The organism is Streptomyces glaucescens, assembly GCF_002154375.1.
Lineage (GTDB): Bacteria > Actinomycetota > Actinomycetes > Streptomycetales > Streptomycetaceae > Streptomyces > Streptomyces glaucescens.
This window is the reverse complement of record NZ_MUND01000196.1, coordinates 1-50,494: the sequence shown is the minus strand read 5'-3', so window position 1 is coordinate 50,494 and position 50,494 is coordinate 1. Positions and strand designations below refer to the sequence as shown.

Sequence of the window (50,494 nt, the reverse complement as noted above, 5' to 3'; positions counted from 1 at the left end):
CCGCCGCCGCCCGCGCGGGCGGCGGCGGTTCCTCGCTCAGCAGAGCGGTCAGGGTGGCGTACTCGCCGTTGCGGTCGAAGGGGCCGCGGCCCTCCACCGCGCAGTACAGCGTGGCGCCGAGGGAGAACAGGTCGGCGGCCGGGGTGGGCGGCTCGCCGCGCGCCCGCTCCGGCGCCAGATAGCCGGGCGTGCCGAGGATGCCGGCGGTGGCGGTGAGCCGGGGTTCGTGGGACCCGGGCCGGAGGGCGATGCCGTAGTCGGTGAGCAGCACGCGCGCGTGGGGATCGCCGGTAGCGTCCGGTGCCAACAGGATGTTGGCCGGTTTCACGTCCCGGTGCAGGATGCCGACGCGGTGCCCGGCGGTGAGCGCGTCCAGCACGGCAAGGCCGATGCGGGCCACCTGCGTGGGTGGCAGCGGGCCGGACCGCCGGATCACCGCCTGGAGGTCGACCGCGTCCGGCACGTACTCCATGACGATCCACGGCAGTCCCTCGTGCATCACCACGTCGTGCACGGTGGCCACGTGCGGATGCCCGCGCAGCCGTGCCGCGTGCCGGGCCTCGCTGCGCGCCCGCGCGACCCGCTGCGCCGTTCGCTCCGGGTCCGCCACCCCGTCCGGCAGCGCGATCTCCTTCAGTGCGACGTCGCAGGTCAGTTTCTCATCGTGAGCGAGCCACACCCGGCCCATGCCGCCCGCGCCGAGCGTGCGACGCAGCCGGTACCGCCCGTTGATGACCCTGCCGGCGCCCTGATCCGGCGTCTCCCCCGCCATCACACCTCTCCCGGGACAACGCGCCTCCCCGGCCGCGTGGCTGTTCGTCCCCTTGAAGGTAGCTTCGCACCATCACCGACAAGAGCTCTTTCCCGAAGCAATCCCGTCAAGGGGGACACATGAGCCCGAGAAGGCACAGCTGTCTCATGAGTGACGGCGGGGCGACGGGCTCACGCCGGTTCGAGGAAGCCCTGCTCCACCAGCAGCCGGATCTGGGCGGGCGTACGGTCGCGCAGCAGAATCGGGTCCTCGCCGACGAGTTGGGCGATCGCGTCCAGGATCCGCCCGGCGGTCAGCGAGCCGTCGCACACGCCCGCGAAGCCCGCACCGACCGTGTCGACCTTGGTGGCCCGGCGCATGCCGCGGTTCTGGCGGAGCACGACGTGCTCGGGGTCCTCGGCGCCGGGCAGCCCGACCTGCTCCTGGACGACCTCGGCGGCGAGCCGGAAGCGCTCCTCCAGCAGGGCCGCGTCGTCGTGCGCGCGGAGGTAGTCCAGGCGGGCGAAGTGCGCCCGGACCGTCTCGCCGAGCGGCTGCTCGACCGGGTGCGGCCATTCCTCGACCGTGATGGACGGCTCGGCGGAGGCCGTCCGGCGCAGGGTGATCCAGCCGAAGCCCACGCCCCTCACCTTGCGGGCCTCGAACTCGTCCAACCAGGCGTCGTACCGCGCCTGGTACTCGGCCGGGTCGCCGCGGTGGTCGCCCGCGTCGCGCAGCCACAGCTCGGCGTACTGGGTGATGTCCTGCACCTCGCGCTGCACGATCCAGGCGTCGCATCCGCGCGGCACCCACGACCGCAGGCGGTCCTGCCAGTCCTCCCCCTCGACGTGCTGCCAGTTGGCGAGGAACTGCGCGAACCCGCCCTCGTTCAGCCGCTCCCCCGCCTGCTGAACGAGCGTGCGGCACAGATCGTCCCCGCTCATGCCGCCGTCCCGATAGGTCAGCCGGGCGCCCGGCGAGATCACGAAGGGCGGGTTGGAGACGATGAGGTCGTACGTCTCGTCCTCCTCGACCGGCTCGAACAGCGAGCCCTCCCGCAGATCCGCGGCGGGCGCGCCGGACAGGGCGAGGGTGAGCGCGGTGATGTGCAGCGCGCGCGGGTTGACATCGGTCGCGGTCACCCGGGTGGCGTGCCGGGCGGCGTGCAGCGCCTGGACGCCGGAGCCGGTGCCCAGGTCGAGGGCGGCGGCGACGGGGGTGCGCACGGTGATGCCGGCCAGCGTCGTCGAGGCGCCGCCGACACCGAGCACGACCCCCTCGTCGCGGCGTCCGATGCCCCCGGCGCCGCCGACCGCGCAGCCCAGGTCGGAGACGATGAACCAGTCCTCGCCGCCGGGCCCGCCGTACGGCCGGACGTCCACGGTGGCCGCCAGCCCGTCCTGGCCGGCCCGCACCAGCCAGCCGCTCTCCAGGCACTCCTCTACGGGCAGCACGTCCGCCACGCGCGCGTGCGGCACGGGCTGCTGCAGCAGGAACAGCCGGACGAGCAGCTCCAGCGGGGTGTCCCCGCGGGTGGCGCGGAGTGCGGGCACGGTCTCGCTGCGGGCCAGCGCCGCGTACGCGGAGGCGCCGAGCAGGTCGAGCAGTCCGTCGGCGGTGAAGGAGGCCCCGAGCAGGGCCTCCCGCAGCCGGGCGGCGACCTCGGGGCGGTCGGTGGCGGGCAGGGGGGACGGCGAGGAGAGGCTGGCGTTGCTCACCACCCCATTGTGTCGGCTCCCGCCGACAACGCACGCGCGCGTGCGGGCCTCGGCCCGCTCGCCCGCCGTTCAGCCCTGCGTCACCGACGGCGACGCCGACGCGGAGGCCGACTTGCAGCTCTCCTGTTCGGCCATCGCCTGGCCGACCTCGCCCTCCTCCAGCGTCTTCAGCGCGTCGCTGCCGGTCTTGCCGAGCTTCTTCATCTCGGCGGCGATGTCCTTGAGGCCGGCGGCGAACTTGCCCTGGTCCTTGGTGTCGAGCGCGTCGACCTGCTTCTGCAGGGAGGTGTAGGAGGCCGAGATGGTGTTCAGCTCCTTGACCGCGTCGCGCTGCTTCTTCTCGCCCTCCTCGACGTTCGGCGGGCCGGCCTTGGTGATGGCGGTCCCGATCGCCTTGTAGGCCTCGGCGATGTCCTGGAACGCCTGGGAGTCGGCCTTCTGGACCTCGGCCGGCGAGCTGCTGTCCGAGGTCTCCTTCTGGATCGCGGCGTTGGCGGCCTTGATCGTCCTGGCCTGCACCTGGAGCTCGTCGCAGACCTGCTTGGCCCAGGCGTCGAGCTCCTCGTTGCCGTCGTCGCCGGTGCATCCCGACAGCGCCAGTACCAGTACCGCACCGCCGGACAGTGCGGCCGCGAGCTTCTTGTTCACCGGATGGGTCCCTTCCATGGCTCTCGGCCCCGGAACATACACGCCACACGCGCGACCTCCACACACCGAATGTTCCGTACACGCATCTTTGTCGCGCTTTGCCCCGCGGGAGAGAAGGCTCACGACCGGGCCGGCCGCCGCCCGCGGCGACCATCGTCCGTGTCGACCGCCATCCGTGGCCACCATCGTCCGTGTCGACCGTCATCCATGTCGACCGTCATCCGCGGCGGCCGTCATCGGCGCGCACGGCGCGGGGCGGGCGGGTGACGCGTCAACGCGCGCCACTCGCCCGCCCCTTGGGACGTGCGGTTACCGGTCCCCTACGAAACCGCCGCCGTGTCCGGCGACTTGGAGCCCGTGGAGCCCGGCTCGGAATCGTCCTCGTCGCCCATCGCGATCCCGCGGCGCTTGGAGACGTACACCGCCCCCACGATCACCAGGAACGCGAACACGGCGATCAGCACCCGTACTCCCACGTTCTCGTCGGTGCCGTACGAGAACTGGATGATCGCCGGCGCGATCAGCAGCGCCACCAGGTTCATCACCTTCAGCAGCGGGTTGATCGCCGGACCAGCGGTGTCCTTGAACGGGTCGCCGACCGTGTCGCCGATCACCGTCGCGGCGTGCGCGTCGCTGCCCTTGCCGCCGTGGTGGCCGTCCTCCACCAGCTTCTTGGCGTTGTCCCAGGCGCCGCCGGAGTTGGCGAGGAACACCGCCATCAGGGTGCCCGTGCCGATCGCGCCCGCGAGGTAGGCGCCGAGCGCGCCGACGCCCAGCGTGAACCCGACGAAGATCGGCGCCATCACCGCGAGCAGACCCGGTGTGGCCAGTTCCCGCAGCGCGTCCTTGGTGCAGATGTCGACGACCTTCCCGTACTCCGGTTTCTCGGTGTAGTCCATGATCCCGGGATGCTCGCGGAACTGCCGCCGCACCTCGAACACCACCGCACCTGCCGACCGTGAGACGGCGTTGATGGCCAGTCCGGAGAAGAGGAAGACGACTGCCGCGCCCGCGATCAGGCCGACCAGGTTGTTGGGCTGCGAGATGTCCATCGCCAGGGTCAGCGGAGCGCCCTCCCCGGTCAGCTTCTCCCCGACGTCGCGCGCGCCGGTGGTGATGGCGTCCCGGTACGACCCGAAGAGCGCCGCCGCGGCGAGCACGGCGGTGGCGATGGCGATGCCCTTGGTGATCGCCTTGGTGGTGTTGCCGACGGCGTCCAGGTTGGTGAGCACCTGCGCGCCCGCGCCCTCCACGTCGCCGGACATCTCGGCGATGCCCTGCGCGTTGTCGGAGACCGGCCCGAAGGTGTCCATCGCCACGATCACACCGACCGTGGTGAGCAGCCCGGTGCCCGCCAGCGCCACCGCGAACAGCGCCAGCATGATCGACGTACCGCCGAGCAGGAAGGCCCCGTAGACCCCGAGGCCGATCAACAGGGCGGTGTAGACCGCCGATTCGAGGCCCACCGAGATCCCGGCGAGGACGACGGTGGCGGGGCCGGTGAGCGAGGACCTGCCGATGTCGCGCACGGGGCGGCGGCTGGTCTCGGTGAAGTAGCCGGTGAGCTGCTGGATGACGGCGGCGAGCACGATACCGATCGCCACCGCGACCAGCGCGAGGATCCGCGGGTCGCCGCTCTTGCCCAGGATCGCCTCGTCGGTGACCCCGTCCAGCTCGGAGTACTTCCCCGGCAGATAGGCGAAGACCGCGATCGCCACCAGCGCCAGCGAGATCACCGCGGAGATGAAGAAGCCGCGGTTGATCGCGCTCATCCCGCTGCGGTCGGCGCGCCGCGGGGCCACCGCGAAGATGCCGATCATCGCGGTGAGCACGCCGATGGCCGGGACGAGCAGGGGGAACGCCAGCCCCGCGTCGCCGAACGCCGCGGTGCCCAGGATCAGTGCGGCCACCAGGGTGACGGCGTACGACTCGAAGAGGTCGGCCGCCATGCCCGCGCAGTCGCCGACGTTGTCGCCCACGTTGTCGGCGATGGTCGCGGCATTGCGCGGATCGTCCTCCGGAATGCCCTGCTCGACCTTGCCGACCAGGTCGGCGCCGACGTCGGCGGCCTTGGTGAAGATGCCGCCGCCGACCCGCATGAACATCGCGATCAGCGCGGCACCGAGGCCGAAGCCCTCCAGCACCTTCGGCGCGTCGGCCGCGTACACCAGCACCACGCAGGAGGCGCCCAGCAGACCGAGCCCCACCGTGAACATGCCGACCACACCGCCCGTACGAAAAGCGATCTTCATCGCTTTGTGCGAGACGGCGGTGAGATCCTTTTCCGGCTCACCCGGCGCGGGAGTCGCCTCGCGGGCCGCCGCGGCGACCCGCACATTGCTGCGCACGGCGAGCCACATGCCGATATAACCGGTGGCCGCCGAGAACGCCGCGCCGATCAAGAAGAACACCGATCGTCCGGCACGCTGATTCCAGTCGTCCGCGGGCAGCAGCATGAGCAGGAAGAACACGACGACCGCGAATACGCCGAGTGTGCGCAACTGCCGGGCCAGATAGGCGTTCGCGCCCTCCTGCACCGCAGCCGCGATCTTCTTCATGCTGTCGGTGCCCTCGCCGGCCGCGAGCACCTGACGCACCAGCACACCGGCGACCAGAAGTGCAGCCAGTGCCACGGCTCCGATGACCACCACCATGGCTCGGTTGCCATCGGTGAGCACCGCTGCCGCGAGGGCTGTGGAGTGATCCAGCTGATCGAGCTGATCTGGAGAAGAAAGCCCCGCCATTCGTCCTCCTTGACGCTTGGGCTGAGCTCAAGATGTGGACGGATTCTAGAGATCTGTTCCGGATCAAAACAGTACGCGGGAAACGGAATCCGTACACCCCGGCGCACTCCGAGTAATGCCCCGAAAGCATTCTGGGCCATTCGGGTGAACCATGGGGGTCGCCGGTGATCGGAATTGATCGTGAATTCTTTCACGAATTCCGCGAGGGGCCCGGCATCGGCCTGCGGACGGGAAAAAGAACGAGGGCCCTGCTGAGCAGGGCCCTCGGTGTCGTGCGAGCGGTGCGCGTCAGGGGAGCACCGCGGCCGGCGGGGTTGTGGTCGGCCAGGTCATCCGGATCGAACCGCCGTCCGCGCCCGTGCTGACCTTCACATCGTCGACGAGGCCACTGATGACCGCGAGGCCCATCTCGTCCTCCTCGACCTCCACGTCGGCGTCCTCGGACGCGCCGGGAGACCCGTCGTGCACCTGATGCGGGGCCTCGTCGCCGACCTCGATGGAGAACTGCTTCTCGTCCTCGATCAGCAGCACCCGCACCGGCGCGGTGATCCCGCTGTTCTGGTGCAGTCCGACTGCACGGGAGCAGGCCTCGCCGACGGCCAGCCGGACTTCGTCGAGGACGGCCTCGTCCACTCCGGCCTTACGGGCGACGGAAGCGGCCACCAGCCGGGCGGTCCTGACGTGTCCGGGGACCGCACTGAAGCGGAGCTCAACGGTGGCCATGCATCCCCCTCGGAGCTACGGGCGTGCTGTCGGAAGGCCCGGGCCGCCGCGAGCCCGGACCCCCTTCCTTCCACTCTGCGATCCGGGCCACGGCCCGGACCGTGGGTCAGTCGGTCGCCGCCACCGCGTCCTCGACCGAGGTGTGGATCGGGAACACCTTGGTGAGACCGGTGATGCGGAAGATCTTCAGAATGCGCTCCTGGTTGCAGACCAGGCGCAGCGAGCCCTCATGGGCACGCACACGCTTCAGGCCGCCGACCAGCACGCCGAGCCCGGTGGAGTCGAGGAAGTCCACGCCCTCCATGTCGACGACGAGGTGGAAACTGCCGTCGTTCACCAGCTCGACCAGCTGCTCGCGCAGCTTGGGCGCGGTATATACGTCGATTTCGCCACCGACCCTGACGATCGTGCGATCGCCCACGGTCTCGGTCGACAGGGACAGGTCCACGGATCCTCCAGCACCTTGCTATCGAGCGGTCGTCCTCGGGGCATCTCGGCTTTCAGCCCCCATGACGGTTCGCCAGCCGCGATGGCATTCAATCACTTACCGGCAGGCGTGCACGACGCCTTGGTCCCATTGTCCGTCACGCCAGTGACACACTCGGTGCCGATGGCCAAGAATCACCGATCCGATCGATCCCCGGCTGACCCCGTGTCCCGCCTCGCGCCGGGCACGGTCCTGGACCGGCTCGCCTCCGGGCCGAGCCGGGCTTCGCGCATCACTCATACGGAGCACTTGCCCCCGCGTGCGGGTCGCCATGCCGTCTGGCCGGACCGGATCCGTCCGGAGGTCGTCGCCGCAATCCGGGCCGCGGGCATCGAGCACCCCTGGGCCCACCAGGCGCGCGCAGCCGAGCACGCCCTGGACGGCGACTCCGTGGTGGTCGCCACCGGCACCGCCTCCGGCAAGTCCCTGGCCTATCTGGTCCCCGTCTTCTCCGCCCTCCTGGACGGCTCCGAGGCCCCGAACGGCCGTGGCTCCACCGCCCTCTACCTGGCCCCCACCAAGGCACTCGCGGCAGATCAGTGCCGATCGGTGAAGGAACTTTCACAACATCTGGGGCACGCCGTTCGGCCGGCCGTGTACGACGGCGATACTCCGTTCGAGGAACGCGAGTGGATCCGCCAGTACGCCACCTACGTCCTCACCAACCCCGACATGCTGCACCGCGGCATATTGCCGTCCCACCCGCGCTGGTCCTCCTTCCTCAAGTCGCTCAAGTACGTCGTGATCGACGAGTGCCACACCTACCGGGGCGTCTTCGGCTCCCACGTCGCCCAGGTGCTGCGCCGGCTGCGCCGCCTGTGCGCCCGCTACGGCGCCGACCCCGTCTTCCTGCTGGCCTCCGCCACCTCCGCCGAGCCCGCCGTCGCCGCGCGCCGGCTCACCGGCCTGCCCGTGGTGGAGGTCGCCGACGACGCCTCCCCGCGCGGCGAACTGGTGTTCGCGCTGTGGGAGCCCCCGCTCACCGAGATGCAGGGCGAGAAGGGCGCCCCGGTCCGCCGCACCGCCACCGCCGAGACCGCCGACCTGCTCACCGACCTCACCCTCCAAGGCGTGCGCTCGGTCGCCTTCGTCCGCTCCCGGCGCGGCGCCGAACTGATCGCCGTCATCGCCCAGGAACGGCTCGGCGAGATCGACCGATCGCTGGTGCGGCGGATCGCGGCCTACCGGGGCGGCTACCTCCCGGAGGAGCGCCGTGCCCTGGAACGCGCCCTGCACTCCGGCGAGCTCCTCGGCCTCGCCGCCACCACGGCCCTGGAACTCGGCGTGGACGTCTCCGGCCTGGACGCGGTCGTGATCGCCGGCTACCCGGGCACGCGCGCGTCCCTGTGGCAGCAGGCCGGCCGCGCGGGCCGCTCCGGGCAGGGGGCCCTGGCCGTCCTGGTCGCCCGCGACGACCCGCTGGACACCTTCCTCGTCCACCACCCCGAGGCCCTGTTCGACCAGCCGGTGGAATCCACCGTCCTCGACCCCGACAACCCCTACGTCCTCGCCCCGCACCTGTGCGCCGCCGCCGCGGAACTGCCGCTCACCGACGACGACCTGGAGCTGTTCGGGCCCCAGGCAGCGGACCTGCTGCCACAGCTGGAGGCCGCGAAACTGCTGCGCCGCCGCACCAGGGCCTGGCACTGGACCCGCCGGGAGCGGGCCGCCGACCTCACCGACATCCGCGGCGAGGGCGGGCGGCCGGTCCAGATCGTCGAGTCCGGCACCGGTCGGCTGCTCGGCACGGTCGACGAGGGCGCCGCGCACGCCTCCGTCCACGAGGGCGCCGTCCACCTCCACCAGGGCCGCACCTACCTGGTCCGCTCCCTCGACCTGGACGACTCGGTCGCCCTCGTCGAGGAGGCCAATCCGCCGTACTCCACCGTCGCCCGCGACACCACCTCCATCTCCGTCCTGGAAACCGACACCGAGATCCCCTGGGGCGAGGGCCGCCTCTGCTACGGCTCCGTCGAAGTCACCAACCAGGTGGTCTCCTTCCTCCGCCGGCGCCTGATCACCGGCGAGGTCCTGGGCGAGACGAAACTCGACCTCCCCCCTCGTACGCTGCGCACCCGCGCGGTGTGGTGGACGGTCACCGAGGACCAGCTCGACGAGGCCCGCATCAACCCCGAGATCCTGGGCGGGGCCCTGCACGCCGCCGAGCACGCGTCGATCGGCATGCTGCCGCTCTTCGCGACCTGCGACCGCTGGGACATCGGCGGCGTCTCCATCCCGCTGCACCCCGACACCCTCCTGCCGACCGTCTTCGTCTACGACGGCCACCCCGGCGGCGCGGGCTTCGCCGAGCGCGCCTTCCACACGGCACGCGCCTGGCTCACCGCCACCCGCCAGGCCATCGCCTCCTGCGAGTGCGATGCCGGCTGCCCCTCCTGCATCCAGTCCCCCAAGTGCGGCAACGGCAACGACCCCCTGCACAAGCGGGGCGCGGTCCGGCTCCTCACCGTCCTCCTGCGGGGCGCCCCCGCGGAGAAGCCACCGGGGGCGGAGGGGGCGTAGCCACCGCCCACCCGGGGTGCTGGAACCGACACGGTCCGCAGCGGTTGCCGGGTTTCCCGCCGGCTCCGCAGCCCGCAGGGACGGAGGACTGCGCCGCGCGACCGTAGCGGGGAGGGGGCGGGGTCGCGCGCCGTGACACCCCGAGCGCCGGCGGTGCCTACGGGCTGCGCAAGGAGCCCGGCGCGCTCGGCCTCTGGCCCGGAGGACCCGATGCGCCTCCCTCCGGGAGTGGAAGGGCCGGTGCCCCACCCTCCGGTGGCGGGGGACCCGGCACACTCCCCTCCGGTGGCGGAGGGCTCATGCCCCTCGGCGGTGTCTGCGGGAGAGGCGGTGACGGGAGGGTGGGGGCCGCCCCCGCAGGGCCCGCCCGGGCCCTGACCTCCGCCGTGAACGGCTCCGTACCCGCCGCCACCGACACGTCCGCGACCTCCCCGACGACCGCGCACCGTACGAGCCGTGTGCCCTGCGCCCGCGCCACCCGGTCCGCCCGGGCGCAGGCCTCTCCGGTGCCGCGCGCCCAGTGGTCCGCCGCCGCGAGCGCCGCGAGGTCCGCGCCGCCTGCCGCGCGGTGCCGGGCCACGACCGCCTGGCCCAGGGCGAGCACCACACCGAACACCACACACAGCGCGGCGATCGCCCCGACGCTCCACACGGTGGCCGATCCCCGATCGGCACCTCTCCCCTGAGTGCGGCGCATCACCGCCCTCACGGCGACACCCCGTCCACCGACGCGCCCTCCACGGACGCCACCGCCTCCTCGCGTACCTCGAACGCCAGATCCCCCAGCACCGGAGGCGCGACGGTCACCACGACCCTGACCCGGTCCCCCTCCCTGGCCACCGTGACCTTCGCCCCGCGTGGAGCCGCCTCACGGGCCAGTGCGGCGACCGCGTCGGCGGGGTCCTGGCGGGCCGCCGCGCGGGCGCCGGTGCGGGCCGCGTCCACGCACTGGATCTGCGCGGCCACCACCAGCAGCCCCCACACCAGCGCCATCGCGACCGCCACCAGCACGGGCAGCACCACGGCGGACTCCGCCGTCACGAACCCGTCGTCCCGCCACGGCCGCCGCCGCTCACATCCCGGCATCGAGGGCCCGCTTCACGATGCTGTGCAGCTCCGCACTGACCTGTCCGCTGGTCACCACCTTGTACAGCACCAGTGCGAAACCCGCCGCCGCGACGATCCCCACCGCGTACTCGGAGGTGACCATTCCGGCATCCTTCCGCCCGCCACACAGTCCGCGCAGTGCGCCCACCAGGGCCCGCATCCGCGCCCGTACCACCTTGCTCATCCCGCTCTCCTCACTCGTCCTCGTGCTCGTCCCGCTCGTGTTCGTCCGCTCGTGTTCGTCCGGTCGCGCTCGTCCGGCGCTTGCTTGTCCGGTTCGTGCTCGTCCCGCTCGTGCTCATCCGCTTCGTGCTCGTCCGGTTCGTCCTCCTCGGCCCTGGCCACCGCCGTTCATCGGCCCTGCTCACCGCCGCTCATCGCCGCTCGCCACCGCCGCTCAGCCACCACCCCCGCCCATCACCTCGCCCGCCATCCCGATCACCACGGGCAGTACGCCGATCACGAGGAACGCGGGCAGGAAGCACAGCCCCACCGGCGCCGTCACCAGGACCGCCGCCCGCCGGGCCCGCACCGTCGCGGCGCGCGCCCAGCCGGCGCGGGCGTCGGCCGCGAGCCGGGCGGCCGGTCCGGCGGCGGGCAGGCCCGACACACCGGCCCGTTCCAGCAGCCTCGCCAGCCCCTCGGCACCCGGGATCGCGCCCAACGCCCGCCAGGCCTCCCCCGGTTCGCCACCCAGGCGGACCTCCGCCGCGCCCCGTGCCAGCGCCTGCCCCACGGGCCCGCCGAGCGCCTCCCCCACGGCCTGCGCGGCCGTCACCGGGGCGGCACCGGCGGCGACGCAGGCGGCCACCAGGTCGGCGGCGAGGGGGAGTTGCCGGGTGGCGGCCCGGGTGGCGGGCACCGCACCGGCCACCGTCCCCCGCTGCCGCCTGCGCCACCGCCGCAACGCCACGGCCGCCAGCACTCCCGCCACCACCCCGGGAACGCCGTCGAGCAGCGCCCACCCGGCACCCGCAACGGCCAGCTCGGGCAGCAGGCCCCGCGCCACACCCGGCAGGTCCACACGCGGTCTCACGGGCCGCTGCTCGTGTGCCAGCAGGACCGCGAGCCGCCGCCGTACCCGGCGCCGCCGCCGCGCCGCCGTGACCCGGTGCGCCAGCCAGCCGAGCGCCGGCACCGCCCCGAGCAGCATCCCCAGGCTGTGGACGGCGTCCGCGCTCACGCCCGCCTCCTGCGCCAGGCTCATGTCGCCTCCTCCGCGCCCCGGACGATCCGCAGCACCCACCACAGCCCCGCCGCCTCCAGCACTCCGCCGAGCGCCAGGCAGGTCAGGCCCGGCCCGGTGTGCAGCAGTACGTGCAGGGGGTCGGCACCGAGAGCGGTGCCCAGGAGGAGGCCCAGCGCCGGGAGCGCGGCGAGCATCCCGGCGGTGGCGCGGGCGCCGGACAGCTGGGCGCGCAGGTCGGCGCGCTGGTCGCGTTCGGCGCGCAGGGCCGCTTCCAGCCGGTCGAGTCCGGCCGCGAGACCCGCGCCGTGGTCCACGGCGACCCGCCAGCACGCGGCGAGCCCGAGCAGTCCGTCGGCCCCGGGTTGCCGGGCCGCCGCCGCGAGCGCCCCCGGGACCTCACCGCCGAAGCGGGCCGCCGCCAGCACCGCCGGCTGGGCGCCGGCGAGCCCTCCGGTGTCGTGCGCGGCCCGCAGCAGCGCCTCGCCGGGCTGCCGCCCGGCCCGCACCTCCCCGGCGAGTGCCGCGCACAGTGCGATCACCGCGTCGCCCCGGCGTTCCCGGGCGAGCCGCGACTCCCTGGCCAGCCGCGCGCGGCGCAGCAGCGGCACTCCGGCCGCCCCCGCGACGGCCGGCAGCGGTGACGAGCCGAGCACGGCGAGCAGCAGACCGGCGGCCACCGCCCACCACTCGGCTCGCAGCCGACCGCGCAGCCGCCGCCCCCGGTCCGCCCACCGCCTCGGCACCGGTGGTCCGGTGCCCACGGACCCGCCGCCCGCGAGCAGCAGCCGTGCCCGGCGCGCCCCGTAGTGCGGGCCGCCCATCGTCCAGGCCGCGGCTCCGGCGCACAGCACCGCAGCGCTCATCGCCGTCCCGCCCACCGCTGTCTCACCCATGTCGCGCTCCCTCGGTCCCCTCGTCGCTCCACTCGTCGCCCAGCAGGTCCCGCAGCCGCTCCCAGCCCCGCTCGCGCACGAACCCCCGCGCGCCCCACCGCAGCGCCGGGACCGTCCGCACCAGCCCGGTCGGGTCCCGCTCCAGCACCCGCACCTCGGCGATGCGGCGCCGCCCGGACCGGTCGCGCACCAGGTGCAGCACGACCGACAGGGCTGCCGCGAGCTGGCTGTGCAGCGCGGCCCGGTCGAGCCCGGCGGCGGTGCCCAGCGCCTCCAGCCGGGCCGGCACATCGGCGGCGGCGTTGGCGTGCACGGTGCCGCAGCCGCCTTCGTGGCCGGTGTTCAACGCGGCCAGCAGATGGACCACCTCGGCCCCGCGCACCTCGCCGACGACCAGCCGGTCGGGCCGCATCCGCAGCGCCTGGCGCACCAGGTCCTCCAGGGTGACCAGGCCCGCGCCCTCCTGGTTGGCGGGTCTGGTCTCGAGCCGGACGACGTGCGGATGGTCCGGCCGCAGCTCCGCTGAGTCCTCGGCGAGCACGATCCGCTCCCCCGGCCCGACCAGCCCGAGCAGGGCGCTGAGCAGGGTCGTCTTGCCGCTGCCGGTGCCGCCGCTGATCAGGAAGGACAGCCGGGCCCGCAGCAGGGCGCGCAGCACCCGGTCCCCGCCCGGTGGCACGGTGCCCGCCGTGACCAGTTCGTCGAGCGTGAACGCGCTCGGCCTGACCACCCGCAGCGCCAGGCAGGTGCAGGCGACCGCCACCGGCGGCAGCACCGCGTGCAGCCGGGTGCCGTCGGGCAGCCGGGCGTCGACCCAGGGCCGGGCGTCGTCGAGCCGCCGACCGGCCACGGCGGCCAGGCGCTGCGCGAGCCGTCGTACGGCGCCCGCGTCCGCGAACGCCACGGACGTCAGCTCCAGGCCGCCGCCCCGGTCCACCCACACCCGGTCCGGTGCCGAGACCAGGACGTCGGTCACGGCCGGGTCGGCGAGCAGCGGCTCCAGCGGGCCGCTGCCGACCAGCTCGGAGCGCAGCCGCTCGGCGGTCCCGAGGACTTCGGCGTCACCGAGCACCCGTCCCTGCTCGCGCAGCGCCTGCGCCACCCGCGCGGGTGTGGGCTCGGCCCCGTGCTCGGCCAGCCACTGCCGCACGCCGTCCAGCAACGGCACGGAGAGGCCCGGCGAGGAAGGCTCCGGCGAGGACAGGCTCGGCACGGGAAGTCCCGGCGAGGACAGGCGCGACGCGGAACGACGCGCTGTGGGACGGCTCGGCGCGGAACGACGCGGCGCCACGGCGTGTCCCCCGTTCATGCCGCTCCCGCCTCGACCAGCGCCCGCTCCCAGAAGTCCTTGCAGAACCGCGCGAGCGGCCCGCGACCGCCCGCGCCGGGCGGCTCCTTGCCGTCGGCCACGCGTGACAGCCCGGACTCCACGGGCAGTTCTCCGGCCAGGGGCAGCCCGAGCAGCCGGGCCACCTCGTGGTCGTCCAGGCCCGGGGCGTACGGCCCGCGCACGGCGACGCGCAGATCGCGCAGCACCATGCCGACGGCGGAGGCCACCCGCCCGGCCGCCGCGACGGCACGCAGTTCGGCGGGGACGACGAGGATGCCGAGGTCCAGCTGGGCGAGGATTTCGGCGACGCCGTCGTCGATCCGGCGGGGCAGGTCGACGACGACCGTGCCACCCCGTCGCCGGGCGGCGGCGAGCACCGCCCGTACGGCCTGCGGGGCGATGGCGAGGCAGTCGCCGCGGTCCCAGCTGAGCACCCGCAGCGCGTGCAGCTCGGGCAGTGACTCCTCCAGGGCGCCGCTGCCGACCCGGCCGCGCGATGCGGCGAAGGCGGGCCAGCGCAGTCCGTCGGCGGTCTCGCCGCCGAGCAGGATGTCGAGTCCGCCGCCGAGCGGGTCGGCGTCCACGAGCAGGGTGCGCAGGCCCTCCCGCGCGGAGGTGACGGCGAGGGCGCACGCGAGCGTGGAGGCCCCGGCGCCGCCCCGGCCGCCGATGACGCCGACGGTGAGCGCGGGCCGGCCGACGCCCTCGGCGACGTCCGCGATGCGGTCGACCAGCCACTGCTCGCCGTCCGGCAGCATCAGGACGTGGTCGGCACCGATCTCCACGGCGCGCCGCCACACGCCGGGGTCGTCCTGATCCCGCCCGACCAGCACCACGCCGCCGCTGCGTGGGGTGCCGCGCAGCCGCCGCGCGGCGTCGTCGCCGACCAGCACGAGTGGCGCCGCCTCCCAGCCGCCGCCGCGCTCGGGCGGGCCGTGCCGGACCTCGGGTGTCGCTCCCGCCGCCGCGCACAGCCGGAGCAGATCGTCGAGGAGCTCGGGGTCCTCGGTGACGATCAGCGGTCGGCCCGGTCGGCCACCGGTGGCGGACGGCTGTTCGGATGTGGTGGATCCGGCCATGACGGATGTCCCCCTTCACAGTCTGGGCTGTCTGAGCCGTCGGGGCTCTCAGCGTTCTGTCCGTCTCGCTCACGGGTCTCGGCAGGCCTGCGATTGCGACGGATGAAGAACCGGCGATCGGACCGCCCATATGAGCGGCCGACAGAAACCGGCCATACGCGCACCGCAAACGGAACCGTCCAGGAACTCGCCCCGAGCGAGGCGCGTGGGAATCACGATGAGACGAGCGCGGAAATAATGTGGATCTTGGTCGATAACTGTGGACAACCAGATCCCTGTGAATATCGCCATCACCCATACCGGTGAGCCCCGGGCGCCCCCGCACCATCCCCTGTACGGCTCCCGCAGAGCAGTCCGATGACTACGGTGAGTGACGAATCATGGGCATGCGAAAGGGACGGCCGCAGCCGCCCGGACCCGGCGCCCACGCCGCACGATGAAGGGAAAAACCCACCCGGACATGCGACGACCCCCGCCGGGGGGGAGAGCGGGGGTCGTCCCCACGGCCGACTCGGGGGGGGAGGAGTCGGACCGGGTTAGCACGGTCGCGAACGATCCGTGACTTCCATGGTGTACCCGAGAGCCCTCTCAGGCAAACCCACGCGCCCCACCTTACGCCGAATGGGCTGCGCCTATGCTCAGGGACGTGGAAAACCACTCCTTGCCCCGCACAGCGGCCTTCTTTGACCTGGACAAGACGGTCATTGCGAAGTCGAGCACGCTCACCTTCAGCAAGTCCTTCTACCAAGGCGGACTGATCAACCGCAGGGCCGCCTTGCGGACCGCCTATGCCCAGTTCGTCTTCCTCGTCGGCGGTATGGACCACGACCAGATGGAACGGACGCGCGAGTATCTGTCCCGGCTCGTCCGCGGCTGGAACGTCCAGCAGGTGAAGGAGATCGTCGCCGAGACGCTGCACGACCTCATCGACCCGCTCATCTACGACGAGGCGGCCTCGCTCATCGAGGAGCACCACACCGCCGGCCGCGACGTGGTGATCGTCTCCACCTCCGGCTCCGAGGTGGTCGAGCCGATCGGCGAGCTACTGGGCGCCGACCGGGTGGTGGCCACCCGGATGGTCGTGGGCGAGGACGGCTGCTACACCGGCGAGGTCGAGTACTACGCCTACGGCCCCACGAAGGCGGAGGCGATCCGGGAACTCGCCGCGTCCGAGGGCTACGACCTGGCGCGCTGCTACGCCTACAGCGACTCCGCGACCGACCTGCCGATGCTGGAGTCGGTCGGGTATCCGCACGCCGTGAACCCAGACCGGGCACTGCGCCGGGAGGCCGTTTCCCGCGGCTGGCCGATCCTCGATTTCCACCGCCCGGTGCGGCTCAAGCAGCGGCTGCCCGCCTTCTCCGTACCGCCGCGCCCCGCCCTGGTCGCGGCGGCGGCGATAGGAGCGGCGGCGGCGACGGCGGGACTGGTCTGGTACGCGAGCCGCCGTCGCGCCACCGTCCTTTAGTCCCTGTTTGAACCCAAAAGTAAAAAGTGGAGCCACCACTTCCGCTTACTGCCGAACTGGAGTACAAAGGACTCAACGGCCCGCGAGACCAAGGACATCCGAGAGGATCACCTTCAGAACGCAAATGGCCCCACGGACCGAAGCATGAACACCGGGCACCCACGCGACGTCGACCCGTCGATTACGGGCCAGCCGCACCAGGTAAGGGCAAAGTCCCCGACCTGATGGGCGACATTCGAGGACGCTTGGTAACTGGGTGATCATGCCAGCGGCGGTACGAGTCCTCGTACCGCCGCAACCCTTTTCCGGCTCTTTCGCCGGCCCCTACGCCGCTCCGCGCTGCAGCGCCTCGCACACCGCCGTCGACTCGCGCACACCCAGCTCGACGGCCTTGCCGCAGTGGGCGATCCAGGCCGCCATGCCCTCCGCCGTGCCGGACAGATAACCGTCGAACGCGGTCAGATAGGCCTCCCGCCCCAGCTCGGCGTGGCCCACCTCGGCCGGGCAGACCGACTTCGGGTCCAGACCGCTGCCGACCAGGACGATCCGCTCGGCCGCGCGCGCGACCAGGCCGTTGTGGGAGACGAACGGGCGCAGCGCGAGCAGTTCGCCGTGCACGACCGCGGCCGTGACCAGCGCGGGGGCCGAACCTCCCGCGATGATCAGCTCCGCCAGCCCCTCCAGACGCGCCGACACCTCGTCGGCGCCCGGCAGCGGCTGCTCGATCAGCGGCTCGTCGACCGGCTCGCCCGACTGCCGCGGGCGGCCCACCTCGTCGGCGTTGTCGGCCGCCGCGACGAGGTGCAGGCGGGCCAGCACCCGCAGCGGGGACTGCCGCCAGATGGACAGCAGCTGTCCGGCCTCGGCGGTCAGCCGCAGCGCCGCGCCCACGGTCCGGGCCTGGTCGTCACCGCTGAAGTCGGTGCGCCGGCGCACCTCCTCCAGGGCCCAGTCGGCGCCGGACAGGGCCGCCGAACCCCGGGCGCCTCGCAGGGCCGCCTCCGAGGTGATCTCGTTGCTGCGGCGCCGCATGATCCGGTGCCCGTAGACCCGGTCCACGGCCTTGCGCACGGACTCCACGGAGTCGGCCACACCGGGCAGTGCGCCCAGGGCCGCGAGGGGGTCCCGATCGGCGTTCGCGCCTGTCGTACTCATGAGTACGACATTACGCACCCGGGGGCCGAACCCCACGAAGGAGTGGTCTTCTTCACGTCCGCCCCGCGCGCGCGGCGTTCGCACCACTAGGCTTACTGAACATGAAAATTGCTTTCGTCGGGAAGGGCGGGAGCGGCAAGACCACCCTGTCCTCCCTGTTCATCCGCCACCTCGCAGCCACCGGCGCGGCGGTGGTCGCCGTGGACGCCGACATCAACCAGCACCTGGGGGTCGCGCTCGGCCTCGACGAGACGGAGGCCGCCGCACTTCCCGCGATGGGCGACCAGCTGCCGCTGATCAAGGATTACCTGCGCGGCAGCAATCCGCGGATCGCCTCCGCCGCGACGATGATCAAGACCACGCCGCCCGGCGAGGGCTCACGGCTGCTGCGGGTGCGCGAGGACAACCCGGTCTACGACGCCTGCGCCCGGCCGGTGGAACTCGACGGCGGCACCGTCCGCTTGATGGTCACCGGCCCCTTCACCGAAGCCGACCTGGGGGTCGCCTGCTACCACTCCAAGACGGGAGCGGTGGAGCTGTGCCTGAACCACCTCGTCGACGGCCGCGACGAGTACGTGGTGGTCGACATGACCGCGGGCTCCGACTCCTTCGCCTCCGGTATGTTCACCCGTTTCGACATCACGTTCCTCGTCGCCGAGCCGACCCGGAAGGGCGTCTCCGTCTACCGGCAGTACAAGGAGTACGCCCGTGACTACGGCGTCCGGCTCGCAGTCGTCGGCAACAAGGTGCAGGGCCAGGACGACCTCGACTACCTGCGCGAACAGGTCGGGGAGGATCTGCTCGTCACCGTCGGGCACTCCGACTGGGTGCGCGCCATGGAGAAGGGCCGCCCGCCCCGGTTCGACCTTCTGGAGGACGCCAACCGCCGTGCCCTGCAGGCCCTGTGGTCGGCTGCCGACGCGACCTACGACGAGCGCGACTGGGAGCGCTACACCCGCCAGATGGTGCACTTCCACCTGAAGAACGCCCGGTCCTGGGGCAACGAGCGGACCGGGGCCGACCTGGCGGCGCAGGTCGACCCCGACTTCGTGCTCGGCGAGAGCGTGGTGGCGAACGCCTGACGCGCCGCTCCCGCCAGGCGCGGCACCTAACCCTTGTCCGCCGGCGCCCCGGGCACGCCCTTCGGTGCGGGGGCCGGGCGGTCGGCCAGGAAAGACGCCCAGCCCTGCTTCGGCGCCTCGCCGACCTTCAGCGTGCGCAGCTTCGCCAGGGTCTGCGGGTCCTGGGCGTCCAGCCAGTCGGCCAGTTGGCGGAAGGAGACACAGCGCACCTCGGGCTTGGTGCACACCCGCTCGATGACCTCCTCGACGGCACGCATGTAGGTGCCGCCGTTCCAGGACTCGAAGTGGTTGCCGATGATCAGGGGCGCGCGGTTGCCGTCGTAGGCGCGCCGGAAGCCCATGAGCAGGCCGTCGCGCATCTGGTCGCCCCACGCGTCGTACTTGTCGGGGTCGCCCTGGGTGGTGGTGCCGGACTGGTTGACCATGAAGTTGTAGTCCATGGTCAACTGCTCATAGGAGTGCCCCGGGAACGGCACGAGCTGCATCGACAGATCCCACAGGCCCTCCTTCTTCCGGGGCCACACCTGGTCGTTGACCCCGCTGGTGTCGTAGCGGAAGCCCAGGTCGCGGGCGGCCTCCATGAAGTTCCGCTGGCCCTCCAGGCAGGGCGTGCGGGCGCCGATCAGCTCCTTGTCGTAGTCGAACGGCAGCGGTGCCGCCTTGGTCATCCCGGTGTTGGTCTTCCAGGACTTCACGAACCGCTTGGCCTGGGAGATCTCGTCCTTCCACTCCTCCACCGACCACTCGCCAACGCCACCGCCCTTGCCGCAGAAGTGGCCGTTGAAGTGGGTGCCGATCTCGTTGCCCTCCAGCCAGGCGAGGCGGAGCTGCTTCACGGTGTCGGCGATGCCCTGCCGGTCGTTGAAGCCGATGTCGGAGCGGCCCGGTGAGTGCTGCGGCGGCCTGTAGAGGTCGGCCTTGTCCTCCGGCAGGAGATACACGCCGCTGAGGAAGTACGTCATCGTGGCGTCGTTCGCCTTGGCGACCTTGCGGAAGTGGGAGAACAGCCGCTGGCTGTCCTCGCCGGCGCCGTCCCAGGAGAACACCACGAACTGCGGCGGCCGCTGTCCGGGCTTCATCCGCTCGGGCCGGGGCAGATGCGGCTGGGCCCCGGTGAACGCCGTGGAACCGTCGCCGATCAGCCGGACGGGGCGATTGGGCGCGGGGGCCGCCTCCGGCCTCTGCGGCCCGGGCGCGCCCTCCTTCGTGGTGTCGGAGCCTGCCGAACATCCGGCGAGCGACACGGCACAGACCGCGGCAACCACGGCGCCCGCGGCGATCCTCTGGGTGGCGGCCATCTTCCGCCCACCTACTTCCTTCTCTCGGGCCAACGCCACTGAGGGCGCTTTCGGGTGAAGTGCGCGCTGTACGGCCACCTGGCGCGGAATGCCGGACCAGCCGACAGCGCCGCCAAGGTCGCACGGGACCGAGAAGGAGTTAGTACGACAAGCCGATCAAAGACTCGGTTCACTCTCCGGAGTGATTTATTGACCTATTTGCCGGGAAAATCCATGCTTGACCTTTACTCAGCATTACTATTCGTTTACTGAGCGTTGATTCATCCCGCCACTGCACGCCGTGACTCACGGCCGCGACCGACCCGCCACCCGGCGGGACCGACCTGTTCCGCGACCGCTGCCCCGGAGGAGACGGGAAACATGTCAGCCTGCGTCCCCACACGCACGACCGACCCCCACCGACCGAACCCCGACCACCAGCCGCACAGCCCGCCGACCCGGCGCCCCCGCCGTTTCCGGATCGCCGGCGCGGATGTGTCGGCGTCCATCGCGGTCTTCCTGATCGCCCTGCCCCTGTCCCTCGGCATCGCCCTCGCCACCGGCGCCCCTCTCCAGGCCGGCCTCGTCGCCGCCGCCGTGGGCGGCCTCGTCGCCGGACGGCTCGGCGGGTCCCAGCTCCAGGTGAGCGGACCCGCCGCCGGGCTCACGGTCGTCACCGCCGACCTCATCCACCTCTACGGATGGCGGACGACCTGCGCCATCACCGTCCTGGCCGGTGTCGCCCAACTGGGTCTCGGCTGCCTGCGCGTGGCCCGCACCGCCCTCGCGGTCAGCCCCGCCATCGTGCACGGCATGCTGGCCGGGATCGGCGTCACCATCGCCGTCGCCCAGCTGCACATCGTCCTCGGCGGCACCCCGCAGAGCGCGGTGCTGGACAATCTGCGCGCGCTGCCCGCCCAGCTCGCGGACCTGCACCCCGCCGCCGTGTCGACGAGCGCGCTCACCCTGGCGCTGCTGTTCCTCTGGCCCCGGCTGCCCGGCCGGGCCGGACGGCTGCTGCGCAAGGCACCGGCACCGCTGATCGCCGTCGCCGGCGCCACCGCGACCGCCTCGCTCGCCGGGCTGACCCTGCCGAAGGTGGAGCTGCCGTCCTGGAACAACCACGCGCTGGCCGGGCTGCCCGAGGGGCCGGTGCTCGGCCTGGTGGCCGCCGTGCTGACCACCACGCTGGTGTGCAGCGTGCAGTCGCTGCTCGGCGCGGTCGCGGTGGACAGGCTGGCCGCCGCCCGCCCGGGCCTCACCGGCCGGGTCCCACGCTCCGACCTGGACCGGGAACTGCTCGGCCAGGGCGCCGCGAACATCGTCTCCGGCGGGCTCGGCGGACTGCCGGTCGCGGGCGTCGCGGTGCGCAGCACGGCGAACGTGAACGCGGGAGCGGTGAGCCGGAACTCCACGATGCTGCACGGCGTTCTCGTGGTAGTCGCCACGCTGCTGATGGTCCCGCTCCTGGAGCAGATCCCGCTCGCCGCGCTCGCCGCCCTGGTGATGGCCGTCGGCATCCAGATGGTGTCCCTGAACCACATCCGCACGGTGACCCGCCACCGTGAAGTGCTGGTGTACGCCATCACCACCCTCGGCGTGGTGCTGTTCGGCGTTCTGGAGGGCGTGGCCCTCGGGATCGCCGTGGCCGTCGCCGTCGCCCTGCACCGCCTGACCCGCACCCGGATCACACACACGGAAGAGGGGGGAGTCCATCACGTCCATGTGAGAGGCCAGTTGACGTTCCTCGCGGTGCCCCGCCTGAGCCGGGTGCTGCACCAGATCCCGCAAGGCGCCGACGCCGTCGTGGAGTTGGACGGATCCTTCATGGACCACGCGGCGTACGAGACCCTGCACGACTGGCACAACACGCACACCGCACAGGGCGGCGCCGTGGAACTGACCGGTCGCCGTGCCGGGATCCGCATCGCCGAGCCGGGCACCCCCGCGGAGGACCCAGCAGGCACGGGTGCGACGGAACCGGAGGGTTCCAGCGACTGCCGGTGCCGTCCCTGGACACCGTGGCGCAACCACCAGTGCGAGTGGGAGCTGCCCGGCGCCGAAGAGGCACCGGGTGCGGCAGAGGAGACGGCCCCGGACACCGGGCCGGACGACTCGGCCGGCTCCCGGAAGCCGCTGCAGCCGTCGGATCGGCCGGAGCGGCTGGATCGGCCGGATCCGCTGGGGACACCGGGGAAGAGGGGGCTGCCCGCGCCTTCGGAGCCGGCGCGGGAGGAGGAGGGACCTGAGCACGGGCAGGGGCCTGAGCACGGGGAGCGCCAGGAGCACCCGGAGAGCCTGGAGAAGCAGGAGCACCCGGGGAGCGCCGACGACTTCACCGTGCCCTCCGGCCCGGACCCCACCGACGGCTCGGCCCCCGCCGGCGGTCATCAACTCGTCCGCGGCATCAGCGCCTTCCAACGCAGGACGGCACCGCTGGTGCGGGGCGAGCTGGCCCGGCTGGCACGGGAGGGCCAGCGGCCGGTGCAGCTCTTCCTCACCTGCGCCGACTCACGCCTCGTCACCTCGATGATCACGTCCAGCGGCCCCGGAGACCTGTTCGTGGTGCGCAACGTGGGCAACCTGGTGCCACTGCCCGGCGCGGAGAGCGGCGACGACTCGGTGGCGGCGGCCATCGAGTACGCGGTGGACGTCCTGGAGGTCCGGCACATCACCGTGTGCGGGCACTCCGGCTGCGGTGCCATGCAGGCGCTGCTCGGCGCGCGTGACGAGCACCCGGAGGAATCCGGTCTGCCGCAGACGCCGCTCAAGCGGTGGCTGCGGCACGGGCTGCCGAGCCTGGACCGGATGACCGACGACAGCAGGCCCTGGACACGGCTCGCCGGGCGGCGTCCCGCCGACGCGGTGGAGCAGCTGAGTCTGACCAACGTCGTCCAGCAGCTGGAGCACCTGCGCGCCCACGAGTCGGTGGCCCGCGCCCTGCGCGAGGATGCGCTGGAGCTGCACGGGATGTACTTCCACGTGGGCGAGGCGCAGGCCTATCTGCTCACCGAGGCGTCCGGTGCGGTGGTCTTCGACCATGTCACCGAGGCCGAGGAACTGCGCAGCCCGGCCTAGGGGTGTCGTTCGGGTCGACCCGGGCGTCGGAGGCGGGTCCTGGTCCCGCCGCCGGCGCCCTCGCCCGAATCCCCGCTCAGCGGAGGCCGGACGGCTCCGCCGGACCGGGTTCCGGGGCGGGGACGGGGTCGCACGGGGCGATCCGGCCGCGGACACCGTAGAAGCTGACGACCCGCTGGATGCTCCCGTCGGGCTGGCGCTGCCCGATCTTCTCGAAGGCGAGCGAGTCCCCGCGCCGCAGGTCGATCGTCCAGATGGGGCCCTCGCCGCCGCTTCGGTCGAAGTGGCCCCGGATCGTCTTCCCCCGGGGGCGGGTGCACTCGTGGCCGTTCGGCACCTCGTCCACGGCCACGTGGATGCCCTGCTCCTTCAGCCGTTCGGCGAGCCCGTCCTGCAGCCCGCCGCCGAGGGAGATGTCGTTCACGGTGACGGTCACGCTCCCGTCCGGGTGCGGTTCGACCGCGTAGGCCGGGCTCTCGGCCGGGGAGCCCGGCATCAGCACCCACGCGCCCGCGACGGCCGCGCAGACCAGGGCGACGATCCCGAGCCTCGGCGCGGTCAGGGCCGTGGGACGGCGGCCCGGTACGGGTGCCGGGGTGGCCGTGGGGTCACTCGTCCCGCTCGCGCGCCGGTCGATCTCGCGGTGCAGTTCCGCGAGCAGGCGGTCCTCGAAGGTGGTCCTGGTGGTCATGCCTCTCCCCCGTTCACTCCGGTGGCACAGGACGCGGCGTAGGGCAGGGATGTGCCGCGCGGTCCGTCGGCGGGCTCGGCCACCGCCAGGCCGCGCACGCCCCGCAGCGCCCTGCGCGCCCGGTGCAGCCGCACGCGTGCCGTCACCTGGCGGATGCCCAGCGCGGCCGCCGCCTCGGTGAGGGTGAGCTGGTCGACCGCGATCAGCTCCAGTACTGCCCGTTCGCCTTCCGGGAGCCGTTGCAGCGCGGCGAGGGCGTGGCGGCCGGCGGACTCGGCGTCGAGCTTGTCCTCCAGGCGGGCGATGTCGTCGGGCTCCAGCAGCCGCCGGCCGGAGATCCGCTGATCGCGCCGGGTCTCGCGGGCGAGGCGCCGGTGCTCGGACGAGACGACGTTGCGGGCGATGCCGTAGAGCCAGGCCCGTTCGCTGCCGAGGCCGGGCCGGTAGGTGTGGGCGGAGTCGAGGACCGCGAGGAACACCTCGGCCGTGAGGTCGGCGACCGTGTGGGCGTCGGGGACACGCCGGGCCACGAAGGAGGTCACGGCGTCCACGTGGCGGCGGTAGAACTCCTCGAAGAGCTTGGGGTCGCGTGCCGCCGCCGCGGGCCCTCCCCGTATGCCGTCCAATGCCTGTCCCCTCTCGTCGGGTGGTGCGCGGTGGTGCCTCACCCGTACTTGGCCGCACGTGTGAAAGGCGTTACAGCAGCTGAACTTCGCCCCCGCCACGTCCGTGGGTACGGATGACCACCGCACCGACCATCCGCAAGACACCGCACCAGCCGTCCCACCAGCCACCCAACAGGTCTAAACCAATTTCCCGACGACCCTTGTCATCGGACCCCCGGGTCTGATGAGCTGTGGCCTGGGACACAACGGACACCCTGGGAAAGGGAGATGTCGTGAGCAACGAAAGCCTGGCCAACCTGCTCAAGGAAGAACGCAGGTTCGCACCCCCCGCCGACCTGGCCGCGAACGCCAACGTCACCGCGGAGGCGTATGAACAGGCCAAGGCTGACAGGCTCGGCTTCTGGGCCGAGCAGGCCCGGCGGCTGAGCTGGGCCAAGGAACCGACCGAGACACTGGACTGGTCGAACCCGCCGTTCGCCAAGTGGTTCAAGGACGGCGAGCTGAACGTCGCGTACAACTGCGTCGACCGCCACGTCGAGGCCGGGCACGGCGACCGGGTGGCCATCCACTTCGAGGGCGAGCCCGGCGACAGCCGCGCGATCACCTACGCCGAGCTGAAGGACGAGGTCTCCAGGGCCGCGAACGCCCTGCTGGAGCTGGGTGTGCGCAAGGGCGACCGGGTCGCCGTCTACATGCCGATGATCCCGGAGACGGCCGTCGCCATGCTGGCCTGCGCCCGGATCGGCGCCGCGCACTCGGTGGTCTTCGGCGGCTTCTCCTCGGACGCGCTCGCGACCCGCATCCAGGACGCCGACGCGCGTGTCGTCATCACGGCCGACGGCGGTTACCGGCGCGGCAAGCCGTCCGCGCTGAAGCCCGCCGTGGACGAGGCGCTCGGCAAGGTGGACAACGTCGAGCACGTGCTCGTGGTCCGCCGTACCGGCCAGGAGGTCGCCTTCACCGAGGGCCGCGACCTGTGGTGGCACGACGCCGTGGGGCGGCAGAGCGCCGAGCACACCCCGGAGGCGTTCGACGCGGAGCACCCGCTGTTCATCCTGTACACGTCCGGCACGACGGGGAAGCCGAAGGGCATCCTGCACACCTCCGGCGGCTACCTCACCCAGGCGGCGTACACCCACCACGCGGTCTTCGACCTCAAGCCGGAGACGGACGTCTACTGGTGCACGGCCGACGTCGGCTGGGTCACCGGGCACTCGTACATCGTCTACGGCCCGCTGGCGAACGGTGCCACGCAGGTCATCTACGAGGGCACGCCGGACACCCCGCACCAGGGCCGGTTCTGGGAGATCGTGCAGAAGTACAAGGTCACGATCCTCTACACGGCGCCCACGGCGATCCGGACGTTCATGAAGTGGGGCGACGACATCCCCGCGAAGTTCGACCTGAGCAGCCTGCGCGTCCTGGGGTCCGTCGGCGAGCCGATCAACCCCGAGGCGTGGATCTGGTACCGCAAGCACATCGGCGCCGACCGCACACCCATCGTGGACACCTGGTGGCAGACCGAGACCGGCGCGATGATGATCTCGCCGCTGCCGGGCGTGACGGCGACCAAGCCCGGCTCCGCGCAGACGCCGCTCCCCGGCATCTGCGCGACCGTCGTCGACGACGAGGCGAACGAGGTGCCCGACGGCGGCGGTGGCTACCTGGTCCTCACCGAGCCGTGGCCGTCGATGCTGCGCACCATCTGGGGCGACGACCAGCGGTTCATCGACACCTACTGGTCGCGCTTCGAGGGCAAGTACTTCGCGGGCGACGGCGCCAAGAAGGACGACGACGGCGACATCTGGCTGCTGGGCCGCGTCGACGACGTCATGCTCGTCTCCGGGCACAACATCTCCACCACCGAGGTCGAGTCCGCGCTGGTCTCCCACCCGTCGGTCGCCGAGGCGGCCGTGGTCGGCGCGGCGGACGAGACCACCGGCCAGGCGATCGTGGCATTCGTGATCCTGCGCGGTACGGCGGCGGAGACCGAGGACCTGGTCGCGGAGCTGCGGGGCCACGTGGGCGCCACGCTCGGCCCGATCGCCAAGCCCAAGCGGATCCTGCCGGTGGCCGAGCTGCCGAAGACCCGCTCCGGCAAGATCATGCGCCGGCTGCTGCGCGACGTCGCGGAGAACCGCGCCCTGGGCGATGTGACCACCCTGACCGACAGCGGTGTCATGCAGCTCATCCAGGCGAAGCTCCCGGCGGCGCCCAGCGAGGACTGATCGCGTCCGCGCAGGGGGTGCCCGGCGCCGGGTGTGCCGGGTGCCCCTGCCGCGTCTAGGGTGGACCCAGGTGGCACCACCGCCACTGTAATTAGCCAAACTAACCACATAGGTGCGCCGGGAAGTCTGGTCGGCAAGCGTTTCGTGCTGCCCACCCCTGGAGGTTTCCCGTGTCCGCCCCCCGCACCCCCCGCAAGGTCCTCGGCCGGCTTTCCCTGCCGGAGCGGACCTATCTCGCGGACGCGCTGCGCACCGAGACGGTCGGCGGTGTCCTCCTGCTGGTCGCCGCCATCACCGCACTGCTCTGGGCGAACGTCCCCCTGCTGCACGACAGCTACGAGACGGTCAGCCACTTCCACATCGGCCCCGAGACGCTCGGCCTGAACCTCTCCGTGGCGCACTGGGCCGCCGACGGACTGCTCGCGGTCTTCTTCTTCGTCGCCGGCATCGAACTCAAACGGGAACTCGTCGCCGGTGATCTGCGCGACCCCAGGGCCGCGGCCCTGCCGGTCGTCGCCGCGCTGTGCGGCATGGCGGCGCCCGCGCTGGTCTACACCCTGACCGCCACCGCCGGCGGTGGCTCCCTGTCCGGCTGGGCGGTGCCCACGGCCACCGACATCGCCTTCGCACTCGCCGTGCTCGCGGTCATCGGCACCTCGCTGCCCAGCGCCCTGCGCGCCTTCCTGCTGACCCTCGCCGTCGTCGACGACCTGCTCGCCATCCTGATCATCGCGCTCTTCTTCACCGACACCCTGGACTTCGCCGCCCTCGGCGGCGCCGTGGCCGGACTCGCCGTCTTCTGGCTGCTGCTGCGCAAGGGCGTCCGCGGGTGGTACGTGTACGTCCCGCTCGCCCTGGTGATCTGGGCGCTGATGTACAACAGCGGCATCCACGCCACCGTCGCCGGAGTCGCGATGGGCCTGATGCTGCGATGCACCACCCGGGAAGGGGAGAAGCACTCCCCCGGCGAGCACATCGAGCACCTCGTGCGGCCGCTCTCGGCGGGCCTCGCCGTACCGCTGTTCGCCCTGTTCAGCGCCGGGGTGTCGGTGTCCGGCGGGGCGCTCGCCGGGGTCTTCACCCAGCCGGAGACACTGGGCGTGGTGCTCGGCCTGGTGGTCGGCAAGACGCTCGGCATCTTCGGCGGCACCTGGCTGACGGCACGCTTCACCCGGGCCTCGCTCAGCGACGACCTCGCCTGGCCGGACGTGTTCGCGGTGGCGACGCTGGCCGGCATCGGTTTCACCGTCTCGCTGCTCATCGGCGAGCTGGCCTTCGAGGGCGACGCGGCGCTCACCGGCGAGGTCAAGGCCGCCGTCCTGACCGGCTCGCTGCTCGCGGCGGCACTGGCCACGGTGCTGCTGAAGCTGCGGAACGCCAGGTACCGCCGGATGTGGGAGGCCGAGGAGCGCGACGAGGACCAGTCCGGCATCCCGGACATCTACGAGGAAGACGATCCGGAGTACCACCTGCGCATGGCCGCCATCCACGAACGCAAGGCCGCAGAGCACCGCCGGATCGCCGAGGAGAAGGCCGCGGCGCGCCACGCGGTTGCGGAAGTACCGGGCGGGGCAGGCGCGGAGAACGACGGTCCGGCATGATCTGACGAGACGGTACAAAAGACGGGACCGTCACCAGTCAGGCAGAAGAGGGAGACCGCGATGAGCGCACCCGACGGCAGCCCGGTCGGCGCCGAACGCAGCATCGGCCAGCTGTTCGCCAAGGCGACGACCGAAATGTCCGCGCTCGTGCACGACGAGATCGCACTGGCCAAGGCCCAGCTCCGACGGGACGTCAAGCGGGGTGCGACCAGCGGCGGCGCCTTCATGGCGGCGGGGTTGCTCCTGCTGTTCTCCCTGCCGATGCTCAACTTCGCGCTGGCGTACGGCATTCGGACCTGGAGCCACTGGAACCTCGCGATCTGCTTCCTGCTGTCCTTCGCGGCCAACGTGCTCATCGCCGGGTTCCTCGCCCTGATCGGCGTGGTCTTCGCGAAGAAGGCGAAGAAGGGCCGCGGCCCGCAGAAGGTCGCCGCGTCGATGAAGCAGACGGCGGGCGTCCTGCAGAACGCCAAGCCGCACCCGCGGCCCGAGCTGCCCGCGGACCGTGTGCCCGAGGCCATCGAGCCTGTGGCACGCTCGTCGTCATGACGGAACCCGACACTCCACCGGCCCAGCCGGCCTCGGCCGTACGGCTCGACCTGCCCGGCGGCCGCGAGGTGGTCCACCGGGACGTGGCCGCCAACGGCGCCCGCTTCCACATCGCCGAGCTGGGCGACGGGCCGCTGGTGCTGCTGCTGCACGGCTTCCCGCAGTTCTGGTGGACCTGGCGGCACCAGCTGGTGGCGCTCGCCGACGCCGGGTTCCGGGCCGTCGCCATGGACCTGCGGGGCGTCGGCGGCAGCGACCGCACCCCGCGCGGATACGACCCGGCCAACCTGGCCCTCGACATCACCGGGGTGGTCCGCTCGCTCGGCGAGCCGGACGCCGCGCTGGTCGGGCACGACCTGGGCGGCTATCTGGCGTGGACGGCGGCCGTGATGCGGCCCAAGCTGGTCCGCCGGCTCGCCGTCGCGTCGATGCCGCATCCGCGGCGCTGGCGCTCGGCCATGCTCTCCGACCTCAAGCAGACCGCCGCCGGTTCCTACATCTGGGGCTTCCAGCGCCCGTGGATCCCCGAGCGGCAGCTCGTCGCGGACGACGGGGCGCTGGTCGGTCGGCTCATCCGGGACTGGTCCGGGCCGCGGCTGCCGGACGACGAGGCGGTGCGGACGTACCAGCGTGCGATGTGCATCCCGTCCACCGCGCACTGCTCGATCGAGCCGTACCGCTGGATGGTGCGCTCCCTGGCCCGCCCCGACGGTTTCCAGTTCAACCGGCGGATGAAGCGGCCGGTGCGCGTGCCGACGCTCCATCTGCACGGCTCGCTCGACCCGGTGATGCGCACCCGCAGCGCGGCCGGCTCCGGCGAGTACGTCGAAGCCCCGTACCGCTGGCGCCTGTTCGACGGCCTCGGCCACTTCCCGCACGAGGAGGACCCGGTGGCGTTCTCCAACGAGCTGATCAACTGGCTGAAGGACCCCGAGCCCGACCGGTGATGGGGCTCGGCGGCCTCGCTGGGTGACCGGGCCGACGCGTCCGGTGTCCGGTCCGCAGGGACCACCGGTATGACTGTCCTAGGAACGGCCACATGCCTGGCGCATAGGCCAATTGGGCGGCCCCGAGGCGGTTATCGACCTTGGGGCGGGGGCACACGTCGGGGTATGGGCTGGACGCACGACTACAGTGACGCAGCAGCACGCAATCGCCGCTCGGGCAGCGCCCTGAGCTCCCACCAGCGAGGCGCGCCGCAACTCGCGGGCGCGGACCCCCGGGTGGGCATTCCGCGCATCCTGCGCCGCCGGGCCCGCTGGGTCTCGGTACGGCTGCGTCACCCCCGCGGGTGACCCCCGCGCGCCCTACAGCGCGCAGTTGTCGGTGCCCACCTGCTGGTTGGCGGTACGCCCCGCGGTGATGTCCTCCCGGATCTCGTCCACGGTCAGCGCGTACCCCGTCTCGGCGTCGTCCAGCGACTTCGCGAACACCACGCCGTAGACCTCCCCCTCGGGGGTGAGCAGCGGGCCGCCGGAGTTGCCCTGGCGGACGGTCGCGTACAGCGAGTAGACGTCGCGCCGGACCGTTCCGCGGTGGTAGATGTCCGGGCCGTTGGCGGTGATACGGCCGCGCACCCGTGCCGAACGCACGTCGTACGCGCCGTTCTCCGGGAAGCCCGCGACGATCGCGCCGTCGCCGCTCGCCGCGTCGTCCTCGGTGAACCTCAGGACGGGCGCGTCCAGGTCGGGGACGTCCAGTACGGCGATGTCGCGCTCCCAGTCGTAGAGCACGACCTTCGCGTCGTACCGCTTGCCCTCGCCGCCTATCTGCACGGTGGGCTCGTCGACGCCGCCCACGACGTGCGCGTTCGTCATCACGCGGCGCTCGGCGAACACGAAGCCGGTGCCCTCCAGGACCTTTCCGCAGCTCTGCGCGGTGCCGACGACCTTCACGATGGAGCGCTGGGCGCGGCCGGCGACCGGGCTGCCCGCGAGTGCCGGGTCGGGGGGCTGGACGTTGGTGATGGGCTCGTTGGCGAACGGGCTGAAGACCTGCGGGAAACCGTTCTGCGCGAGCACCGAGGAGAAGTCGGCGAACCACGTGTCGGCCTGCGCGGGCAGCGCGCGGGAGACGCCGAGCAGCACCTTGGAACTGCGGACCTCCTTGCCGACCGTCGGCAGCGTGGTGCCCGCCAGGGCCGAGCCGATCAGCCAGGCCACCAGCAGCATGGCGACCACGTTGACCAGGGCGCCGCCGGTGGCGTCCAGGGCGCGGGCCGGGGACCATGTGATGTACCGGCGCAGCTTGTTGCCCAGGTGGGTGGTCAGCGCCTGCCCCACGGAGGCGCAGACGATCACCACGACGACCGCGACGACCGCGGCGGTGGTGCTCACCTCCGCCTTGTCGGTCAGCAGGTCCCAGATCACGGGCAGCGCGTAGACGGCGACGAGCCCGCCGCCCAGGAAACCGATCACCGACAGGATGCCGACGACGAAGCCCTGGCGATAGCCGACGATCGCGAACCAGACGGCAGCGAGCAGCAACAGGATGTCCAGCACGTTCACCGAATCAGGCCTCGCCTCTTCACTCTCCGGTCCCGCCGGCTCGGCCGGGGGTCCCGCCCGCCGCGACGCGGCGACCAGGCACGACGTTCCCCGGGAAAACACAGCACGGCGCCCACCCTGTCATGCGCGCCAGTCGAGCGGGACCAGCTTGTCGCGGTCCCAGGGGCGCTCCCAGCCTGCGTAGTGCAGCAGCCGGTCGATGATTCCCGCCGTGAAGCCCCAGACCAGGGCCGATTCGACCAGAAATGCCGGGCCGCGGTGGCCGCGGGGGTGGACGGCGGTGGCGCGGTTGGCGGGATCCGTGAGATCCGCCACGGGGACCGTGAACACCCTCGCGGTCTCGTTGGGGTCCACGACGCCGACCGGGCTGGGCTCGCGCCACCAGCCCAGCACGGGGGTCACGACGAAGCCGCTGACCGGGATGTACAGCTTGGGCAGCACGCCGAAGATCTGCACGCCGGCCGGGTCCAGGCCGGTCTCCTCCTCGGCCTCGCGCAGCGCCGCCCGCAGCGGCCCGTCCCCCTGCGGGTCGCCGTCCTCGGGGTCCAGGGCGCCGCCCGGGAAGGACGGCTGCCCGGCGTGCGACCGCAGGTTGCCGGCGCGTTCCATCAGCAGCAGCTCGGGGCCGCGCTCGCCCTCGCCGAACAGCACCAGGACCGCGGACTGGCGGCCCGCCCCGTCCTCGGGCGGCAGGAAGCGGCTCAGCTGGCGCGGCCGCACGGTCTCCATCGCGCGCACCACCGGGTCCAGCCAGCCCGGCAGCCCCTCCTTGCTGACCACCACGGCTTCGCCCCGCGTCTCACTCGCCCGGCTCATCGCCACCCCCGTCGTCCTCCTGCTTCCAACGCCCGGCGCCCCGGGGATCGTTCCGTCACCCGGCCGCGCCCAGCGGCGGGGCCGGCTTCCCGCCCGCGTCCAGATAGGCCTGCGGCGGGTTGAGGCGCTGCCCGGGGAAGCCGCCCTTCTCGTACTTGAGCAGTTTCCGCGCCTTCTCCGGGTCGGTCTCGCCCTCGCCGTACGCCGGGCAGAGGGGGGCGATGGGGCAGGCGCCGCAGGCGGGCCTGCGGGCGTGGCAGATGCGGCGGCCGTGCCAGATGACGTGGTGCGAGAGGTCCGTCCAGTCGCTCTTCGGGAAGAGCGCGCCGACGGCGGCCTCGATCTTGTCGGGGTCGGTCTCGTCGGTCCACTGCCAGCGCCGGACGAGCCGCTGGAAGTGCGTGTCCACGGTGATGCCGGGGTGGCCGAAGGCGTTGCCGAGGACGACGAAGGCGGTCTTGCGGCCGACGCCGGGCAGCTTGACGAGGTCCTCCAGACGCCCCGGCACCTCGCCGCCGAACTCCTCCGTCAGTGCCTTCGAGAGTCCTGTCACCGACCTGGTCTTGGCCCGGAAGAACCCGCAGGGCCGCAGGATCTCCTCGACCTCCTCGGGGTTGGCGGCTGCCAGATCCTCGGGGGTGGGGTACTTCGCGAAGAGCGCGGGGGTGGTCTGGTTGACGCGCAGGTCGGTGGTCTGGGCGGAGAGCACCGTGGCGACGAGGAGCTGGAAGGGGCTGTCGAAGTCCAGCTCCGGGTGGGCGTACGGATAGACCTCGGCGAGTTCCCGGTTGATCCGGCGGGCGCGGCGGACGAGGGCCGTACGGGACTCCTCACGCGGCGGCTTCGGGGCGATCGTCTTCGCGGGCGAGGCCTTCTTCACGGCGGCGGAGGCCTTCTTGGGGGCGATCTCGGCCTTCTTGAGCGTGGCCTTGCGGACGGGGGCCTTGGTGGCGGTGGCCTTCTTCGCCGCGGGTGCCTTGTCGGCGGCGGAGGCCTTCTCGGCGGCGGTCTTCTTCGCGGGAGACGCCTTCTTCGCGGGGCTCGCCTTCCTGGCGGAGGCTGCCTTCTTCGCGGGCGCGGCCTCCTTCGCCGGTGCCGGCTTCTTCACGGCAGCCTTCCGTGTCGCACTTGCCGCTTCTGCCGTCTTTCGTCCGCCACCGGAGGCCTGTTCGCCCACAGCGGAATCACGACGTACACCCACCCGCGCAGCCCCCTCGGCCTGTGCTCTCACCGGCTTTTTGGACACCCGGCCAGCCTACGGCCCGGCACTGACATCTGCCCGGGACCTGGAGGATCGGAGCCCAATTGGACCCCTGACGCGTACCCCGGGACACCAGTGCGGCATCCTTGTGACAGATCACACTGTTCGGACCGTCCGGCAAAATGGGCACCACGGTCCCCTGATACAAGGGGGAACAAGATCCCCTGAGCAGGTCGACAAGGAGAGAACTCGTGGACGACGTTCTGCGGCGAAATCCGCTCTTCGCGGCGCTCGACGACGAGCAGGCCGCGGAGCTGCGTGCCTCCATGAGTGAGGTGACCCTCGCGCGGGGTGACTCCCTGTTCCACGAGGGCGACCCGGGCGACCGGCTCTACGTGGTCACCGAGGGCAAGGTCAAGCTGCACCGCACCTCGCCCGACGGCCGCGAGAACATGCTCGCGGTGGTCGGCCCCGGCGAGCTGATCGGCGAGCTGTCGCTCTTCGACCCGGGCCCGCGCACGGCGACCGCCACCGCGCTCACCGAGGTGAAGCTGCTCGGCCTCGGCCACGGCGACCTCCAGCCCTGGCTGAACGCGCGCCCCGAGGTGGCCGCCGCGCTGCTGCGCGCCGTCGCCCGGCGGCTGCGCAAGACCAACGACGCCATGTCCGACCTGGTCTTCTCGGACGTCCCGGGCCGTGTCGCACGCGCCCTGCTGGACCTGTCCCGCCGCTTCGGCGTGCAGTCCGAGGAGGGCATCCACGTCGTCCACGACCTCACCCAGGAGGAGCTGGCGCAGCTCGTCGGCGCCTCCCGCGAGACGGTCAACAAGGCGCTCGCCGACTTCGCCCAGCGCGGCTGGCTCCGCCTGGAGGCCCGCGCGGTGATCCTGCTGGACGTCGAGCGCCTGGCGAAGCGCTCGCGCTGACACCGGCCTCCCGAGGCCTCGCGGCAGCCGTTACGGCGACGGGGTCCCGCCTCTCACGAAGCGGGACCCCGTCGCCGTACGCGCGCGTGCGGCGCCGTCTCAGATGAGGCCGTGCTCCTCCAGGTACTCCATCTGCGCCCGCACCGACAGCTCCGCGGCCGGCCACAGGGAGCGGTCCACGTCGGCGTAGACGTGCGCCACCACCTGCGCGGGCGTGCGGTAGCCGTCCTCGACGGCCGTCTCGACCTGGGCGAGGCGGTGGGCGCGGTGGGCGAGGTAGAACTCCACGGCGCCCTGGGCGTCGTCCAGGACCGGGCCGTGGCCCGGGAGGACGGTGTGGACGCCGTCGTCGACCGTGAGCGACCGCAGCCGGCGCAGGGAGTCCAGATAGTCGCCGAGACGGCCGTCCGGGTGCGCCACGACCGTCGTACCGCGTCCGAGGACCGTGTCGCCGGTCAGAACCGCCCGGTCGGCCGGGAGGTGGAAGCAGAGCGAGTCCGCGGTGTGGCCGGGCGTCGGGACGACCCGCAGTTCCAGGCCGCCCACCCGGACCACGTTCCCGGCGGCCAGTCCCTCGTCGCCGAGCCGCAGCGCCGGGTCGAGGGCACGCACGCGCGTGCCGGTCAGCTCGGCGAAGCGGGCGGCGCCCTCGGCGTGGTCGGGGTGGCCGTGCGTCAGCAGGGTCAGGGCGACGCGCTTGCCGGCCCGCTCGGCCGTGTCGACGACGTGCCGCAGGTGCCCCTCGTCCAGCGGGCCCGGGTCCACCACGACGGCGAGGTCGGAGTCGGGCTCGGACAGGATCCACGTGTTGGTGCCGTCCAGCGTCATCGCGGAGGGGTTGGGCGCGAGGACGTTGACCGCCCGCGCGGTGGCCGGTCCGGAGAGGACCCCGCCGCGCGGCTGGCCGGGCAGGGCGCTTGCGTCGGTCATGCCGGGCCTCCCCCGGTCGCGGTCGGGATGTGCTTGGTGAACTCGTCGTGGCCGGGCCAGGAGAGCACGATCTCCCCGCCCTCCAGACGGGCCTGTGCGAGGACGGGAGCCAGGTCCCGGTCCGGGGCGGCGGCCAGTGCCTGCGCGGCCGTCTCGTAGGGCGTCAGCTGGCGCAGGGTGGCGATGGTGGGCGGCATCATCAGCAGCTCGCCCTTGTCGTAGGCCGCCGCCGCGTCCGCGGGCCGGATCCACACCGTGCGGTCGGCCTCCGAGGAGACGTCGCGGGTGCGCTGGCCCTCGGGGAGGGCGGCGACGAAGAACCACGTGTCGTAGCGGCGGGGCTCGAACTCGGGCGTGATCCAGCGGGTCCAGGCACCCAGCAGATCCGAGCGCAGCACCAGGCCGCGGCGGTCGAGGAACTCGGCGAACGACAGGTCGCGGGCGATGAGCGCGGCGCGGTCCGCCTCCCAGTCGTCACCGGTGGTGTCACCGACGACGGTGCCGGGGGTGGGCCCGGCCAGGAGGACGCCCGCCTCCTCGTAGGTCTCCCGGACGGCGGCGCAGACGATCGCCTGGGCGGCCGTCTCGTCGACTCCGAGCCGGCCGGCCCACCACGCGCGCGTGGGGCCCGCCCAGCGGACGTGGCGCTCGTCGTCCCGCGGGTCGACACCGCCGCCCGGATACGCGTACGCGCCTCCGGCGAAGGCCATGGAGGCGCGTCTGCGCAGCATGTGCACGGCGGGGCCGCCGCCGGTGTCCTTCAGGAGCATCACCGTGGCCGCGCGCCTCGGGCGCACCGGGGTGAGGGTGCCGTCCGCCAGCGCGCGGATCAGCTCCGGCCACTCAGGGGGGTACCACTGACCGTTCGCCATGGCCGGAGGCTATCCCGGAACGCGTGCATGTTCGAGAGGCGGATGATCACCTGCCTGCGGGAGGTCCTACGGCTGGGTCAGCTCCACCTGGATCTCGACCTCCACCGGCGCGTCCAGCGGCAGCACCGCCACGCCGACCGCGCTCCGCGCGTGGACGCCCTTCTCGCCCAGGACCTCGCCGAGCAGCTCGCTGGCGCCGTTGAGGACGCCCGGCTGGCCGGTGAAGTCCGCGGCCGAGGCCACGAAGCCCACGACCTTCACGACCCGCGCGACGCGGTCCAGGTCGCCCGCGACGGACTTGACGGCGGCCAGCGCGTTGAGCGCGCAGATCCGGGCCAGGTCCTTGGCCTCCTCGGGCGTGACCTCCGCGCCGACCTTGCCGGTGACCGGCAGCTTGCCGTCCACCATGGGCAGCTGGCCGGCGGTGAAGACGTACGGGCCGGACTGCACGGCCGGCTGGTAGGCGGCCAGCGGCGGCACGACGTCCGGGAGGGTCAGGCCCAGCTCGGCGAGCTTCGCCTCGACCGCGCTCACGCCTGCTTCTCCCGCTTCAGGTAGGCCACCAGCTGCTCGGGGTTGTTCGGGCCGGGCACGACCTGGACGAGCTCCCAGCCGTCCTCGCCCCAGGTGTCCAGGATCTGCTTCGTGGCGTGGACGAGCAGCGGCACGGTTGCGTATTCCCACTTGGTCATGGGGCGACTGTAGCGGCTGTGGCGGGAGGGGCCCGCGGGCGGCCACGGGGGACGTTATCCACAGCCTCCCGCCTGGGCCGGGCGCGGACTGGTTACGCTCGATGGCGTGAGCAGGCTCCAGGTCGTCAGCGGCAAGGGCGGGACCGGAAAGACGACGGTCGCCGCCGCCCTCGCGCTGGCCCTGGCCACGGAGGGGAAGCGCACGCTCCTCGTCGAGGTCGAGGGTCGGCAGGGCATCGCACAGCTATTCGAGACGGAGGCGCTGCCCTACGAGGAGCGGAAGATCGCCGTCGCTCCCGGGGGCGGGGAGGTGTTCGCCCTCGCCATCGATCCCGAACTGGCCCTTCTGGACTACCTCCAGATGTTCTACAAACTGGGGAGCGCCGGACGGGCCCTGAAGAAACTCGGCGCCATAGACTTCGCCACCACCATCGCGCCCGGCCTGCGGGACGTCCTCCTCACCGGCAAGGCCTGTGAGGCGGTCCGGCGCAAGGACAAGACGGGCCGGTTCGTCTACGACTACGTCGTCATGGACGCACCCCCCACCGGCCGCATCACCCGCTTCCTCAACGTCAACGACGAGGTCGCCGGGCTCGCCAGGATCGGCCCGGTGCACAATCAGGCGCAGGCCGTGATGCGGGTGCTGAAGTCCGCCGAGACGGCGGTGCACCTGGTGACGCTGCTGGAGGAGATGCCGGTCCAGGAGACCGCCGACGGCATCGCCGAACTGCGCGCCGCCCGGCTCCCGGTGGGCCGGGTCATCGTCAACATGGTGCGGCCCCGGCTGCTCGACGCGGCCGACCTCGACCTCGTACGCACCGTGCCGCACCCCGAACTCGCCCGGTCCCTGTCGGCCGCCGGGCTCGGCGGCCCCGGCGGCGGCCAGCACGCCGAGCGGCTGGTGGACCCGCTGCTCGCGCAGGCCGACGAGTACGCCGAGCGGTACACGCTGGAGCACGAGCAGCGCGCCGTCCTCGGCGAGCTGGGCCTGCCGCTGCACGAGTTGCCGCTGCTCGCCGAGGGCATGGACCTGGCGGGCCTGTACGAACTCGCCACCGAGCTGCGGAAGCAGGGGATGACATGAGTCCGGAGCCCACCCCGACCCACTATCGCCTGGCTCCCGAGCGGGTGCTCGACGTGGACCCGCTGCTGGACGACCCGACGACCCGGATCGTGGTGTGCTGCGGCTCCGGCGGTGTCGGCAAGACGACCACGGCGGCGGCGCTGGGCCTGCGCGCGGCGGAGCGGGGCCGGAAGGTCGTCGTGCTCACCATCGACCCGGCCCGCCGGCTCGCCCAGTCCATGGGCATCGACTCCCTGGACAACACCCCGCGCCGGGTGAAGGGCGTCGAGGGCGACGGCGAGCTGCACGCGATGATGCTCGACATGAAGCGCACCTTCGACGAGATCGTCGAGGCGCACGCGGACCCCGACCGGGCCGCCGCCATCCTGGGCAACCCCTTCTACCAGTCGCTCTCGGCGGGCTTCGCGGGCACGCAGGAGTACATGGCGATGGAGAAGCTGGGGCAGCTCCGCGCGAAGGACGAGTGGGACCTGATCGTCGTCGACACCCCGCCCTCCCGCTCCGCGCTCGACTTCCTCGACGCGCCGAAGCGGCTGGGCTCCTTCCTGGACGGGCGGCTGATCCGGCTGCTGACCGCGCCGGCCAAGCTGGGCGGGCGCGCCGGCATGAAGTTCCTGAACGTCGGGATGTCGATGATGACCGGCACCCTCGGCAAGCTGCTCGGCGGCCAGCTGCTGAAGGACGTCCAGACGTTCGTGGCCGCGATGGACACCACCTTCGGCGGCTTCCGCACCCGCGCGGACGCCACCTACAAGCTGCTCCAGGCGCCCGGGACGGCGTTCCTGGTGGTCGCGGCACCCGAGCGGGACGCGCTGCGCGAGGCGGCCTACTTCGTGGAGCGGCTGGCCGCGGAGCACATGCCGCTCGCCGGGCTGGTGCTCAACCGGGTCCACGGCAGCGGCGCCGACCGGCTGTCGGCCGAGCGGGCGCTCGCCGCCGCGGAAAATCTTGAGGAGTCCCGCATTGTGGATCAGGGGGGCGGGAAAGCTGGACTTCGTAACTCTCCCGACACATACGGCAGTTCGGCTCCCGACGACGGCTCCCCCGCCGACCCGGAACACGCCGCCGGGGAGCGGACCGTCGATCAGCTCACCGCACACCTGCTGAGGCTGCATGCCGAGCGCATGCATCTGATCGCCCGTGAGCAGCGCACCTGTGACCGCTTCACCGCGCGCCACCCCGAGGTGGCGGTGGCCGAAGTGGCCGCGCTGCCCGGCGATGTGCACGACCTCGCGGGGCTGCGGGACATCGGAAACCGGCTGGCCACGTACCGGCCGCGGCCGGTGGGCGGCACGCCGGAGGACGGCGGGCCGGAAGGCTTCGGCCCGGACGGCCACGCACCGGAAGGCGACGCACCACGAGACGACGCCGCGGAAGGCGACGCTACGGAAGGCGAATGAGGCCGGTGGGAGTGGCGGCGGCGCGTGGCTCGTGGGGTGGCTCCGGCCGGTGGTGCGCGCCTGCCCGTGCGCGGCACCCCGCGACATCCACCCGGCTCATCGAGCCGCCGGCCCGCCGGGTTCCTGCCCTGCCCCCGGGCCGCGACGGCCGACGACACCCGGCACGCTCCGCCGTCCGGGCCCCGCAGGGCCCCGCTCAGCTGACCGCCGCGTAGTTCTCGTACACCTGGTCGTCGTCGAGGGGCACCAGTCCGGCGCCCCGCTCGTACTCCGTACGAGCCGTCTCCAGCAGCCGGCGCCAGGACGTCACGGTGGGCCGCCGGCGCAGCAGCGCGCGGCGCTCCCGCTCCGTCATACCTCCCCACACGCCGAACTCGACGCGGTTGTCGAGCGCGTCGGCCAGGCACTCGGTCCGCACCGGACATCCGGTGCACACCGCCTTGGCCCTGTTCTGCGCTGCTCCTTGAACGAACAGTTCATCCGGATCGGTAGTGCGGCAGGCCGCCTGCGCACTCCAGTCGGTTACCCAGCCCATACCGGCGCCGTCCTCTCCCGAATCGAGGCTCCCCCACGGCGGCAGCGGCATATTCACCGCCGCCAGTTGAGGACGTTACGGAAGGTGGGCACAGCGCAACACCCCCTTCGGGCCCAATCTTGAATGGCCCGAACGGACTATGCGCAACCGGCAGATCACCCGGGGGAGTGACCCTGCGACATGCGCGGCATTCCCGGCATTCCGGGGTGATTCAGTTGCGCCACAACGGACGGCAGGGGACACACAAGGCGGATTCGGGCACGCACCCGACACACCGTCGGGCAGCGCTCCGAGAAGTCGCCGGACCAGTCCGGGAACGTTTCGCCATCGCCGGACGTATTGATACGTGGCCCCACTGCTGTGACAGTCGAGAGCAGCTTAGGCCAAGGCATATACGCGTGTCCGGCGAATGAGAACGTAGGCTGCCCTCATGGCAAAGAAGCGCTCGGGCGGGGGCCTGTCTCCTACGCAGCAGGCCGCCAAGTTCCTCGGTGTCAGTGTGCTCGCGGGAGCCGTCATGGCCGGCATCGCGCTGCCCGCCGTGGGGGTGCTGGGGCTCGCGGCGAAGGGTTCGGTCGAGGGGTTCGACGAGATCCCCGCCAACCTGAAGACGCCGCCGCTCAGTCAGCGCACCACGATCCTCGACGCCCAGGGCGACAGCATCGCGACCGTCTACTCACGCGACCGCACGGTCGTCGACCTCACGGACATCTCGCCGTACATGCAGAAGGCGATCGTCGCGATCGAGGACGCCCGCTTCTATCAGCACGGCGCGATCGACCTGAAGGGCGTCCTGCGCGCCCTCAACAAGAACGCACAGAGCGGCGGCGTCGCCGAAGGCGCCTCGACGCTCACCCAGCAGTATGTGAAGAACGTCTTCGTGGAGGAGGCCGGCGACGACCCGACGAAGGTCGCGCAGGCCACCCAGCAGACCCTCGGCCGCAAGATCAAGGAGCTGAAGTACGCGATCCAGGTCGAGGAGGAACTGGGCAAGAAGAAGATCCTCGAGAACTACCTGAACATCACGTTCTTCGGCCAGCAGGCCTACGGCGTCGAGGCCGCCTCCCAGCGGTACTTCTCGAAGCACGCCAAGGACCTCAACCTCCAGGAGGCCGCCCTCCTCGCCGGCATCGTCCAGTCGCCGAGCCGGTACGACCCGGTGAACGACGAGGCGGAGGCCGTCAAGCGGCGCAACATCGTCCTCCAGCGCATGGCCGAGGTCGGCGACATCTCGCAGGCGGAGGCCGCCCGGGCGCAGAAGAGCCCGCTGGAACTCAAGGTGAGCCGCCCGAAGAACGGCTGCATCACCGCGGTCAAGGGCGCCAGCTTCTTCTGCAAGTACGTCGAGAAGGTCTTCCTCAACGACCCGGTCTTCGGCGAGACCAAGGAGGAGCGGGCCAAGCTCTGGAACCAGGGCGGCCTGACCATCCGCACCACCCTCGACCCGCAGGCGCAGGAGTCGGTGCAGGACTCGCTGTCCCAGCACGTCAACAAGTCGGACTCGGTCGCCGCGGCCGTCACCCTGGTCGAGCCCGGCACCGGCAAGATCCTCGGCATGGGCCAGTCGAAGCCCTTCGGCTACGGCGACAACGAGACCGAGATCAACTACAACGTCGGCAACGGCATGGGCGGCTCGAACTTCGGCTTCCCGACCGGGTCGACGTTCAAGCCGTTCGTGGCCGCGGCGGCCCTGGAGCAGGGGCGCCCGCCGACGCAGGAGTACTCGTCGCCGTACGACATGGAGTACCCGAGCCCCGTACAGACCTGTGACGGGAAGCCGTGGGTCAACACGGACGGCTCGCGCGTCGAGAACGAGGACGAGTCGGAGGTCGGCCCGTACCGTCTGAAGGAGGCGATGGCGAAGTCGGTCAACACCTACTTCGTCCAGATGATCTCCGACATCGGCATGTGCCCGGTGATGAAGACGCTCGACGGGCTGAACGTGGTGCAGGGCAACGGCGAGAAGCTGCCGGAGGTGCCGGCGATCTCCCTCGGCTCCAAGGGCATCTCCCCGCTGACCATGGCCACCGCGTACGCCGCGTTCGCCGCCCGCGGCATGTACTGCACGCCGATCGCGATCGAGTCGATCACCCAGAAGATCGGCGACAAGCAGAAGTCCCTGGAAGTGCCGAAGTCGACCTGCTCCCGGGCCGTGTCCGAGAAGACCGCCGACACCGTCAACACCCTGCTGCGCGGCGTGGTCGACTCCGGTACCGGCCAGCAGGCCGGTCTGACCAGCCGCGAGAGCGCCGGCAAGACGGGTACGACGGACGAGCGCAGGAACGCCTGGTTCGTCGGCTACACCCCGAACATGTCCGGCGCGGTCTGGGTCGGCAGCGCCAGCCAGCAGGTCAAGATGGTCGACATCACCATCGGCGGCCGCTGGCACCCCAAGGTCTACGGCGGTGAGGTGCCGGGCCCGATCTGGCGCGACGCCATGACCGGCGCGCTGTCGAACAGGGAGGCTCCCTCCTTCAACATCGTCGACATCCCCGACGCCGAGCGCGACCGCGGCGAAGGCCGTGACGAGGACCGCGGCGACAACGACAACGGCAACGGCGACGACCGGGGCAACGGAGACGGAAACGGCAACGGCGGGAACGACGGCGGCCTGTTCGGCGGCCTCGTCACCGGCGGCACGACCGGCGGCCCCGAGCCGGACCCGACCTTCTCCATCCCGGAGGGCCTGTTCCAGGGCAACGACAACGCCGGCAACAACGGGAACGGCAACGGCGGCAACTGGCCGTGACCTGTCCGGCCTGGCCGGTCGCACGTACGACGGCGGGGGCGCCCCCCATCACCAGGGGGCGCCCCCGCCGTCGTATCCGCGGATCCGCGTCCGCGTATCGACCGATCCGGTTTCGGCCGTCAGCCGTCAAACCTGGGCCGTCGCCCGTCAGCCGTCGCCCGTCAGCCGGCGAGGAACTTCTTCACCGCGGCGGCGACCCTTCCGCCCTCGGCCTGTCCCGCGACCTTCGGGTTCACGATCTTCATGACGGCACCCATGGCCCGCGGCCCCTCGGCACCGGCGGCCTTGGCCTCCTCGACGGCCTGGGCGACGATCTGGTTCAGCTCGTCGTCGCCGAGCTGCTTGGGCAGGTACTCGGCGAGGACCTCGCCCTCCGCCTTCTCCCGCTCGGCCTGCTCGGCGCGACCACCCTGCGCGAACGCCTCGGCGGCCTCCCGCCGCTTCTTCGCCTCCCGGGTGATCACCTTCAGCACCTCGTCGTCGGAGAGCTCGCGCTTCTCCTTGCCCGCGACCTCCTCCTTGGTGATCGCGGCGAGCGTCAGCCGGAGCGTCGAGGAGCGGAGCTCGTCGCGCTCCTTGATCGCGGCGTTGAGGTCTTCCTGCAGCTTCGACTTGAGCGTGGTCATGGGGGTGATTGTCGCAGGTGCACACGGATCGACGCCCGCGCATTTACGGCGCCGACGCCCGTGTCCGGGCCGGGCGCCGGGTCTGACACGATGGGGCCATGCGCGCGCGATACGGAGTTCCCCTGGGAATCGCGGCGGTTGGCGCCGCCGGACTGCTCTACTCGGCGGGTTTCGAGGCCCGCTCCTTCCGCCTGCGACGGGTCACCGTCCCCGTCCTCCCCCCGGGCATGCGTCCCCTGCGCGTACTCCAGGTCTCCGACATCCACATGGTCGGCGGGCAGCGCAAGAAGCAGCGCTGGCTGCGCTCGCTGGCCGGACTGCGCCCCGACTTCGTGATCAACACGGGCGACAACCTGTCCGACCCGGAGGGCGTGCCGGAGACCCTGGACGCGCTGGGCCCCCTGATGGAGTTCCCGGGGGCGTACGTCTTCGGCTCCAACGACTACTACGGCCCCAAGCTCCGCAACCCCGCCCGCTATCTGGTCGAGAAGATGCAGGGCCGCCACGGCCTGAACGGCAACCCGCCCGCCGTGGGAGTGGTCCACAACCCGTGGGAGGACCTGCGGGACGGCTTCGACGCGGCCGGCTGGCGGAACCTCACCAACACGCGCGGCACGCTGAAGATCGACGGGGTGACGGTGGAGCTGACGGGCCTGGACGACCCGCACATCAAGCGGGACCGGTACGCGCAGGTCGCGGGCGGCCCGTCGGAGACGGCCGACTTCTCCATGGGTGTCGTCCACGCCCCGTACCTGCGCGTCCTGGACGCGTTCACCGCCGACGACTACCCCTTGGTCCTGGCCGGGCACACCCACGGCGGCCAGCTCTGCATCCCCTTCTACGGCGCGCTGGTCACCAACTGCGACCTGGACACGGACCGTGTGAAGGGCCTGTCGACGCACACCGTGGACGGCCGTACGGCCTATCTCCACGTGTCGGCCGGCTGCGGGACGAACCGCTACACGCCGGTACGGTTCGCCTGCCCGCCGGAGGCGACGCTGCTGACGCTGGTGGGACGCAAGGGGTGAGGTCGGGGCGGAGCAGGTGAGGCAGGGGCGGCGGGCCGGGAAACCGATCCGACTGAACTGACGGACTGACCGGCCACCTCCGGTTAACCCACTCGGCCCACCCGAATCGCCCCTTTTGCCCTTTTTCCTTAGCGTGAGGGGCATGACAGCCCCGATACCCAGGGACATCCCGGACCTCCCCGCGCTCCCGGGCATGACCGCACTGCTGCCCTCCCCCGTCCCCGCCCGGGCGGTGGTGGCGCCCGCGCGCCGTCCGCTGGCCGCCGTCTTCCGCCTGCTGACGGCCCTCGCCGCCGCCACCGGCGTGGCCATCCACCTCGCGCTCGGCAGCCCGCTCCGGGTCCTCGGCTACTTCACCGTCCAGAGCGCCATCCTGCTGGCGCTGATCATGCTGCTCTCGGCCCGCCGCGCCTGGACCGCCCGCCACCCGCTGCCGGGTGCCCTGACCGGAGCGGTACTGCTCTACACGGCGATCAGCGGACTGGTCTACCACCTGCTGCTGGCCGACGCGGCGACCCCGTTCACGATGATCGACACGGCCGCGGCCTCCCCGGCCGCCTGGCACACGGCGGCCCACCACCTCCTGCACACCGCGGTACCCGCGGCGGCGGTCTTCGACTGGCTGTTCCTCACCGCCCCCGGCCACCTCCACCTGCGCCAAGCCCCCAACTGGCTCCTCTACCCCCTCGTCTACCTGGTGATCTCCTTCGCCCGCGGCGAACTGCTCCTGTCCGGCACCCCGGGCCGCTACCTCTACCCCTTCCTGGACGTCGAGGCGCACGGCTACAAGGGCGTCCTCGGCAACGCCCTCCTCCTCGGCCTCTCCTTCTACGTCCTCGCCGTCCTCCTCGTGGCCCTCGACCACGCCCGCCCGAACCCCATCCGGCACCGCTCCAAAACCGGATTTCGCCTCCAGCCGCCAGTGGGCTAAAGTAAACGACGTCGCCGCGAAAAGCAGCGACACCGGGGTGTAGCGCAGCTTGGCAGCGCGCTTCGTTCGGGACGAAGAGGTCGTGGGTTCAAATCCCGCCACCCCGACGCCAATCAGAAGGCCAATCGCGTGATCGCGGTTGGCCTTCTGACGTGTGTCCCCTGTCGTGCGCCCCGGGGCCGCGGGCGGGAGGATGCCGCTACCGTGGGCCGTATGAGCGGGGGATCTCGGCGGACGGTGCCGTGTCAGTGGTGTGGGGTGCCGGTGGTGCAGGTGCGGCGGTGGCGGACGCGGCGGTACTGCAGCAAGGCGCATCGGCGGAAGAACCGGGTCGTCGAGGCCGTGGGGAACTTCCTGGACAGCATCAGTCCCTGAGCGGACGGTGTCGCGGGCCTGCCATGCTGGTGCCATGACGTCGCTCTCTGATTTGGTGCTGCTGCGGCGGGCGCGCGACCGGATGGACCGTGATTACGCGGAGCCGCTGGACGTGCCGGCGCTGGCGCGGGCGGCGCACATGTCGGCGGGGCACTTCTCGCGCAGCTTCCGGGCCGCGTTCGGGGAGACGCCGTACAGCTATCTGATGACGCGGCGGATCGAGCGGGCCAAGGCGTTGCTGCGGCGTGGGGATCTGTCGGTGACCGAGGTCTGCTTCGCGGTGGGGTGTACCTCGCTGGGGTCGTTCAGTTCGCGGTTCACCGAGCTGGTGGGCGAGAGCCCGAGCGCCTACCGGGCGCGGGCCCATGAGGAGGGCGCGGACATTCCGGCCTGCGTCGCCAAGGTCTTCACGCGACCGGTCAGGAACGGAGAAGCGAAGGGCGGCGCCCGGTCGTAGCGTGTGCGGCATGGACATCAAGCTGTCGCAGTGCTTCATCGCCGTGGACGATCATGACAAGGCGCTGGCCTTCTACCGTGACGCGCTGGGCCTCGAGGTACGCAACGACGTGTCGTTCGAGGGAATGCGGTGGGTGACCGTCGGGTCGCCGGAGCAGCCCGGTGTGGAGATCGTGCTGGAGCCGCCGGTCGCCGATCCGAACGCCTCCGACGCGGACCGGCAGGCCATGGCGGAGCTGCTGGCCAAGGGCCTGTTGCGCGGGGTGATCTTCTCGACCGAGGACTGCGACGCGACCTTCGAGCGCGTCCGGGCCTCGGGTGCCGAGGTGCTGCAGGAGCCGGTCGACCAGCCGTACGGGGTGCGTGACTGCGCCTTCCGCGACCCCGCGGGCAACATGCTGCGGTTCACGCAGCGGCGGAGTGGGTGAGTCCGCCCGCGTCGCCTCATAATGCAGCCCGCCGCCCCCCGCTTGGAGATCCGATGAGCCGCCAGTCCGCCAGCGCCGCACCGCAGTCCTCGTCCGTCCCGCACGTCGCGGACAGTCATGATCTGATCCGGGTGCACGGGGCCCGGGAGAACAATCTGAAAGACGTGAGTGTCGAGATACCGAAGCGGCGGCTCACGGTGTTCACCGGTGTCTCCGGCTCCGGCAAGAGCTCGCTGGTGTTCGACACGATCGCCGCGGAGTCGCAGCGGCTGATCAACGAGACGTACAGCGCCTTCGTGCAGGGGTTCATGCCGACCCTGGCGCGGCCGGAGGTCGACGTGCTGGACGGGCTGACCACCGTGATCAGTGTGGACCAGTCGAGGATGGGCGCCGACCCGCGGTCGACGGTCGGCACCGCCACCGACGCCAACGCGATGCTGCGGATCCTGTTCAGCCGGCTCGGCGACCCGCACATCGGGCCGCCCAGCGCGTACTCGTTCAACACCGCCTCGGTGCGGGCGAGCGGGGCCATCACCGTGCAGCGCGGGGCGAAGACGAAGGCGGAGAAGGCGACGTTCGAGCGCACCGGCGGCATGTGCCCGCGCTGTGAGGGGCGGGGCTCCGTCACCGATTTCGACCTGACGCAGCTGTACGACGACAGCAAGTCGCTGAGCGAGGGCGCGCTGACGGTCCCCGGTTACAGCGTCGACGGCTGGTACGGGCGGATCTACAGCGGCTGCGGATTCTTCGACCCGGACAAGCCGATCCGTGAGTTCGGCGAGCGGGAACTGCACGATCTGCTGCACAAGGAGCCGACCAAGATCAAGGTGGAGGGGATCAACCTCACCTACGAAGGGCTGATCCCGAAGATCCAGAAGTCGTTCCTGGCGAAGGACAAGGAGGCGATGCAGCCGCACATCCGGGCCTTCGTGGAGCGGGCCGTCACCTTCACCACCTGCCCTAAGTGCGACGGGACCCGGCTGAGCGAAGGGGCCCGGTCGTCGAAGATCAGGGGGATCAGCATCGCCGACGCCTGCGCGATGGAGATCCGGGATCTCGCTGAGTGGGTGCGCGGGCTCGACGAGCCGTCCGTGGCGCCGCTCCTCACCGCGCTGCAGAACACCCTCGACTCGTTCGTGGAGATCGGGCTCGGCTATCTGTCGCTGGAGCGGCCCGCGGGCACCCTGTCGGGCGGTGAGGCGCAGCGCGTGAAGATGATCCGGCATCTCGGGTCCTCGCTCACCGATGTGACGTACGTCTTCGACGAGCCGACCAGCGGACTGCACCCGCACGACATCCAGCGGATGAACGAGCTGCTGCTGCGGCTGCGCGACAAGGGAAACACGGTCCTCGTGGTCGAGCACAAGCCGGAGGTCATCGCGATCGCCGACCACGTCGTCGACCTCGGTCCCGGTGCCGGCACGGCGGGCGGCACCGTCTGCTTCGAGGGCACCGTGGACGGGCTGCGGGCGAGTGACACCGTCACCGGCCGGCATCTGGACGACCGGGCGTCCCTGAAGGAGTCGGTGCGCAAGCCGACCGGCGCGCTGGAGATCCGCGGGGCGAAGGCGAACAACCTCCAGGGCGTCGACGTGGACATTCCGCTCGGGGTGCTGGTCGCGGTGACCGGTGTCGCCGGGTCCGGCAAGAGTTCGCTGCTGCACGGGTCGGTCCCGGCCGACTCGGGCGTCGTCTCGGTCGACCAGGCGCCGATCCGGGGGTCGCGGCGCAGCAATCCGGCGACGTACACCGGGCTGCTGGACCCGATCCGGAAGGCGTTCGCCAAGGCCAACGGTGTGAAGCCGGCGCTGTTCAGCGCGAACTCCGAGGGCGCGTGCCCCACCTGCAACGGCGCCGGGGTCATCTACACCGACCTGGCGATGATGGCCGGGGTCGCCACCACCTGCGAGGACTGCGAGGGGCGGCGGTTCGAGGCGTCGGTGCTGGAGTACCGGCTCGGCGGGCGGGACATCAGCGAGGTGCTGGCGATGCCGGTGGCCGAGGCGGAGGGGTTCTTCGGCGCCGGTGAGGCGCGGACGCCGGCCGCCCACAAGATCCTCACCCGGCTCGCCGACGTCGGGCTCGGCTATCTCACGCTGGGCCAGCCGCTCACCACGCTGTCCGGCGGTGAGCGGCAGCGGCTGAAGCTGGCCACGCACATGGCCGAGAAGGGCGGGATCTACGTCCTCGACGAACCGACCACGGGTCTGCACCTCGCCGATGTCGAGCAGCTGCTCGGTCTGCTGGACCGGCTCGTCGACTCCGGCAAGTCGGTCATCGTGATCGAGCACCATCAGGCGGTGATGGCGCACGCCGACTGGATCATCGACCTCGGCCCCGGCGCCGGTCACGACGGTGGCCGGATCGTCTTCGAGGGCACGCCCGGGGACCTGGTCGCGGCCCGCTCCACCCTCACGGCGGAGCATCTGGCGGCGTACGTCGGCGCCTGAGCACCTGTGGAGCAGGACGCCTGCCGGGGTGTGACGTGGCGCACACCCCGGCGGCGATGACTCCGGTCCCGGCGGACGGTCATGAACAGCGACGACGTCGATGACAGTGACCACGGCGACGACAGCGATGACGTCGCTCCGCGCACAGATGGGACGCAGCATCATGACCGCAGCCGCAGTGAAGGGCCCCGCCAGCTACTTCCCCTCCATCGAGAAGAAGTACGGCCGTCCGATCGCCGAGTGGAAGGAGATCATCCGCTCGTCCGGGCTGACGCGCCACATGGAGCTCGTCGGCATGCTCAAGACCGAGCACGGCCTCGGGCACGGCCATGCCAACGCGCTCGTCGCGCACACTCTCGCCGAAGGGCTCTAGAGACATCCGGTGCGGAGCGGCGGGTTGAAGACCACCCCCTCGGGGGAAACCGGCCCTTCGGAGACCATGCCGGAAGCCACCGGAGATCAGAGGAAACTCGGACATTCGTCCGGCACCGGTCCCTCCCCTCGTGGGGACCGGTACCGGACGTTCGGGTGTCGAGCTAGCGCTGCGTGGCCGAGTGGCTACCGTTTCGGATCCGGTCGTGATCCTGCCATTCAAGGCCCGGGAGGAGGAGGTTCCGGCGCCCGGAACAGGGCTAAGTCGCAGGTCAGACATATAGAGTGAGTTTTCCGGACCGGATGTCCAGTGCCGCGGAAGCAGGGGGTGGAGGCCTTGGGCTGCGACTCGGGGGCACGCACAGCCTTCGCTGAACGGCTCGCGCTGCTGTACAAGGAGGCCGGCAACCCGCCCTTGAAGCGAGTGTCCGAGGCGGTCGTCCGGCTGGAACGGATCGACGAGCGGGGGCGCCCCGTACGGGTCTCCGCGCAGCGGATCAGCGACTGGCGGCGGGCGAAGAACGTGCCCGCGCAGTTCGCAGCCCTCGCGGCCGTGCTCCAGGTGCTGATCCCGCAGGCCCGCCGGATCCGGGCCGTTCCGGTGAGCCCCGGCCTGTACGACCTGGCCGACTGGCAGCGGCTGTGGGAGCGGGCGGTGGCCGTACCGGTCACCGATCGGCCGGAGGACGCCCCGAAGGCGGAGGAGGCGGAGCAGCCCCTCCCCGCCGGGGTCTGCCCCTACCGGGGCCTGGCCGCCTACCGGCAGGAGGACGCCCGCTGGTTCTTCGGCCGCGAGCGCAGCACCGAGGCGCTCATCGACCAGCTGTGCGCGGTGGAGGAGGGCGGGACCGGTGGTCTCGTCATGCTCGTGGGCGCCTCGGGCGCCGGGAAGTCCTCGCTGCTGAACGCCGGCCTCGTACCCGCCCTGCGGTACGCCGAGGCCCGGCGGGTGCTCCAGCTGGTACCCGGCGCCGACCCCCTCGGCGAACTGTGCCGCCGGATTCCGGGACTGGCCGGGCCGCTGCGGCGGGAGGTTCCGGAGCCGGAGGCGGACGAGGACGGGGACGGAGGAGGGGACGGGGACGCGCAGGCGGCCGGCGACGCGGAGCGGTACGCGGCCGGGGACACGCAGGCGCCCGCTCACGCGGTGACCGGCCCGGCCGGCCCCGCCG

The 50,494-nt window shown here is 71.9% G+C and carries 45 protein-coding genes, 1 tRNA gene and 1 pseudogene; 21 read left to right on the top strand and 26 right to left on the bottom strand.

What is annotated here, in order from left to right; genetic code table 11:
• The 6 genes from CCN42_RS14640 to bldG form a co-directional block, all read right to left on the bottom strand.
• On the bottom strand, positions 1-772 hold a 772-nt coding region (locus CCN42_RS14640), incomplete at its 3' end, for a serine/threonine-protein kinase (RefSeq protein WP_143661913.1).
• A 170-nt stretch (positions 773-942) separates the two neighbouring features.
• Complete coding sequence (locus CCN42_RS14635) at positions 943-2,469, bottom strand: DUF7059 domain-containing protein (RefSeq protein ID WP_086736025.1); 1,527 nt, start codon at positions 2,467-2,469, stop codon at positions 943-945.
• 69 nt (positions 2,470-2,538) lie between these two features.
• The gene (locus CCN42_RS14630) at positions 2,539-3,135 is read right to left on the bottom strand and encodes a small secreted protein (protein WP_086736017.1); all 597 of its coding nucleotides are present in this window, start codon (positions 3,133-3,135) and stop codon (positions 2,539-2,541) included.
• A gap of 302 nt (positions 3,136-3,437) precedes the next feature.
• On the bottom strand, positions 3,438-5,861 hold the full coding sequence (locus CCN42_RS14625) for a sodium-translocating pyrophosphatase (protein WP_086736015.1): 2,424 nt from the start codon (positions 5,859-5,861) through the stop codon (positions 3,438-3,440).
• 288 nt (positions 5,862-6,149) lie between these two features.
• Positions 6,150-6,584 (bottom strand): ATP-binding protein, encoded by a 435-nt coding sequence (locus CCN42_RS14620; RefSeq protein WP_086736013.1) that lies wholly within the window; start codon positions 6,582-6,584, stop codon positions 6,150-6,152.
• 106 nt (positions 6,585-6,690) lie between these two features.
• The gene (gene bldG, locus CCN42_RS14615) at positions 6,691-7,032 is read right to left on the bottom strand and encodes an anti-sigma factor antagonist BldG (protein WP_043502848.1); all 342 of its coding nucleotides are present in this window, start codon (positions 7,030-7,032) and stop codon (positions 6,691-6,693) included.
• Positions 7,033-7,113: 81 nt separating this feature from the next.
• On the opposite strand from bldG, the gene CCN42_RS14610 reads away from it, so the two are divergent.
• Entirely contained in the window at positions 7,114-9,591 is a 2,478-nt protein-coding gene (locus tag CCN42_RS14610) for a DEAD/DEAH box helicase (protein WP_169731455.1), read from the top strand.
• A gap of 328 nt (positions 9,592-9,919) precedes the next feature.
• On the opposite strand, the pseudogene CCN42_RS14605 reads toward CCN42_RS14610, so the two are convergent.
• From CCN42_RS14605 to ssd, 7 genes and pseudogenes are all read right to left on the bottom strand, one after another.
• A pseudogene (locus CCN42_RS14605) lies at positions 9,920-10,288 on the bottom strand (Rv3654c family TadE-like protein); the annotation flags it as partial.
• An 8-nt stretch (positions 10,289-10,296) separates the two neighbouring features.
• The gene (locus CCN42_RS14600; protein ID WP_086736008.1) at positions 10,297-10,677 is read right to left on the bottom strand and encodes a TadE family type IV pilus minor pilin; all 381 of its coding nucleotides are present in this window, start codon (positions 10,675-10,677) and stop codon (positions 10,297-10,299) included.
• Positions 10,664-10,882 (bottom strand): DUF4244 domain-containing protein, encoded by a 219-nt coding sequence (locus tag CCN42_RS14595; RefSeq protein WP_086170471.1) that lies wholly within the window; start codon positions 10,880-10,882, stop codon positions 10,664-10,666. Before CCN42_RS14595 ends, CCN42_RS14600 begins: the two co-directional genes overlap by 14 nt.
• Positions 10,883-11,095: 213 nt before the next feature.
• Entirely contained in the window at positions 11,096-11,905 is an 810-nt protein-coding gene (locus CCN42_RS14590) for a type II secretion system F family protein (RefSeq protein WP_422641165.1), read from the bottom strand.
• Complete coding sequence (locus tag CCN42_RS14585) at positions 11,902-12,780, bottom strand: type II secretion system F family protein (RefSeq protein ID WP_086736007.1); 879 nt, start codon at positions 12,778-12,780, stop codon at positions 11,902-11,904. The genes CCN42_RS14590 and CCN42_RS14585 overlap by 4 nt, the downstream gene beginning before the upstream one ends.
• Positions 12,773-13,993, bottom strand: coding sequence for a TadA family conjugal transfer-associated ATPase (locus CCN42_RS14580; RefSeq protein ID WP_086736005.1), 1,221 nt, complete (start codon positions 13,991-13,993; stop codon positions 12,773-12,775). Before CCN42_RS14580 ends, CCN42_RS14585 begins: the two co-directional genes overlap by 8 nt.
• A gap of 92 nt (positions 13,994-14,085) precedes the next feature.
• Positions 14,086-15,189, bottom strand: coding sequence for a septum site-determining protein Ssd (gene ssd / locus CCN42_RS14575; protein ID WP_086736003.1), 1,104 nt, complete (start codon positions 15,187-15,189; stop codon positions 14,086-14,088).
• A 634-nt stretch (positions 15,190-15,823) separates the two neighbouring features.
• On the opposite strand from ssd, the gene CCN42_RS14570 reads away from it, so the two are divergent.
• Positions 15,824-16,657 (top strand): HAD family hydrolase, encoded by an 834-nt coding sequence (locus tag CCN42_RS14570; protein ID WP_086736002.1) that lies wholly within the window; start codon positions 15,824-15,826, stop codon positions 16,655-16,657.
• Positions 16,658-16,981: 324 nt separating this feature from the next.
• On the opposite strand, the gene CCN42_RS14565 is transcribed toward CCN42_RS14570, so the two are convergent.
• The gene (locus tag CCN42_RS14565; RefSeq protein WP_086736000.1) at positions 16,982-17,812 is read right to left on the bottom strand and encodes a Fic family protein; all 831 of its coding nucleotides are present in this window, start codon (positions 17,810-17,812) and stop codon (positions 16,982-16,984) included.
• A 101-nt stretch (positions 17,813-17,913) separates the two neighbouring features.
• Here CCN42_RS14565 and CCN42_RS14560 point away from each other — a divergent pair, with 101 nt between their 5' ends.
• Positions 17,914-18,894: an ATP-binding protein gene (locus CCN42_RS14560; protein WP_086735999.1), complete on the top strand. Its 981-nt coding sequence runs from the start codon at positions 17,914-17,916 to the stop codon at positions 18,892-18,894.
• Between the two features lie 26 nt (positions 18,895-18,920).
• Here the strand turns inward: CCN42_RS14560 and CCN42_RS14555 are convergent, their stop codons facing one another.
• Positions 18,921-20,192: a polysaccharide deacetylase family protein gene (locus CCN42_RS14555; protein ID WP_086735997.1), complete on the bottom strand. Its 1,272-nt coding sequence runs from the start codon at positions 20,190-20,192 to the stop codon at positions 18,921-18,923.
• Between the two features lie 360 nt (positions 20,193-20,552).
• Between CCN42_RS14555 and CCN42_RS14550 the strand changes: the two genes are divergently transcribed.
• Complete coding sequence (locus CCN42_RS14550; RefSeq protein WP_086735995.1) at positions 20,553-23,249, top strand: SulP family inorganic anion transporter; 2,697 nt, start codon at positions 20,553-20,555, stop codon at positions 23,247-23,249.
• Positions 23,250-23,325: 76 nt separating this feature from the next.
• On the opposite strand, the gene CCN42_RS14545 is transcribed toward CCN42_RS14550, so the two are convergent.
• Both CCN42_RS14545 and CCN42_RS14540 read right to left on the bottom strand, forming a co-directional pair.
• The gene (locus CCN42_RS14545) at positions 23,326-23,940 is read right to left on the bottom strand and encodes a flagellar basal body-associated FliL family protein (protein WP_086735994.1); all 615 of its coding nucleotides are present in this window, start codon (positions 23,938-23,940) and stop codon (positions 23,326-23,328) included.
• The gene (locus CCN42_RS14540; RefSeq protein WP_086735992.1) at positions 23,937-24,566 is read right to left on the bottom strand and encodes an RNA polymerase sigma factor; all 630 of its coding nucleotides are present in this window, start codon (positions 24,564-24,566) and stop codon (positions 23,937-23,939) included. The genes CCN42_RS14545 and CCN42_RS14540 overlap by 4 nt, the downstream gene beginning before the upstream one ends.
• A gap of 272 nt (positions 24,567-24,838) precedes the next feature.
• Between CCN42_RS14540 and acs the strand changes: the two genes are divergently transcribed.
• From acs to CCN42_RS44410, 5 genes are all read left to right on the top strand, one after another.
• The gene (gene acs / locus CCN42_RS14535) at positions 24,839-26,794 is read left to right on the top strand and encodes an acetate--CoA ligase (RefSeq protein WP_086735990.1); all 1,956 of its coding nucleotides are present in this window, start codon (positions 24,839-24,841) and stop codon (positions 26,792-26,794) included.
• 170 nt (positions 26,795-26,964) lie between these two features.
• Positions 26,965-28,395: a Na+/H+ antiporter NhaA gene (gene nhaA, locus CCN42_RS14530; RefSeq protein ID WP_086735988.1), complete on the top strand. Its 1,431-nt coding sequence runs from the start codon at positions 26,965-26,967 to the stop codon at positions 28,393-28,395.
• Between the two features lie 60 nt (positions 28,396-28,455).
• On the top strand, positions 28,456-28,944 hold the full coding sequence (locus CCN42_RS14525; protein WP_086168516.1) for a phage holin family protein: 489 nt from the start codon (positions 28,456-28,458) through the stop codon (positions 28,942-28,944).
• Positions 28,941-29,891 (top strand): alpha/beta fold hydrolase, encoded by a 951-nt coding sequence (locus CCN42_RS14520; protein WP_086168517.1) that lies wholly within the window; start codon positions 28,941-28,943, stop codon positions 29,889-29,891. Before CCN42_RS14525 ends, CCN42_RS14520 begins: the two co-directional genes overlap by 4 nt.
• Before the next feature lie 165 nt (positions 29,892-30,056).
• The gene (locus CCN42_RS44410) at positions 30,057-30,239 is read left to right on the top strand and encodes a hypothetical protein (RefSeq protein WP_086168518.1); all 183 of its coding nucleotides are present in this window, start codon (positions 30,057-30,059) and stop codon (positions 30,237-30,239) included.
• A 12-nt stretch (positions 30,240-30,251) separates the two neighbouring features.
• Here the strand turns inward: CCN42_RS44410 and CCN42_RS14510 are convergent, their stop codons facing one another.
• From CCN42_RS14510 to nth, 3 genes are all read right to left on the bottom strand, one after another.
• Complete coding sequence (locus tag CCN42_RS14510; protein WP_086168519.1) at positions 30,252-31,451, bottom strand: MarP family serine protease; 1,200 nt, start codon at positions 31,449-31,451, stop codon at positions 30,252-30,254.
• 120 nt (positions 31,452-31,571) lie between these two features.
• Positions 31,572-32,267, bottom strand: a complete 696-nt coding sequence (locus CCN42_RS14505; RefSeq protein ID WP_086168537.1) for an NUDIX hydrolase — start codon at positions 32,265-32,267, stop codon at positions 31,572-31,574.
• Between the two features lie 55 nt (positions 32,268-32,322).
• On the bottom strand, positions 32,323-33,375 hold the full coding sequence (gene nth, locus CCN42_RS14500; protein ID WP_086735986.1) for an endonuclease III: 1,053 nt from the start codon (positions 33,373-33,375) through the stop codon (positions 32,323-32,325).
• 344 nt (positions 33,376-33,719) lie between these two features.
• On the opposite strand from nth, the gene CCN42_RS14495 reads away from it, so the two are divergent.
• Positions 33,720-34,394, top strand: a complete 675-nt coding sequence (locus CCN42_RS14495; RefSeq protein ID WP_029382547.1) for a Crp/Fnr family transcriptional regulator — start codon at positions 33,720-33,722, stop codon at positions 34,392-34,394.
• Positions 34,395-34,493: 99 nt separating this feature from the next.
• On the opposite strand, the gene CCN42_RS14490 is transcribed toward CCN42_RS14495, so the two are convergent.
• From CCN42_RS14490 to sp36, 4 genes are all read right to left on the bottom strand, one after another.
• On the bottom strand, positions 34,494-35,324 hold the full coding sequence (locus CCN42_RS14490; protein WP_086735984.1) for an MBL fold metallo-hydrolase: 831 nt from the start codon (positions 35,322-35,324) through the stop codon (positions 34,494-34,496).
• Positions 35,321-36,196 (bottom strand): NUDIX hydrolase, encoded by an 876-nt coding sequence (locus tag CCN42_RS14485; protein WP_086735982.1) that lies wholly within the window; start codon positions 36,194-36,196, stop codon positions 35,321-35,323. Before CCN42_RS14485 ends, CCN42_RS14490 begins: the two co-directional genes overlap by 4 nt.
• A gap of 66 nt (positions 36,197-36,262) precedes the next feature.
• The gene (locus CCN42_RS14480) at positions 36,263-36,730 is read right to left on the bottom strand and encodes a RidA family protein (RefSeq protein ID WP_043502815.1); all 468 of its coding nucleotides are present in this window, start codon (positions 36,728-36,730) and stop codon (positions 36,263-36,265) included.
• Complete coding sequence (gene sp36, locus CCN42_RS14475) at positions 36,727-36,888, bottom strand: Sp36 family protein (protein ID WP_003975360.1); 162 nt, start codon at positions 36,886-36,888, stop codon at positions 36,727-36,729. Before sp36 ends, CCN42_RS14480 begins: the two co-directional genes overlap by 4 nt.
• Positions 36,889-36,994: 106 nt before the next feature.
• Here sp36 and bagA point away from each other — a divergent pair, with 106 nt between their 5' ends.
• Both bagA and bagB read left to right on the top strand, forming a co-directional pair.
• Positions 36,995-37,972, top strand: a complete 978-nt coding sequence (gene bagA, locus CCN42_RS14470; protein WP_086735981.1) for an ATPase BagA — start codon at positions 36,995-36,997, stop codon at positions 37,970-37,972.
• Positions 37,969-39,372: an ATPase BagB gene (gene bagB / locus CCN42_RS14465; RefSeq protein ID WP_245877282.1), complete on the top strand. Its 1,404-nt coding sequence runs from the start codon at positions 37,969-37,971 to the stop codon at positions 39,370-39,372. Before bagA ends, bagB begins: the two co-directional genes overlap by 4 nt.
• Before the next feature lie 196 nt (positions 39,373-39,568).
• Here the strand turns inward: bagB and wblA are convergent, their stop codons facing one another.
• Entirely contained in the window at positions 39,569-39,907 is a 339-nt protein-coding gene (gene wblA, locus CCN42_RS14460) for a transcriptional regulator WblA (RefSeq protein ID WP_063608098.1), read from the bottom strand.
• A 430-nt stretch (positions 39,908-40,337) separates the two neighbouring features.
• Between wblA and CCN42_RS14450 the strand changes: the two genes are divergently transcribed.
• Positions 40,338-42,656: a transglycosylase domain-containing protein gene (locus CCN42_RS14450; RefSeq protein WP_086735979.1), complete on the top strand. Its 2,319-nt coding sequence runs from the start codon at positions 40,338-40,340 to the stop codon at positions 42,654-42,656.
• Between the two features lie 161 nt (positions 42,657-42,817).
• Here the strand turns inward: CCN42_RS14450 and CCN42_RS14445 are convergent, their stop codons facing one another.
• Positions 42,818-43,282, bottom strand: a complete 465-nt coding sequence (locus CCN42_RS14445; RefSeq protein ID WP_086735978.1) for a GatB/YqeY domain-containing protein — start codon at positions 43,280-43,282, stop codon at positions 42,818-42,820.
• A gap of 98 nt (positions 43,283-43,380) precedes the next feature.
• Here CCN42_RS14445 and CCN42_RS14440 point away from each other — a divergent pair, with 98 nt between their 5' ends.
• The 8 genes from CCN42_RS14440 to CCN42_RS14405 all read left to right on the top strand — a co-directional run.
• The gene (locus CCN42_RS14440; RefSeq protein WP_086168526.1) at positions 43,381-44,310 is read left to right on the top strand and encodes a metallophosphoesterase; all 930 of its coding nucleotides are present in this window, start codon (positions 43,381-43,383) and stop codon (positions 44,308-44,310) included.
• A gap of 142 nt (positions 44,311-44,452) precedes the next feature.
• Positions 44,453-45,241, top strand: a complete 789-nt coding sequence (locus CCN42_RS14435; protein WP_086735976.1) for a Pr6Pr family membrane protein — start codon at positions 44,453-44,455, stop codon at positions 45,239-45,241.
• Between the two features lie 33 nt (positions 45,242-45,274).
• Positions 45,275-45,348, top strand: a tRNA-Pro gene (locus CCN42_RS14430).
• Between the two features lie 302 nt (positions 45,349-45,650).
• Positions 45,651-46,073 carry a helix-turn-helix transcriptional regulator gene (locus CCN42_RS14425; RefSeq protein WP_086168527.1) on the top strand — a complete coding sequence of 141 codons (423 nt, stop codon included), beginning with the start codon at positions 45,651-45,653 and terminating at the stop codon, positions 46,071-46,073.
• 10 nt (positions 46,074-46,083) lie between these two features.
• Positions 46,084-46,500, top strand: coding sequence for a VOC family protein (locus CCN42_RS14420; protein WP_086168539.1), 417 nt, complete (start codon positions 46,084-46,086; stop codon positions 46,498-46,500).
• 53 nt (positions 46,501-46,553) lie between these two features.
• A complete protein-coding gene (locus CCN42_RS14415; protein ID WP_086735974.1) occupies positions 46,554-48,950 on the top strand; it encodes an ATP-binding cassette domain-containing protein in 2,397 nt (798 codons plus the stop codon).
• Positions 48,951-49,113: 163 nt separating this feature from the next.
• A complete protein-coding gene (locus CCN42_RS14410) occupies positions 49,114-49,323 on the top strand; it encodes a DUF4287 domain-containing protein (RefSeq protein ID WP_086736019.1) in 210 nt (69 codons plus the stop codon).
• Positions 49,324-49,650: 327 nt separating this feature from the next.
• The coding region (locus CCN42_RS14405; protein ID WP_479688074.1) for an ATP-binding protein at positions 49,651-50,494 on the top strand (844 nt) is incomplete at its 3' end.

What these genes read in the sequence shown, in the direction of transcription:
- CCN42_RS14600 (WP_086736008.1), bottom strand. Translation starts at nt 10,677, where the DNA reads ATGCCGGGATGTGAGCGGCGGCGGCCGTGGCGGGACGACGGGTTCGTG.
- CCN42_RS14545 (WP_086735994.1), bottom strand. Translation starts at nt 23,940, where the DNA reads ATGACCACCAGGACCACCTTCGAGGACCGCCTGCTCGCGGAACTGCAC.
- CCN42_RS14450 (WP_086735979.1), top strand. Translation starts at nt 40,338, where the DNA reads ATGGCAAAGAAGCGCTCGGGCGGGGGCCTGTCTCCTACGCAGCAGGCC.
- CCN42_RS14505 (WP_086168537.1), bottom strand. Translation starts at nt 32,267, where the DNA reads ATGAGCCGGGCGAGTGAGACGCGGGGCGAAGCCGTGGTGGTCAGCAAG.
- CCN42_RS14525 (WP_086168516.1), top strand. Translation starts at nt 28,456, where the DNA reads ATGAGCGCACCCGACGGCAGCCCGGTCGGCGCCGAACGCAGCATCGGC.
- CCN42_RS14520 (WP_086168517.1), top strand. Translation starts at nt 28,941, where the DNA reads ATGACGGAACCCGACACTCCACCGGCCCAGCCGGCCTCGGCCGTACGG.
- CCN42_RS14570 (WP_086736002.1), top strand. Translation starts at nt 15,824, where the DNA reads ATGCTCAGGGACGTGGAAAACCACTCCTTGCCCCGCACAGCGGCCTTC.
- CCN42_RS14490 (WP_086735984.1), bottom strand. Translation starts at nt 35,324, where the DNA reads ATGACCGACGCAAGCGCCCTGCCCGGCCAGCCGCGCGGCGGGGTCCTC.
- sp36 (WP_003975360.1), bottom strand. Translation starts at nt 36,888, where the DNA reads ATGACCAAGTGGGAATACGCAACCGTGCCGCTGCTCGTCCACGCCACG.
- bagB (WP_245877282.1), top strand. Translation starts at nt 37,969, where the DNA reads ATGAGTCCGGAGCCCACCCCGACCCACTATCGCCTGGCTCCCGAGCGG.
- wblA (WP_063608098.1), bottom strand. Translation starts at nt 39,907, where the DNA reads ATGGGCTGGGTAACCGACTGGAGTGCGCAGGCGGCCTGCCGCACTACC.
- CCN42_RS14620 (WP_086736013.1), bottom strand. Translation starts at nt 6,584, where the DNA reads ATGGCCACCGTTGAGCTCCGCTTCAGTGCGGTCCCCGGACACGTCAGG.
- CCN42_RS14550 (WP_086735995.1), top strand. Translation starts at nt 20,553, where the DNA reads ATGTCAGCCTGCGTCCCCACACGCACGACCGACCCCCACCGACCGAAC.
- CCN42_RS14560 (WP_086735999.1), top strand. Translation starts at nt 17,914, where the DNA reads ATGAAAATTGCTTTCGTCGGGAAGGGCGGGAGCGGCAAGACCACCCTG.
- CCN42_RS14565 (WP_086736000.1), bottom strand. Translation starts at nt 17,812, where the DNA reads ATGAGTACGACAGGCGCGAACGCCGATCGGGACCCCCTCGCGGCCCTG.
- CCN42_RS14590 (WP_422641165.1), bottom strand. Translation starts at nt 11,905, where the DNA reads ATGAGCCTGGCGCAGGAGGCGGGCGTGAGCGCGGACGCCGTCCACAGC.
- CCN42_RS14625 (WP_086736015.1), bottom strand. Translation starts at nt 5,861, where the DNA reads ATGGCGGGGCTTTCTTCTCCAGATCAGCTCGATCAGCTGGATCACTCC.
- CCN42_RS14415 (WP_086735974.1), top strand. Translation starts at nt 46,554, where the DNA reads ATGAGCCGCCAGTCCGCCAGCGCCGCACCGCAGTCCTCGTCCGTCCCG.
- CCN42_RS14445 (WP_086735978.1), bottom strand. Translation starts at nt 43,282, where the DNA reads ATGACCACGCTCAAGTCGAAGCTGCAGGAAGACCTCAACGCCGCGATC.
- CCN42_RS14410 (WP_086736019.1), top strand. Translation starts at nt 49,114, where the DNA reads ATGACCGCAGCCGCAGTGAAGGGCCCCGCCAGCTACTTCCCCTCCATC.
- CCN42_RS14440 (WP_086168526.1), top strand. Translation starts at nt 43,381, where the DNA reads ATGCGCGCGCGATACGGAGTTCCCCTGGGAATCGCGGCGGTTGGCGCC.
- CCN42_RS14555 (WP_086735997.1), bottom strand. Translation starts at nt 20,192, where the DNA reads ATGGCCGCCACCCAGAGGATCGCCGCGGGCGCCGTGGTTGCCGCGGTC.
- CCN42_RS14610 (WP_169731455.1), top strand. Translation starts at nt 7,114, where the DNA reads ATGGCATTCAATCACTTACCGGCAGGCGTGCACGACGCCTTGGTCCCA.
- CCN42_RS14485 (WP_086735982.1), bottom strand. Translation starts at nt 36,196, where the DNA reads ATGGCGAACGGTCAGTGGTACCCCCCTGAGTGGCCGGAGCTGATCCGC.
- CCN42_RS14435 (WP_086735976.1), top strand. Translation starts at nt 44,453, where the DNA reads ATGACAGCCCCGATACCCAGGGACATCCCGGACCTCCCCGCGCTCCCG.
- ssd (WP_086736003.1), bottom strand. Translation starts at nt 15,189, where the DNA reads ATGGCCGGATCCACCACATCCGAACAGCCGTCCGCCACCGGTGGCCGA.
- CCN42_RS14585 (WP_086736007.1), bottom strand. Translation starts at nt 12,780, where the DNA reads ATGGGTGAGACAGCGGTGGGCGGGACGGCGATGAGCGCTGCGGTGCTG.
- CCN42_RS14425 (WP_086168527.1), top strand. Translation starts at nt 45,651, where the DNA reads ATGACGTCGCTCTCTGATTTGGTGCTGCTGCGGCGGGCGCGCGACCGG.
- CCN42_RS14595 (WP_086170471.1), bottom strand. Translation starts at nt 10,882, where the DNA reads ATGAGCAAGGTGGTACGGGCGCGGATGCGGGCCCTGGTGGGCGCACTG.
- CCN42_RS14420 (WP_086168539.1), top strand. Translation starts at nt 46,084, where the DNA reads ATGGACATCAAGCTGTCGCAGTGCTTCATCGCCGTGGACGATCATGAC.
- CCN42_RS44410 (WP_086168518.1), top strand. Translation starts at nt 30,057, where the DNA reads ATGGGCTGGACGCACGACTACAGTGACGCAGCAGCACGCAATCGCCGC.
- CCN42_RS14630 (WP_086736017.1), bottom strand. Translation starts at nt 3,135, where the DNA reads ATGGAAGGGACCCATCCGGTGAACAAGAAGCTCGCGGCCGCACTGTCC.